Source organism: Methylocystis sp., assembly GCF_050251305.1.
Lineage (GTDB): Bacteria > Pseudomonadota > Alphaproteobacteria > Rhizobiales > Beijerinckiaceae > Methylocystis.
Genome location: NZ_JBFWNB010000014.1, coordinates 1 through 55,422, shown reverse-complemented (window position 1 = coordinate 55,422; position 55,422 = coordinate 1). Strand labels below are relative to the sequence as shown.

Sequence of the window (55,422 nt, the reverse complement as noted above, 5' to 3'; positions counted from 1 at the left end):
CAAATAAATATTGGTTGAAATCGCGCCATGAACAGTCCCGACATGAACAGTCCCGACATGGCGGTCGTGATCCCGGCGTTCAACGAAGCGCCGAATCTTTGGGAATTAGACTCGCCATTTCAGCCTTCACGCGCGCCATGGCGGCCTATTGTGGCGCCCGCACCACGCTGTTTGGCGTCGATACGCCGGGCTGATTTCGCTCGGTGCGCTCGAGGAGTATGTCGCGCGCATCTTGAATGAGGTAAAGGGAGGCCGCTCGATCTTATCGCCGAGCGGCTGGACGGCGACGAGACTGAGAACGATGCGGCTGTTGGCCCTCGACGCGTTCACGCCGAACGAGCCGCCAACGGCCCGTCATCGTCCCGACTATGCATTGATGAGACGAGACCTGACTTCATGAGCACCTCCGCCGAACGTTCGCCATTACGCGGCCGAAACCTCATCATCGCGGCGGCGCTCATCGCGCTGTTCGCCGCCTTTGGCGCGCGCATATGGCGCTTCGCGGCGTCCCCCGGCGTGCCGGCCCTTATCGAGGGACTGCCGGAGTCCAAAACCGAAGCCGACCAGAAGCTCTTCCAGGCCCGGCTGACGCAGCGCTACCATCCGGGCTCGACGGAAGTCGAGGATCTGATCAATGAATTGCGGAGCGATGGTTTCACCGTCGACGCCGATAAGGACGTCGCGACCTACGAACGCCAGGCGGATATTTCCGACAAGTGCCGGCGCAGCGCCAATATTCAGTGGTCCCGCGGAGAGGGCGATGAACTCGCCACGATTACAGGCGGCTATTACCTGCACTGCCCGCAACACTGATAAGAGCGCAGGCTTGACCGAAACCTGCTAGGACGATTGCGATGATTCGCAATCTGCTCTCGGTCGGCGGCTTCACCCTGCTCTCGCGCGTGACGGGCTTTCTGTCGCTCGCGATGCAGTCGGCGATCATGGGCGCCGGCGCCGTGTCCGACGCGTTTTTCATTGCGCAGCGCCTGCCCAACAGTTTTCGTTCGATCTTCGGCGAAGGCGCGTTCAACGCCGCCTTCGTCCCCTCCTATTCGATGGCGATCGAGCAGGAAGGCGACGCGGCGGCGGAGGAATTCGCCGGAGAAGTCTATACGCTGCTCCTCGCCTCGCAGATCATCCTGCTCGTGATCGTCTGGACGCTTACGCCGCAATTCGTCTCGCTGCTCGCGCCAGGTCTCGACGACCGCCCGGAAAAATTCGCGCTGGCGGTCAATCTGACGCGCATCACCTTTCCCTATCTGCTGTTCATCACGCTGTTCGTCCTGCACATGGGCGCGCTCAACGCGCACGGACGTTTCGCGCTTCCGGCCTTCGCGCCCAATCTGATGAATCTTACCGTGATGGCGGCGCTCGCCGTCGCCTTTCTCTTCCCCAACGCCGGCTATGCGGCGAGTTGGGGCATTACGGTCTCCGGCGTCCTGGAGCTCGGATTGCTGATGTGGCAGGCGCGCCGCATCGGCGTTCTGAAACGCTTGCGCATGCCGCACTGGCCGCGCGTGCGCGACTTCTTCATTCGCCTGGGTCCGGCGATCATCGGCTCCGCCAGCCCGCAGATCGCCGTGCTCGCCGATACGATTCTCTCCTCGATGCTGCCGGACGGCGGCGTATCGTCGATTTCCTACGCGGAACGCCTCTACCAGCTTCCTGTCGGCGTCATCGGCATCGCCGCCGGCACCGTGCTGTTGCCGGAAATGAGCCGCCGGCTTGCCGCTGGCGACGAGGCGGGCGCGCATCATGCGCAAAGCCGAACCATGGCGCTCACCGTCGCGCTCGCGGCGCCGTTCTTCATCGCCTTCGACACGATCCCGGAGCTGATCGTCGCCGGGCTCTTTCAGCGCGGCAGATTCTCGGCGGGCGACGCCTATGCGGCGGGCGACGTGCTCGCCGCCTATGGCGCAGGTCTGATGGCGCTCGTGCTGATCGCTTCGGCGCGCGCGAGTTTCCAGGCGCGCGGCGACACACGGACGCCGATGCTCATTGCGCTTGCGGCGCTCGCCGCGAATGTCGCCCTGAAGATCGTGCTGTTTGGACCGCTCGGCGCCGTCGGACTCGCGACGGCCACGTCGGTCGGACTGTGGATCAATCTTGCCGCGCTTGTCGGACTCGCGCTCTCGCAAGACTGGATGCGCTTCGACGCCATTTTCGTGAAGACGCTCGGCGCAACATTTGTCGCCTGCGCCTTTCTGACGGCCGTCGCCATGTTCGGCCGGTCCGCGGCGCTGGCGCTCGGCGCGCATTTCGGCGTCCTCGCCAATCTCGTCGCGCTGGCGGCGCTCGGCGTCGCCGGCGCGCTCGTCTACGCCGGCGCGCTCTTGGGCGCGTTGCGCGCCTGCGGCGTGACGATCGCCAGCCTCAGGCGATGAACGTCAGACGAATTGCGCCAGACCCGGGATCGAATCGACGATCTCACGCAGCTTTTCGGGGCCGATTTTAGCTTCGGCATAGCCGAATATCTCGTGACCCAAGGCGGGAATCTGGCCCATTTCGACGCCGGCGCCGCTGAGCTTGGCGCCGAGCCCCATCAGTCCGCCCATGCCGCCCATCAACCCGCCGAGCCCGCCGCCGGTCCCTGCCGATTCGGCGGATTCGATGGCCTCGCGTGCGCCGGGGAGCTCGTCGAGCAGTTCAGCGACCGCGCCGTCGGGCGATTCCTTTTGCAGAAAACCCAGGACGAGGCCCACCGCGGTCCTGGCGACCTCCGCGTCAACGCCAAGCGCCGCCGAGACGCGCGCCACCAGTTCATCCATGAGGGCCTCCCCTTCGCCAAGCTAAAAGCGCCAGACTGTCGCCGCGACCGGGAGGAAAATCAAGCGCGCCGATACGCTTTGGCGGCTACGCCAAATCACGCTGTTTGCGGCCGCGCAAAGGCGGCTGACGCGCGCTTGGCGCGCGCCAGCGGACCCCCTACGCCTGTTTGCGCAGATCGGTCGCCGTGTCGGTGCGCTCCCGAAGCGACTGCATGATGTTCATGATCTTCTCCGCGCCTTCGGGGCCGAGAAGTTTCTCCGCGCGTTTCACGACGTGCTGCACCAAAACGTCGGTTTGCGCTTCGCTCACGCCAAGCTTTTCGAGCTGTCCGGCGAGAATGTTCACATCGGCGCGGCCGCGGCCGACCAAGCTCGTAAAGCCTTCGATGACCTGTGTGACGCCGCCATCGCCGACCGACTGGGCGGCCTCGATGTCTCGCTCAGAGCCCGGCAGTTTGCCGATCATTGTCGCCACATTGCCGGTCTTGTCCTCGTCGCGCAAAAAAAGCAGCACCAGGCCGATCGCCGCTCTGGCGACCGTCGGATCGAGCTTGGTCTCGTCGATGATGTTCTTGGTGAGTTCTTCCATCGGACATCCTCCCTGCAACCGGTTGCGGTTGCGGTAAAGATGTCGCGGCAATGCCCCGCTTCAAGCGTAGCTGTAACCGAACTAGGCGGCGTCCAGGCCGTAGAGCGAATGTAGCGTCCGGACGGCGAGTTCCGTATAGGCCTCGTCGATCAGCACGGAAAATTTGATCTCCGACGTCGTGATGGCGCGAATATTGACCCCCTTTTGCGACAGGGCGCGAAACGCCTGGGCGGCGACGCCGGCGTGGCTGCGCATGCCGATGCCGATCGCGGAAATCTTGGCGACGTCCTTCTGGCCGGTCATGGTCGCGAAGCCGACCTGGTCCTTGACCTTTTCTATGATCGCGAAGGCGCGTTCATAGTCGGCCGCGCCGACGGTAAAGGTCATATCGGTCATCCCGTCTTCGGAGACGACCTGCACGATCATGTCGACATTGATCCCGGCCTCGGCCAGCGGCATGAACACCGCGGCGGCGACGCCCGGCTTGTCGGCGACGCCGCGGAGCGTGATCTGCGCTTCGTCGCGCGAGAAGGCGATGCCTGTGACGACCTGGGCTTCCACGATGTCCTCCTCGTTGCAGATCAGCGTTCCCGGCCCCGGATTTTCCGGATCGTCGAACGAAGAGCGCACATAGGTCGGCACGCCATGCACCATGGCGACCTCGACGGAGCGCACCTGCAGCACCTTGGCGCCGAGCGACGCCATTTCCAGCATTTCTTCAAAGGCGATCTTGTCCATGCGCCGGGCCTTCGGCACGACGCGCGGATCGGTCGTGTAAACGCCATCGACGTCCGTATAGATGTCGCAGCGATTGGCTCTGACCGCCGCCGCGATCGCGACGGCGCTCGTGTCCGAGCCGCCGCGTCCGAGCGTCGTGATCCGTCCCGATTCCCGGTGCACGCCCTGAAACCCCGCGACGACGGCGACTTCGCCGCGGCAGAAGCCTTCGACGATGCCCGAACCGTCGATGGCTTCGATACGCGCCGCGCCATGCGTCGCATTGGTGTGAATGGGCGCCTGCCAGCCGAGCCAGGAACGCGCCGGGATGCCAGCCTTCTGCAGCGCAATCGCGAGCAGTCCCGCCGTGACCTGTTCTCCGGAGGCGACGACGACGTCATATTCGCGCTGGTCGTAAAGCGGCGCGGCCTCCCTGCACCAGCCGACAAGCTCGTTGGTCTTGCCGGCCATCGCCGAGACCACCACGGCGACCTCATGCCCCGCATCCACCTCGCGCTTTACATGACGCGCGACATTGTGAATGCGTTCGACAGTGGCGACCGACGTGCCGCCGAATTTCATGACCAGGCGTGACATTAAGACCGGGAAATAGGCGAGACGCTCGCGTCTCGCAGGAAGCGGCGCTATATGTGTCCGCGTCGGCGGGCCTGTCAACGGCGGCTCCGTCAACGCTATTGTGCGCAAGCTCCTCGACTGTCGAGACGCGCGCTTCCGGCGCGCCTCAGGGCGAGGCGTTTTCGCATGATTCCGCTGACCTCACTCGATTTCTCCGCATCTTCGCGAGGCTCCTTCTTGCCCGAACATTCCACTCCCCACTCCGCCAGCGTCGACCCCGAGGACGTTGCGCGCTTCAACCGCCTGGCCGAGCTGTGGTGGGACAAGAACGGCAAAATGGGGATTCTCCATGAGATCAATCCCGTTCGAGTCGCCTATGTCCGCGATCACGTGCGCCGCTTCATCCGGCATGACGCGAGGGCGTTGAACGCCCCCGGAGACCGGCCGCTGGAGGGCGTGCGCATCGCCGATATCGGCTGCGGCGGCGGTATCTTGAGCGAGTCGCTGGCGCAGCTTGGCGCGCGCGTCACCGGCGTCGACCCGGCGCCCAATAATATCGCGATCGCCAGGAGCCACGCCGAAACGGCCGGACTGGACATCGACTACCGCAACATCACCGCCGAGGATCTCGCCGCCGCCGGCGAGCAATTCGACGCGGTGACGGCGCTCGAAGTCATCGAGCATGTTGAAGGGCCTCGGGAGTTCGTCGCCATGCTCGGGCGGCTGCTGAAGCCCGGCGGGCTCCTCTTTCTGGCGACCATAGACCGGACGACGAAGAGCTATCTCCTGGCGATCGTCGCGGCCGAATATGTTCTCGGCTGGGTGCCGAAGGGCACGCATAACCACGATAAATTCATCCGCCCCGACGAACTCTCGTCCTGGGTGCGTCAGGCCGGCATGCGGGAGATCGATCGCGCCGGAATGAGTCTGCAGCCGTTGACCAGAAGCTGGCGCAAAAGCCACGACACTGATGTTAATTATTTGATGGCGGCCAGGAAAGACGACTAGCGATCGGGGCGCGTAAAGACCGCGAACAGGCGTGAAGGTCTTGTTCGCGCCCGCCGCCGCCGGTAAAATCTGAGCCTATGCTCAGAGAATCCCGCACGCGCTTCGCGTTTTCCACCGCTCTCGCCGTCGCCGGTCTGGCCGCGGCCTTCGCTTTGACCCCCGCTGAAGCCAAGCCGAAGTCCGGCGAAGAGAAGCCGGCGGAGGATGCAGGCGGCAAGGCCAACAAGCGAAAATCGACAAAAAACGAGAAAGCCGAGAAACCGTCCGACAAAGGCGCGAGCAGCAAGCCGGAGCAGCTCGGCAGCTACGGAGAATGGGGCGCATACGCCGCTCAGAATGGGCGCACCCGGACCTGTTACGCGCTCGGACAACCGAAGGAGCGGGCGCCGAAGGCGAAGCTCAAGGACTCCGTCGCCTATATTTTTATCTCCAGCCGTCCGGCCGAGAATGTTCACAACGAGGTGGCGATCAATCTAGGCTATCCGACCAAGGACGGATCGGCCGCGACCGCCGATATCGACGGCAACAGCTATGAGCTGATCACCAAGGGGACGAACGCCTGGGTGAAGGATCAGTCGCGGGAGCGCGAATTCGTGGGCGCGATGCGGGGCGGCGCCAAGCTCGTCGTGAAGGCGTCCTCATCGAGGGGAACGAATACGACCGACAGCTATTCGCTCAAGGGATTGTCCGACGCGCTCGCCCGCGCCGTTCAGGAGTGCAAATAGCTATCGTGGGCCGCGCGCGGCGGGCGGAACGTCTCTGATCGACGCCTCGATCGACCGAATCTCCGCCGCCGCGTCAGGAAATTTTATCGCCAGTCGATCGAGATCGCCGATCTCGACGTCCTGCGGCGTGACCCCGGGCCATTCGGTGCTGGCGCCGAAAAACCAGCGCCCGCCGTCCACAAGCCGCGCCGTGTGAAACGTGTCGCCGGGAATGAACAGCTGAACGCGCTGGCCCGCGCGCAGATCCGGCCCGACCACGACGCGCTCGGTCGCGCCGTCGCCGTGAAGCATGAACAGCTCCAGCGGATCGCCGAGATAATAATGATACAGCTGGTCGTTGCGGATCCGGTGCAGTCGGACCGGCGCATGCGGCGTCACCAGGAAATAAAGCGCCGAACCGACCGGCCCGCTGCGCGCGAAAGGCGCCGGCAGGGCGTCGGCCCCGAAGGACAGTTTGCTCGTATAGGCGACGCGTACGAAGCCGCATGTCGCGTTGGGTTCGAGCGCAAGCAGATCAATGATCTCTTCATAGCTGAGCGCGGCCGTCATTGCTGGCTCCTGGATCCAAAAAGAATAAACATCATGATACCAAGTATTTGACCAAATGAAATACTGTCTGTGGTCCTTGTTCCTCAAGCTTTCTCCCGCAAACTACGCCTAGCCATGGCAGTCCCCCTGTAGCTGTCCTGGTGGACGGCGGCGGATTCATCGCTGCATCACCCCGCCGCCGTCCCGATCCTTCCGGCGCAGGCCGGACAACATGAAAACGGGAGAGGCAAATGGCCGTAAACGTTCACGATGGCGAGGTCGGCAAGATCCTCGTGTATCTGGTCGGATTCACCGCATTCGTCGTCGTCGCTCTGACTTGGGTGCCGCATTGGATTTCGCCTGACACCGCGAATATTACGGGAAACACCGGCAGCACGGCGCGCATGATCCAATGACCGGACGACGCTCCGGGAGCCGTTCCCTTCCGGGGCGTCGATCAGGGCGATTAGGCCAGTTGCAAAGCAAATTTGTTTCCGGCATAACGACGCCCGCGACGGTTCGGCGACAATGCTCTGCCGGCGCGACGGATGCGGGTGTAGCTCAGGGGTAGAGCACAACCTTGCCAAGGTTGGGGTCGAGGGTTCGAATCCCTTCGCCCGCTCCAGATCAAAGGGCTCCGCTCATTCGCCCCCACGTGCGGAGACCGGGGTTAGATGCTGACGACGCGCGCCCCCGCGAAAATCAATCTTACGCTTCATGTCCTTGGCCGTCGGCAAGACGGCTACCACGAACTCGAAAGCCTCGTGGCCTTTTCCGGCGCCGGCGACACCTTGTCCTTAACGCCGGACGAGACGCTGTCGCTCGATGTCGCCGGACCGACCGCATCGGCCGCGGGCGCCGGCGCCGACAATCTCGTGCTGCGCGCCGCCCAACGGCTGGCGGAAGACGTCAAAGGCCTGCGACTGGGACGCTTCCGGCTCGAAAAGCGCCTGCCCGTGGCTGCGGGCATCGGCGGCGGATCATCGGACGCCGCCGCCGCGCTGCGCCTGCTAGCCAGGGCGAATGGCCTCGCCGCCGACGATCCTCGCCTGACCGCGGTCGCGCGCGCCGTCGGTTCCGACGTGCCGGTCTGTCTCGATCCGCGCGCGCGCATGATGCGAGGCGCAGGCGAAAGCCTCGGCGCGCCGATTCGCCTTCCGCTGCTGCCGTCCGTGCTGATCAACCCCGGCGTTCCCGTCGCCACGGCGCCGGTGTTCGCCGCGCTCGGACTGCAGCCGGGCGCGTCGCGCAAGGGCGCCGGACATTGCGACATCGACGCCCGACCGGGCGCAGAGGAGCTTCTTGCGGCGCTCAGGAAAGGCCGCAACGACCTCGAGGACGCCGCCTGTCTGCAGGCGCCTGTCATCGTCGACGCGCTCGCCATTCTGCGCGCGGCGCGCGGCTGTCGACTGGCGCGCATGTCCGGCTCTGGCGCAACCTGCTTCGCCGTGTTTGCGACCCGGCGCGACGCAGTCCGCGCCGCCCGCGTCATCCGCGCCCAGCATCCCGAATGGTGGGTCAATACGGCCGTGCTGAGATGAGCCGCCGGCCGCCGAAAGACCGCAGCGCGCAGGAGAAGGGTCGCCGCGCCCCAGTCGCGTCGGAGGCGCGCGGGCCGTTCCGTCCCGCCTCGCCCGACCTCGTAATTCTCTACGGCGCACATGCCGTGCGCGCCGCGCTGACGGGACGCAAACGCAAGCTGCTGACGCTGTACGCGACCGAAACCGCGTTGCCGAGAATCAACGACCTTGCGCAGGCGGCGGGTCTCGCGCAGCGTCTCGTCGACGCCCGCGACCTTGAGCGGCGGCTCGGTCCGGACGCCGTGCATCAGGGTCTGATGCTCGAGGCGCGTCCGCTGCCGCACGCCGAGATCTCCGACATCGTCGCCGTCAGCGGCGTGGTGCTCGCGCTCGACCAGATCACCGATCCGCACAATGTCGGCGCGATCCTGCGCACCGCCTGCGCGTTCAACGTCGACGCGGTGATCGTCACCGAACGTCACAGTCCGGAATTTTCCGGCGCGCTCGCCAAAGCGGCGTCGGGCGCGCTCGAGTACGTGACGATCGTTTCCGTCGTCAATCTCGCGCGCGCCCTCGATGACCTCGCCGCACGCGGCTATGCGCGCGTCGGCCTCGATTCGGAAGGCGCCGAGTCGCTCTCGACGATTGCGCTGTCAAAGCCGCTGGTGCTGGCGCTCGGCGCAGAGGGCAAGGGACTGCGGCGACTGACGCGCGAGCGCTGCGACGCCGTCGCGCGGCTCGAACTTCCGGGGCCGATCAAGAGCCTGAATGTGTCGAACGCCTGCGCCGCCGCCTTGAGCGTGGTGACGATGCGGCTCGCGTGAGGCGTCAGGCGCGCTGGCGTCAGGGGCGTGGCCTGGGATTGACCTCTCCATCGGCTTCGACGCATAGAAGGTCGCGCGACGCGCCCGAGTGACGCTATGGGCCGGTTTAGCTCAGCTGGTAGAGCAACTGATTTGTAATCAGTAGGTCGCGGGTTCGAATCCTGCAACCGGCACCAGAAAAATCAGCACGTTCTGAAAAAAGTCCGCCGGCTGAGACGGGTGTCGTGCCCACCAACGCTGGGGACAACAAACGTTGAGTAGTTCGTTGTCAGGCCATCCCCGCGCGAAAAAGCCCGGTCGTCGTCGGCAAAGGCATTGGCTCGGCCGCGGCTGCGAACTATTGATGAGGGCCTTTTCACAACAGGAAATAGGGAGGTTCGCATGGCGTGCGTTAAAAAGGCTGGGTTGGTAATCGGTCTGGTGCTCGGCTCTGCTCTCATTGCTCAAGCAGCGAGAGCCCAAGATCCTATTTCCGAGCTTGCCTCTGGAGTGAATCGTGCAGGCGCCGAGGCGGGCGAAGCAGTTACGAATGTGCTGAACAAAGTGACGGGGAAGACGACGGCCAGGCCTGTCGCGCCTTCCCCAGCGCCCGCACTGGCGAGGTCGGCTCGCATAGTCCATCACCACCATCATCACCACCACCACCACCATCATTCGTGAATCGGGCGGCGGAGTTCTCGGCTCCGCCAGTTCGATGCGGAAAATCCGCCCCGCCGATTAGGCGCGGCGTGAAGCGAAGGCGTCCCCGCCCTACGCCCGACCTATCCGCAGGGCGGCTGCATCCTACGTTGGCGAAGATGCCAGCGACGTCGCGGCTGGCCTATGTCTATTTCGAGGACGGTCCGGGCCGCCAGAGGCTCGTCAATCGCCTATCCGGCGCCGACGCGAAGGCCGCCGCGCAGACGATCGCGTAAGCGCCGAGCGCAAAGGCCAAGGGGCTGCGCAAAGTTTCACCGCAATAGCGTTTATGTACGCCTTCGCCACTTCTTCCCTTTGCATTCCCGGAGCGGGGTCCGCTATCCTTGCTCTCGCAGCTTCCGTAATGAAATTGACATTGCCCTATGGAGCAGAAATGACAATCCGCAGAAGGCTTTTTGCAGCCGTGTCGATCGTTGCGATCGGACTTGCGTCCGGCGCGGTTCTGGCTGACCCGCTCGACGATATTCTCTATCCGGCCGACTCCAACGGCGTGCTTCCCGTCGAGCGGATTCTCGATCAGGCTCGGAACGCGGTCGCCGGAACCGTTCTCGAAATCGAGCTGGAGCGCGAACACGGCAGGCTCGTCTACGAGGTTCTGATCCTGACCGCCGACAACAGAAAGATCGAGATCGAATACGATGCCAGAACCGGCGCGGAGCTCTCTCGCGAGGTCAAGAAAGCCAGGTCGAGAAGAGGCTAGCAGTCTTCTTTCGCCGCATATGGAACGCCCCGCGCGTCAATGTAACGCGCGGGGCGTTTTGCGTTTCAACCAAGCTTTGCCGTAAGTATATCTGCTTGTCCCTTAATTATTATTCTTAAAAATACAAGAGCGGCAAAATGCCGCCTAAGAATTCGCAATCCCTAAATTACATCCGCGATCATGTCTCGCCACAAGCGCTGGCGGGAGGACTTGACACGTAGAGGGGATAAAGATGAGTTTCTGTACGCTCAAACGCGCGTTCGTGGGCGTTGCTCTCGCCGCCGCCAGCTTCTTCCCGGCGACCGGCGCCGAAGCCCATGGCGGCGTCAAGCTCGAGCAGGACGAATGCGTTCTCAGAATCGGTCCGAACACCATGCACTTCATCGGCTATCAGCGCACCGGCGAAGAGCAGGAATTCTGCGAGGACATCGCCCAGACCGGACCGACGGTGATTGCGCTCACGGCTGTTTCGCCCGATCTGCGCGACATGGCCATTGGCATTCGCGTCGTTAAAGACGTGGGCGAAGAGAAAGAGAAAGCCGACATCGACGCCGCAACCGTCGCTTACTATCCGCCGAAAGTTTATCGCAACGGCACGATGACCTTCGAACACGACTTCAAGGAGGCGGGTCGTTACGTCGGCATCGTTACGGTGAGCGACGATCTCGGCAATCAATGGGTGTCGCGCTTTCCGTTCACCGTCGGCGTCTTCACCTTCATGGGCTACATTGAATATATCCTCTATGGCGTGGGCTTTACCGCGCTGTGCGCCGGGCTCTGGTTCTATCTGGGACGCAGCGGCCGCAGGGCGCCTGTCGCGGCGGCAAGAAGCGTCTGACCCGCAACGCCAATCTTCGAAACGCTTGTTCGCAAATCTGCCGGTCCGGCGCACGCCGGATCGGCGCCTCATCTGAACGACCGCAGGAGTTGTCCATGCGCGCGTTATTGCCTGCTCTGATTTCGGCGCTCTGTGTGATTTCCGTTTCGACGGCCGCGCCCGCCGCGGCGTCTCAGGACGCCGACGAGGCCGAGTTGCTGAAACATTACGAGAAGGTCGACGTCTGGCATTTTCCCGTCGACTACACGGTCGCCTACAATGATCGCGACGTGGTCGTCACGCGCGAGATGGTGGCGCAGCCGGCGCCGGCCGGAAAGCTCTGCTACATCCGCTTCGATCTGCTGCGCGGCGAAGGCGATTACGCCTATGGCTTCAAACCGCCGCGGCTCGGCGAGGCGCGGCCGGACGCCTGGGGCGTCTTCGTTCACAAGCGCGGCACGGTGCTCAACCAGGCGCGCTCGGCGCTCAAGATGAATGTCGTCTATTTTTACGTCGACGGCCCCAAGGACGACGCGCATGCAAAGCCCGACATTTGCGCGCAAATGCAGGCGGCGCAGACTCCGCAGGCCGGCCATGGCTACACGGCCGACGAATGGTCCGATCTCATCGTGCGCGCCCGCCTCATCCACGGCTGGCCCGCGCCAGCGCATTAGGCGCGCGCCAGACGTCCGGCGTTGCGGTCTGGAGCAAGGACAATCGCGGCAGGATTATTTGCCGAACTTCCAACATTTCTTGAGAGGCTTGACGAAACTCTTGCCGTCTTCCGGCGATTGCGGCGTCTCTGTGCAGGATTCGTCGGTCTGTGGTTGCAGCCCGCCTTCTCGCAGGCATCGTTCGACATATTCTCCAATCGCCACGTGCTTTTTTTCGTCCGTGAGAGTCGAATCCGTCATGGCGTAGTGCGCTGACATCTGGCAGTCGGTAATTAAACGTCCAAGCGCTTCATCTTGTTTGTCACCGCTGCCGCAGGCGGAGAGCGAAAGCGCGCTCGATATGAGAATAAAGCCATATATTCGGACTGGCTTAGGATACATGCCACCCTCCCGGATTTTTTTCTGGTCCCCAATTTTCAGGGGCAACGGCGGAATTTACTTTAGAATGTTGCAACTCCGCCGCAAGAACTTTGCGCCGCGCCCTGGTCCCCGTAGCGTCTGTTGGCAGGCCGACGCGTGCGCGCGCCCCTTCGACAGGCTTGCGCAAAGGAATGCCCTGGCGTCGTCGGCGCCCAGCCTGACGAAGCTTCACATCCTGTCCAAAGGCTCAAAAGCTCTGCTTGATGGAGGGATCGTTTTTCAGGGGCGCGAGCGCGCCCGAAGGCGATGCGTCCCGCGCCGCCCTGCAGGGCCGATCGCTCGACCTGAACGACGCGCCGCTGGTCCGTTCAGCCGGTCATTGCTTGCTCGGGTTTTGCTCATCCGCGGCGCCGGTCGTATCTGAGACCGCCTTCGACTCCGCGCCTGGTTCCGTTTCTGACGCTCGGACGTCTTCATAGGGGACGAATTCTTCAGCGCCGCCGCTTTCGATCTTCTGCGGATATTGTCCGCGAAGAAACGCGAGAAAATCCATCAGCGCGGTGAATTTGAGATCGATCATCTACGGAGCCCCGCACAATCCAGCAATGGTTCGAATTTTTCCGTGACGTTCCGATGTCAGCTTTCCAAAACCTTTTGCGGCATTCGCCGCAAGTTCATTTCAAGGCTGATCGTCCGGCCCGAAATGAAAGAAGGCGATCTCGGCGACGGCAGTCGCAAGAGCAGGCGCAGGAGCGATCCTGAGAGCCCTCCCTGCCCGGCCACGGCAACGCAGCCTTCCCCGAGAGTTTTTCTCCCCGACGCAATCAATGATATCACGGGCGGCCACGCCGGCCGTGTAATATGAGCAAGGCTGGCGATGATGAGAGCACGGCGGCCTCCGGCCCGACTGGCGCGCAATGTCGAAAGGAACGTCATGAGGATTTCGCTGAACAGCGCGCGTCCCGCGGTTTCAGCAGCGCGCCGGCGCGGACATGGCGGCGCGCTCGCCATAGCCATCTTCGCCGCCGCCCTCTCCAGCGCCGCCGATGCGCGAGACAGGCGCCCGATTCCTCAGCCTTCTCCAGCTGACGCCGCTTCCGCGCCGCCCGTCGATCGATGCGGGCACCCCATCGTCACCGACAATATCGGAAAACCATATATCGACCCTGTTTGCATCGCGCTCTCCGATCACCTGCAACCGCCGCTCTACATTCCCGCACCGGAGTGCAACAGAGGCGTTGCGCCCTATGATTCGAGCTGTTTCTTCGAAAGGCTCTTTACCGTCATGACGGCATCGCCCGGCCCTCGGCCGCTTGCCGGGCCGCCGGCCCCCTATCCGGTTAAATAATCGTAATCATTTTCCGTCTCGTGCCGACTAACACGCGAGCGCCAAAGCGTTTTCAGCAGCGCGCGCGTCGTCGGGAGAGCGTCGCCGTTTGCGGTCCATTGACGATATTTCGCCGCGATTCAGGCGCATGCGTTTAAGCTTCCGCCATCAGAAAGGTGGGATTCTTACGCATGAACGACCTCATCATTCCGCCGGAACCGCCGCAGCCGAAAAAGATCGACGCGCCGTCGAAAGTGCCGGTGGAAATCGTCATCGATCGCCGCGGACGCCGGCCGCTCCGCTATGGTCTGATCGCCGCCTTCATTGGCCTTGCCGGAGTCGCCGCCACGCATTTTTATCCGGCTGACAGTTCCAAAGGAACGGCGCCCCGAAAAGCTGAGGCGCAGGCGCCTCAGCAGGTCGCGGCGCCGGCGCTGGACGAAGCAACGAAGCGACGAGTCGCAGCGCTTCAAGACCAAGTCCAGGAGCTGCGCACAAAACTCGACGCCGTTGAGAAACGCCAACAGGCCGAACGCGCCAGCGCCCCGCCGCCTGCGGCTGTACCCAAAACGCCGGCTGAGAGCCCGGCGGCGGAAGCGTCCGTGACGCAACATGCGTCCGAGAAGCCGGATGCGAAGCCTGCGCGCGCCGCCAAGAGCAACGCCGCCAAGACTGACGTCGCCAAGACTGACGCCGCCAAGAACGAAAACGCCAAGAACGAGAGCGTCAAGAGCGCGAGCGCCAAGAACGAAGCCGCCTCGGTGCAGGCCGTGCCGCCCGCCCCGAGGGTCGTGAGCGGTTACAGGGTGCGCGACGTTTATCACGGCGCTGCGCTGATCGAATCCGCCAGGGGCATGATCGGCGTCGAACCCGGCGAGTTCGTGCCGGGCGTCGGACGCGTCATCGCCATTCAGGAGCGCGGCGGCCGCTGGGTCGTGATCACGGAAAGCGGTGAAATTTCAGGGAACGCGCGCGGGCCATCACACGCGCAGGCGCCGCGCAGGCGCCAGTTCGCGCGCGAACTCGACGGCTTCATGCCGGGCCCCTTCGCGCCGCCGCTGTTCCCTCCCTACTGATCGATTCATCGGCGCACAGTCCGGGACGAAGGCGTGGCGCCGCCCTCAGGGCGGCGCCGGTTGAATTTGCCGAACGCGCGCGCCCCCGGCGCGGAAACGCGCGGGGCGCTTCAGAGGCGAAGCGCCGCGAACGCTCTCCAGGCGAATCTGCGATTGTCGTAGGCTCGGACGCGCGCGAGGCGCGCCACGCTCTATATTGGCGTTGACGCGCAAAGATCGGAGAGATCTGCGCCGGACGCTTGCGCGCTTGATTGCAGCAACGCCTTGCCATGCCATTCAAGTCGGCGCACGATCGCCGCAAGCGACGTCGAAGGCGATTTCGAACGCCCGCGCGCCGCAGGAGAATCACAATGAAAAAGGCCACTTTGACGCTAGCGAAGAAAGCCGCCATGACGCTGGCTTCAATTAGCGCAGCCTTGAGTTTGACGTCGCAGAGCGTCGTTGCAGGAGGGATGAGCGCCAACAATCTCATGCTGCCGACAAAAGACGTCGCGCTCAGATGCACGCCGCTGCGCTACGCCATACATTGTTCGATTTCATTGAGGGCAAATCCTGAATACAGCTCCTTTTGCTTCTATGTTGCGAATGGTCGCTCCTATCCGATGAAGACCGATTACAGATTTGGTTTTTATAACGGCATCGTGAGCATCCATCTCAATAACACATTGCGCGTGACGGCTGACCTGAAGGACTTGAGAACGGGCGCCCGTGCGCGCTGTTTCGAGGTTGGATGACCCGGCGCTCTGCAGAAGGCGACAGGCTGTAGGAGCCTATCTCCGCAAGATTCGCATTGCCGCGCGCGAAGGCTCAGACGCACGCGTAACGATGCCCTCGCAAAGCGGCGGCGCGACGCGCCCATGCCTATTGGGGAAGGTCGCGGCAATAGTCGAGACACACTGTAGTAAATTGCTCCAGCCCCAGTTCTGCTAGGCAAGGCGCGCACTTTGATCGTGCATAGAGCGGCAGGCGCTGCTTCCAAGCGGCATGCGTCTGCCGCCACCTTAGGGCGGGTTCTCCGCCCGCCCCTTTTTTCCTGGCGAAGGCCCGCTCGACAGCGCGCCGGTCAAGGCTGAGGAAAGCCAATGCTCGAACTGCAGGATTTTATATTCGGCGAGGACGATGTGCAGGCCAGGCATTATCACGACGGCCGCTCTTACTATTTTTGGGAAGCGCGCCATCACTGGGCGCCGATCAATGTTTATGTCAGTCGCATGGCGATGCATGAAAAATTGGGACTGTCCGCGATGGAGGATCGCGAATGTCTGCTGAGATCACGCCAAAAAATTCAGGAGGCCGCCAACAGAAAATGGCGGCCTGGAGACGATCGGGTTTTTCTCGAGGCCAATGATTTTTGATCGCTTGCGCGAAGCGCATAAAAGTCGGTCAAACGCAAAACGCCCCGCCTTTACATCCGAGGTCGGGGCGTTCGCTTGAGACGGCGAACCGTCAACTATTTGTTCTTACAGGCGGGATATGGCGCGGTCATGACGTCGGCCGCATTCTGCGCGCGCGTTGCGCGACGCGCGCGTCCCCCGGACAACAATATGCCACCCGCGCCGATTGAGAGCCGCCGCGCGCGCTCACAGAGCTGTAGTCTGCTATTGTCCCTCCGAGTTGACGATCCGGCTGGACGATGGAGGCGACGATGCGGATGTTTGGGTTCGCCATTCTGCTCTTTGCGCTTGGAATGTTTTCTTCCGCCGCGGCGCAAGGGTCGGTCGCGGAGATCGTCGCCGCGCATATCCGAACTCAGGGATACGCCTGCGACTCGCCGCTCAGCGCCAAACGCGATGGGCGCGCGTCCCGGCCCGACGAGCAGGTCTGGCTGCTGACCTGTGCGAAAGCCCGCTATCGCGTGCGGCTCGTGCCGGACATGGCGGCGTTCGTTGAGCAGATGAAATGAGCCGCCGCAAGCTGACGCCCGCCCGCTCAGCCGCCGTCCCGACATATCCGGGGATGGCCACGATCGCGCGCAAGGCGTTCTCTTGCCATTGCCCTGGTGCTTTGGCATATGTCTTTGGCTGACCGCGGCCATACGCGGGCGCGTGGAGACGTGGCCGAGAGGCTGAAGGCGACGGTTTGCTAAATCGTTATAGGGGAAACCCTATCGTGGGTTCGAATCCCACCGTCTCCGCCACAGAATAATCCTATCCGACAATCGGTCAGAGCCCGCCGCTGGAATCGGCATTGACGACGTGCTGGCGGTCCTGAAGCCGATTTGCGCGACAAAGGCCGAAACAGCCCGGCATTGAATGCGGATATCCCTCTTGGAGCAGGTCTTGTCGTTATTTAATAAGAAGTAATTCATACTACCAACCTTTCTTGCACAAAAATCCAGTCGCCTTCAGATCTTAACCGAAACCAGGAAGAGTATTATGGTCCGTTTTTCACCGTGGATTGCAAGGGTGGGTATCGCATTCCTTACCAATTTGACCTTCGTTGCAGTTGGAACGCCAAAAGAAATCTCTTCGCTTGATGCGGTGAAGCAGAGTAGGATCGATACCTGTGCGGCCGAACGCAGTAAAACATTCAGCGACAGTTACGCAGAAATACTATGGGGAAACGCCTGCATTCTAGCCTTTGGATCACACTACGAAGAGTTTACCGGCGATCCTGGGAGAGCCTATATACTTGCGTTGGCGGCAAAAGCCGACGCTAGCCATCTTTGCAAAGAATGTGATGAATTGTCGGAAAATGCATCTGCGTTGAAAGATCGTCTTCAACGCGAACTACCACCGAAACGGATAATAGAGTTAACGAAAGAGTCCAAACGTCTTATTTGCGATGTATTCCCCGACGAATGCATAGTTGAAGCATTAACATTCATGCTTGGATTTCTATTTTGGCTCGGCATCGGAACACTGATGGTCCTCATTATGCCGCGGGTCATCAGGCTCCGGAAAAGCCGCCGATCATGACACGACGCCTGATCGTCGTTGTTCCGCGCCTGTCGCGCTACGCACGATTTGGATGGCCGGGACCCTTGCCGAATGGGACCCTCGCCAAGAGGGCCAACATTGAAGCGTTAAGTTATCCATGGAAATGGCCCCACGAATGCAAGCGGGGCCTTCGTTGCATTGAGTTGTATTGCCGTGCAATGCGCCGCGAGGCGGAGCGGCGCAGATGCGAACTCGCCGAGCCCGCTATGCGGTGCGTTGTCTCATTATCCTTATGACGTCGCCCTCAGAGCTCCATGAAGCGATTGCTCTGGTCCGGATTTCTTCCGCTGCTTCGCTGACACATTTTTCAAAATGCGCGCTCGCGACGCCTTCGTAATTCCTGTTGAGCAAATCATATACGCACCTCTCGCAGCCAGTCAGATAGGCCAGCGCCAGCGGCGGCATTCCCTCAATACTCTGCATACCGGCGACGTCTTGCCATTCCTGTTCGAACAACCGACGGGCAAAACCCGGCAAAGCTTCCGAAACGGCCGACCTGAAGCGCTCCCGCAGATTTCGCGCCGCGTCCTCAAAATGCTCGACGGCTTCGAGGTGGGACGGAAGTGGAATCGGACGTGGACCCATAATGCCCTCCCATATGTGGGGGCGCGATGCAAAGTCGAGACTTGAAACAATTTTCCTGAAAGAATTTGTAGCTTATCTGAGACGGCGACACAAGCTTATGTAAAAAAGCCTCGCCTGTGAGGGCGAGGCCATTGCCAGGTGAAAATTGGTATCGCTCAACGACGCAATATTGCTCTGCCGAAGCCGGTCAGTCAACGGTGCGGTTCTAAACTCATAATATTTTTCCACAACTTATCCAACACATAGGGCGTGCGCATGCGCTCTCCCTGGTCACAGCCCGGATGCTTTGCGCAGATGTTTTAGCTGCGAAGCTCAAGCCGAATTCGCTTCCGACCGGTCGCCTCAGCGCGCGTTCATGTCGACTTGCGGGTCTGGCCGGAACGACGAAGCTCCTTGGCGATGAAGCCGTCATCCGCAAAACTCGGCGACGAGAGCGTTAAACTTCTCCGGGTTCTCCATGAACAGGAAGTGCTTTCCGCCTTCCTCCTCCTCGAAGATCTCGAGCCGCGATCCCGGAACCTGCTCATGCATCCAAACCAAGGATCGCCATGGAATCTGGCTCGCGCGCGCCCCGATGAAAAAGGTCGGCAGATCGATGCGTTTGACGACGTCAAACCAGTCTCGCGTCGCGTGATCGTAGATCAGGCGGGCCGCGTAGCGCCGCGGCAGCTTGAGGACATTATCGATGATCCAAAGCTTTTCGTCGTCGGAGATCCGGCGGGTGAACATGCCGCCGATGAACTGCCGGGTCAGCGCCGCTCCATCCGGCCCGGCAAGGCCGGTTACGCCCGCGACGAGATGCTCCATACGATAGAGAGACATCGGGTCGTCGCGGCGTTCTACGGGATCGAGAGCGAATTCGGCGGCGTTCCGCTCCCCATCGGACCAGGCCGGATTGGCGGTCAGGAACGGCGACTGATCGACGAAGACCAGCTTGGACAGCCGTTCGGATCCGAACATGTCCAAGTAGCACCAGACCACGCTGCAGCCCATCGAATGGCTGAGCAGATTCACATTGGCCAAATCTAACGCAATCAATGCGTCGCGAAGATCTTCCGCAAACCGCGATATGCGATAGCCGTGACAAGGCTTGTCGGATTCGCCGTGGCCACGAAGATCCAGCGCAATGACGCGATAGCGACCGCCGAGGCCCGACAGCTGATATTTGAACTGGGCGGCGGTCTGCGACCACCCCGGAATCAAGAGGAGCGGCGGTCCTGATCCTGCCTCCACATATCGCAGGACGACGCCATCGCTTGTTGTTATTTCCCCCATAAGATATCCGGCCTGACCAGCGTGCTGAGGCGAACTTGCCGCCAAAGCGCCTGACGCGCAAGCTCGCCTCTTCTCCTGCGCAAGGTCGAAGACGCCGCTTGCGCGCAAACGGCCGGCGACCGAGAGTCTATCCAGCGACTCCCCTCGACGGCTCTCCCGGGTCAGGCGCCGCTTTTGCGAATCCGATGGCCGCGACGTAATTCCTTGTTCATTTCTGCAGCGTCATCTAGAGAGCGAAACTGGCGGCTCCGCTTCGACAAGGAGGTCGAGTGATGTGGCGCTCCAACGGGATAATCGATCAGCCGACGCGGCCGAACTCGAAGGCGACCGCTCGGTTGGCGCGCGCCGCGGCGCTTTTTTCCGCGTTCGCCTTCTGTTGCGCACCGGGCGCCCAGGCGCAGGAGTTGAAGCGCGATCTGCGGGGCTTTTCGCTTGGCATGTCCAAGGATGAAGCGGCGAGGCTCGCCCGCTCCCAATGCAGCAATTTCGGCAAGGTCTCCTTCCATGGCGGCATGCGCGCGGAGGAATTCTTCGCGTCCTCGTCCGAACACGGCAAGCAATTCTCCTGCAGATTTGCCGACGGTTCGATCGTCAATTACGCTCTGACGCCGCGCACCAGCAAGGTCTACAAGCTGAATGGCGTCTTCCTCTCGCAGATGACCTGCCCCGAACTGCTCGATTTCATCATCGAAGAATTCAAAGTCGGCGAGAAATATTCAAAATACCATCCAAAGCCCAAGGCCGACCGCGCATGTCAGGGCTGGTCGTGGCAGGCCGGACCCGCTTACGACTTGAAGGTCTGGCTCAACGAGCCCGATACGAGCCGGTTCAATGTGAGCCTCATGGACAACGAGATCGTCAGAGAGAACGAAGCCTCGGCGGCGGAGCCCGAACCGCCGACTGGCGCCAGGCCCCGCCTATAGGCCTGTCCCTTGATCCGCTGCGCCTGAGAGTTCAAAGCGGCGCGCCTTCGTCAATCCGGCGTGTCGATCCCAAACCATTTGTCTTTGACCTGCTCGAAATGCACGACCGGGTTGTAGGGAACGACCTTGAGATCGAGCGTTTCCGCTGTCAGCCTGCCGATCGCCGCAAGCGCCGTATAAGACGCGACCACTCGATCTCTCTGCGAAATGATGAGATTGGCGCGCGCATTGAGCAACGACTGCTGCGCGTTGAGCACATCGAGCGTCGTGCGCTGACCGACCTGCGCCTCTTCGCGAACGCCTTTCAAAGCAAGTTCGGCCGCCTTCACGGTCGCCTGATCCGATCGGATCTGCGATCGCGCCGTATCGAGCAGACCATAGCTTGCGACGACGTTCGCTCTTACACGATCACGCTGCGCGTCCGCGTTCAGGCGCGCCTTTTCGCGCACCTCCTTCGCCTTGCGGATCGACGAATATTCGCCGCCGCCTTGATAAAGCGGGACATTCAGCGCGCCATTGACGCCGGCGGAGAATTGCCGCGAACCGGGCAGACCCAGGAAAGAATCATACTGCTGCCCGACTTGCGCATTGACCGACAGAGTCGGCAGGAGCGCGCCCTCGGCGACTTTCACCGCCGACTCCGCGGCGTCCACGCGGTGCAAGGCTGCGACCACGGCGGGATGTTCGACAAGCGCGGCGGCGATCGCGTCCTTCACCGTTCTGGGCAACATCCGTTCGAGCGAGGAGGCCGGCTCAAGGCGTTTCGGCTCCACGCCGATGATCTGCCGGTAGACGGCGGCGCTGCTCTTCAACTGCGCCTGGGCGGCGAAATATTCCGAGCGCGCATGGGAGACCGAGGCTTCGCTCTGCGACACGTCGGTATTCGTGACGTCGCCGGACTGATAGCGCTTCTGTGTATCGCGATACTGCAGATCGAGCACGGCGATGTTGCTCTTGCGCAGCGACAGGATCGCCGCGTCGCGCAACACGTCCATGAAGGCGGTCGCGCCGCCGCGTAACGTCTCCTGCTCGGACAGCCGCATCAGGGCCCGCGACTCGAACACGCTCGACTCGGCGCGGCGCACGGAATTTTCGGTGCGTCCGCCGTCAAACACCGTCTGCGAGACATTCAGCGTCGCCCCTCGCGGATAGCCCGTATATTCATCCGTGAGCGGGATGCGCTGATTGATCACCGGCAATCGAACCGGAATTCTCAGGTTCGAGCGCAGCGCGCCGACATTCGCCTGAATATTGGCGCTGGGACGCAGTCCGGACCAGGCGCCCGAGACGTCCTCGTCGCGCACGCGCACGTCGGCGCGCTGCTCGTTGAGATCTGGATTGCCAGAATAGGCGCGCGCCAGCGCCGAAGAAATTGTCTCGGCGGAGACATCCCGCGCGCCTGTCAACGCGAGGCCTGCTCCTGCCGCAATGATTGCGAATGCGCCAAACGATTTCATCGAACCCCACTCGCTCGCTCAGCGCCACGCGCACCGCTCGACGCTGAAGCGAGTCTTCCGGGCTCTTACGCCGCCTTGGAGGGTTTCGTCCGTATTGCGATATCGATGTCGAACAATTCCATCCAAAGCGAAGGAGACACGTGAGTCGGACGCGACGTCGCAATCCCGTTGCACATGCCGCCGATCAGGAGCTTTCAACTATGAATGTCATCATGACAGCAGCAGTCCATGACGTAAAAGCTAAACAAAGCTGATCAATTTCTGTTTGTCCAAACTCGTGTCAAAATTGCCACACCGACTGCCGGTTTACTCAGCGCGTGTTGCTTGCGAGCCTAGCATGTCGTTGATTTACGCGCCATCGATGCGCCTGACGTCTGCGGCGCAGAAATACTTCCGCGACCGGCCTCTCGACGCCTGCGCGCGGTCCTTTGCGCATGTGGCCCGGAATTTCTTTTATGCAGACAAATAGATCCAGCACGCAGCCAAGTCGCGCGCGCATCCGCGCGCGTCACTGATTTACCATTTGTTCACCTCGTCGAGAGCGCGAAGAGGACCGCGCCGCCTCGTCGGCGATCACTCACGCGCGCCGGCCTGAGCCGAGACCGGGTGACTGAGAAAATATGCGTCGACCCGCAAGCCGACGGGCAGCTTTACGCCGGGATCAAGATCGACGAGCACCTGCAGCGCCTTGGAGTCGACGCGATCAGTCGGACGGCCTGTCTGAACCGCCTTCGCGCCCATGCGCGACGAGACGCGGTACACTCTCCCGCCGAATTTCTTATTGGGGAAAGCGTCAGCGGTGACTTCGACGCGCTGATCGGCGACGACTTTACCGACATCGGTTTCATCGACGTCGGCGCGCACGCGCAGCCCGCGAACATTGCCGACGACCGCGATGGGCGTCGGCGGCATATGCGTCACGGCTTCGCCGGCGACGCGAGAGCGGCGCAGGACCGTTCCTGCGATCGGCGATCGCACCAGCGTCTTTTCGACAAGCGCTTGCGCCAAAGCGACATCGGCCTCCGCCAAGCGGACGCGGGCGCGGGCCGCCGCAAGATCTTCGGGGCGCGGCGGCGCCTCGAGCAAGGCGAGCCGTTCCGCCATCGCCGCTCGTCGCGCCTTGCTGGCGTTCCAGTTCGACGTGGCTTGATCCAGCGCCGCCTGCGGCGAAACTCCGCTCTTCGTCAGCGGCAGCCTTCGATCATGTTCGCGTCGCGCCAGATCGAGCGACGCGTCGGCCTCCATCAGCGCCGCCTTGGCCTCGCGCCGCTCTTCGCCTCGCGCGCCATTGGTGAGCCGCTCGAGCTCCGCCTGTCGCAACGCCAGCGCGGCGCGCGCGGAATCGAGCCGAGCGACCTGTTCGGTATTGTCGAGCACCGCAATGACCTGCCCGGCGGTCACCTCGTCATTCTCCTCGACGCGCATTTCTCGAACGACGCCTGTCGCCTGCGCAGAGATTTCCCTCTCCTCGCCTTCGGGCTCGACCATGCCCGGCGCCGCCGCGACATGCTGTCTGTCGCCGACGAAAGAGGTCGTCGCGCGCGCGGTGGAGTGCGCGCTCTCGACCGACTGCAGAACGAAAAGTCCGACCCCCGCGAGGCCAACCAGGCTCAGTAGAGCAATGACGCGTGACGAGATTTTCATCACAGAACTCCCATAGCGTGGGAAGAAGAACCCTGCGCCCTACCGGAGCGCTCGGCGATCTGTCCATCTTCCAGATGAATGACTCGATCCGCGAAATGAAGAATGCGCGGATCATGCGTGACGATGACCACTGCCCGCTCCTGCTGGTGTGCGAGAAGCTGCAAGAGCTCCATGGCGCGCAGCCCGCTCTCCGAGTCCAGCGCGGCGGTCGGCTCGTCGGCCATCAGGATTTTCGGATCGCCGGCGAGCGCCCGCGCGATGGCGACGCGCTGTCGTTGACCGCTGCTCAACTGCGACGGATAGGAATCGAGACGCTGCCCAAGTCCGACCGATTTGAGCAGCTCACGCGCCCGATCGCGCGCGATCTGCCGCGGCGTTCCGAGAAGATCGAGCATCACCATGACGTTTTCCGTGGCGGTGAGCACGGGAAAAAGATTGTAGGACTGAAAGACGAATCCGAAATATTTTAGTCGCAGCGCCGCGAGCTCCTCTTCGGCGAGCGATTGCGTGTCGGCGCCATAAAGCGTCACGACTCCGCTCGTCGGACTGAGCAGCCGGCCGAGGATATGCAGCAGCGTCGTCTTGCCGCTGCCCGACGGGCCCACCAGCATCAGCAGTTCGCCGGCGTTGACCTCGAGGTCGATGTCCCGCAGCACCGTGACGGGCGTCGGTCCGGTGTCGAACGAATGGCTGACGCCTGAGGCGCTGATGACGGCGCGACTCATCGAAACACCTTCACCGGATCGATCGAGGTGATCTTGCTGATCGACACGAGGGACGCGCCCACGCACATCACCACCGTGACGGCCCCGATTCCAAGCGCAAGCCACATCGGCACGAGCGGCGGCGAACTCATGTTGCGGCCGGCGTAAACGAGCGCCATTACGACGGCGATTCCGACGACGCTGCCGATCAATCCGCCGATCACGGCCTGCTCGATGACAATCTTATAGAGATACCACCGCGGACCACCCATCGCGCGGATCACGGCGTATTCGGGAAGGCGATCCATCGTGCTCGCATAAAGCGTCTGCGCGACGATCACGACGCCGACGAACAGCGCCAATAGCGAAGAACAGATGATCGTTACGCCGGCGCCTGTGGTCAGAAGCCAGTATTTCTGGCTTCGCGCCGCGAATTCCCGAGACGTCATGACGTCGACGTCGGTCAAGCGAGAAGACAATTTATCGATGACCGCAGCGGGATCCTGCCCCGGCGAAAGCCGGATGAGCACATAGGTGATGACGTCATCGGTTCGATTGAGCAGCCACCGCGCATTGCGCAGCGAGGTGAAAACATAGGGCGACTGCGTGAATGTCCTGATGCCTTCCGTGAACCCGACGACGCGCGCGCGGCGGTCATTGATTTCGACCAGCTGATTGAGTCCCGTCACTCCGAGCTTTTCGGCGTACAGCCGATCGATGATGATGCCGTCCGGACTCGAGAGCGCTTCGCGGAAGCTTTGTCCCTCAGGTAGGGTCAGCGGCAATCCCATTTCGGCGCCCGGCTCGACGCCGATGAGGATGACGATCTGTCTGATGCCGTCGGCGCGCTTCCAAAAGCCGAAATGCAGTAGATAGGGCTCGGCGACGGCAACGCCGTCGACCGCGAGCGATTGGAACCGCCGCCTGCCGTCGATCGGCGTCGCCAGATCGACGCTCGGAACGCCATGCGCCGCGACCCAGAGATCGGCGCCGGCCTGATCGACCACCGTCGAGGTCGTATGAAGAAAATTCAACAGCATCCCGAGTTGAATGCCGACGAGGATGGTCGAAAAGGCGATGCCGACGAGCGTGACCCCGAAACGCACACGGTCGTGAACGAGATTGCGCCAGGCGATGAGCAGCGTGAGACTGGGGCGCCGCCAGGCGACGCCGCTGCCCTCCCCGAATTGTCTCGCCGCGAGGCCGATCTCTTTTCCTAACGACATCTCGAAGGGCTCCCGCCTTCTGGCGCCTTAGCGTGGCTTATCCACCGACGACTCACGACTGAACTTTGCGCGCGCGTCCGGCCGGCTCGCTCGTCTCCTGAGCCTCGGCGCCATCCTTCGCGAATCTGATCGGATCGCGATTGACGTCGATCTTCCGTCGCCCGAAGCCAAACCGCCATGTCGGCGCCATCGACGCCAGTCGCATCCATGTCGATTTCGCGCTGGCGCTGTCGCTCTCATCCCACGCGCTTTGGCCAGCGCGCATGATGAAACGTCCGATGAATTGCATCTCTTCGGATCGATGGCTGACCTCGCCATTCATGAGGCGCTCGAATTCCCAGTCGGACTCCGAGTTCGGCCCGGCTTTCAATTCGCTCGCCTTTCGACGGGCGAGTTCGTTGACTAGCGTTTCGCCGGTCATTGAATAGAGCACATACACCGCACAGTCGTCGGTCGGCGCGTCGCGCTCGCTTTGATCGATCTCGAAGTAGCAGTACCGACTTCCGTACCAGGTGTGCCCTTCGCGCGGACAATTTTCGTCCTTGCGCACCCATTCGATTTTCAGGTCTTGATCAGGAAGGAAATACATCGCAGTCCCTCCGCTAGAGGATTAACAACAATCGCCGAAAAGCGTTCCTTCGATTCCAGCGAATTCACGCTCAACGCGCTTCATCCCTTCGGACGAGCCCGCCGACGATTTGAGCAATATGAACGCGGCTCAGAACCCTTTCTGTGCGGTCGAACATCGTTGCTCCTTTCACACATTGCTAACGCCCTAGATCGAACGCGGATCGGGAAGATCGCGTTTCCAGATGACAGTCTGATTGGGGCCGAGAAGCTCATAGCCGATGCCGCGCCACACGATCCGCCGAGAGACGCACGACACGATCACGTTCCAGAGCGCCAACGGCGCCACCAGCGGCAAGATTCCGAGGTATGCCCATCGCAGACGCCTCAATTCGTCACGATGTTGCGGAAGAATGCGCATCGCAAACGTCGTCTGTAGCCAGCACTGCAGGACCATTGCAAAGCCCATGCCCGGCAGCAGCAGATTGACGACGCCTTCGGGAAGCTCCTGTTGCGCGAACGCCCGGTAGAGCAGAACGCCGACCAGCACGAAGAGCGCGCAGAAATACAGCGTAAACGCCACAATCTCGCGCCACGCCCGCGGCATATAGACTCGCGTCAGGATGAGCTGGCGGTTTGTGAATTCCAGCACGTCTCGCAAGCTCGCGTCGCCCCGCGAGGCCACAAGACAGCGTGGCACGAATTGAATCCGCCGACCATGCGAACGGACCGCCGTCGTCACGCTGCCGTCGTCGCTTACGCCGCCCCGCCAGCGCCGGCGAATCTCCATGTTCTCGAAATCGACGCGGCGCATCGCCATGGTTCCTCCCCAGGCGAAACTCGACTGATCGCCGAACAAGAATAAAGATTGCGCGTTCCAGGCGCTGAGCAGCAGGGACCCGAGCCCGGACCCCGCGGGCAGATACCAACGATAACCGGTCGCAACGCCGACTTCGGGGTCAGCGAGCCCGGCGACCAGATTGGTCAACCAGTCGGTTTGCGGCTGAGCATCGGAATCACAGAAGGCGATGATCTCCGTATCAGGAAAGAACTCGTCGAGCGCGTTGACGGCGGTCGTGAGATTATGGACCTTCTGCCCGCAAGCGGTCGCCGGTCCGGCGACGATCAATCGCGCCGGACAGGGCGCATCCGCAATCAACCCCTTGATCACCGCATGCGCCGGATCCTGCTCGCTCTCGGTTACGAACAGCAGCGCGTAATCACGGTAGTCCTGCTGCAGCAGCCGGCGAATGGTCTCGACCAGCGCATTGTCGACGCCCTTGCACGGCATGATCACGACGGATGTCTGCTGCTCTGCAGACGCAGGCGTCTCGCGCCGAAAGCACTTCGCGAAACGCAGCATCGGCGCCAGAATCACAAGAAGCTGCAGCGCCAGGAATGCGACAATCAGCGCGTAAACCATGTCGTGCTCCTCGGCTAACCGTGAGTCAGCCGGATATCGGCGGAAATACGCGCGGGCGGCAGTTTTTCCAGCATGATCCCTCCTCGGCGAATTCGCCGGATTTGGCCTTGACTACCCATGAGCCTTCTCGGGCCCTGCATAGGCGATGATGAATCCGTCATCTTCGATGGTCGTTACGCAGGCGCACATGTTCTCGGCTTGATGCGAAATGACGATTTTTCCGTCTTCGGTCATTTCCGTCGCCAGCAACGCCAACGGCTTTCCCTCAAGGCCGACGCCCAGCAGCTTGCCGACGGCCTCTTTGGCGCACCAGAGCCGGGTGATCCACGTGTCGCGCTCAGATGATGGAAAATTCGCAATCATCTCGCGCTCCTGCGGCGACGCGAACGCCTCGACGACGCGCGCCTCGCGCGCAACAATGCGCTCGATGTCGACTCCGACGTCCAATTCATGCGCGACGGCGATGGCGCGATCCTCACAATGCGCGATGCTGAGCGAGGGCGCGGTTGGGATGTGTTGTGACGCCTCGACGAACGGACATCCGCGTTCATCGGCACAAATGTCGAAAGCCGCCGGATGAGACATCCCGTCCTGCCGCCCCCGCGCGGCCCAGAGCCGCACCGCGTCCTTGGCGGCGACGCGCCCATGGAGCCACTGGCGCTGGCGTTGCGGAAATCGCTCCAGATTCTTGTAGGCGGACATCTCGTCTACGCTCAGGAAATAACGCGCGAGCAAGGCGGGATCGAACTGCTGGAGATCGCCGCCGGACAGCATTAACGCAATCGATCCATCGCCCTCTGCGCCTGGCGCCTGCGACGCCAACAGATATTTGTCCGGCAGACGACGGAAATCGACGAGGCGCTTTTCCCAGCGAAACTTCCAGTTTCGCCAGCCGGAGATTCGCATCCATACGCCGCCCGCGCCGTCCTGCACTTCGATATCGGCGAGGAGCGTCTTGCCTTCCGACTGCATGATTTCGACACGAACCGGCGCGCGCGTTCCGACCGGCGGCGTCGGCAGGTAAATCTCCAGCTTTGAGAGACCGATCGGGAAGACGTAGCGCTCCTGCTCCATCGCCCAGAGACCGACGATCTGCCCGACGGCGTCGAGCAGGCAGGGATCCGTCAGCAGTTGCGGAGACTGCGTCGACGCAAACAGCGCCTCCGGCGAGCGCACGCACAACTCGCCAATAATGCCTTCGTCGCCCAGAACATATTCGCCGGACAGGCATTGAAAGCTCGGTCCGTGAAACATGCGCCGTTCGGCATAGATTTCTTCGCCCGTCAGCGGATGCGCGTGTGGAGTATTGAACTCTGTGAAGGAGGGCGACAGCTCGACGAGGTAGCGATTTCCGAAGAGCACGATTGCGGTGATCGCCGGCGAGTTTTTGCCCTCGACCTGAATGGTTGTGGAGATAAAGAACGCCCCGCGCTCCGGATCCTGACGAAGGAGCCGCGCGGTGACGGTCAATGTGAGTTCTTCGACGTCAGCGAGATCGATCCAGCTCACCGAACGCACGTCCTCGAACCCGATCAGGCCATAGCCGGGCGCGAGACACGCCGCCGCCTCCGCCATGATCTCGAGGCTCATCGTCATCGGCACGACTGGCAGGCACGCCGATGCGGGCTTTATGCCCGGCGCGTGAACGAACGCGTGATCGGCGAGATAGAGATCTTCATAGACGCTGAGTTTCCGCTCGATCGTGACGCCTTCGCCGGGAAAATATTCGAGCACCGACCCGATGAAGGGCATGCGCGGCGGCTCGCCCGCATCCGCGCCATTCATGTCAGCGACATTCCTCACGGCGTCAGTGGCGCTTGGGCCCGACGGTCCGGAATGGGGCGCCCCCTCCCCTCCGGAGTCTTCCGCGGCGCGCGCCAGCTCCTGGGCGTCCTGGACCTCATACATGCGCGCAATGAGAGGCGCGCCTGTCGCCCCGGCATTGGGCCAGGCCGCGGCGTCGCCGCCATTCGCTCTCTTCGCGCGCTCGAAGCTCATATCTTTTCCGCCACCAGTCCGGTGATCGTCAGACCGGGTCCGAACGCCAGCGACACCACGCGGGCGCCCGCAGGAATCGAGGGCTCCTCGACGATCTGCTTCAATATGTGCGGGACCGTCGCCGAGGACATGTTGCCGTTTTCGGTGAAGACCGAATTGCTGATCGCCACCTGATCCGGCTCGAGGCCGAGCGCTTCCTGAATGTGTTCGACGATCCTCGGACCGCCCGGATGAATGGCGAAAATCAGCCGACGCTTGTCGCGCTCGAAATCGACGCCGACGCGCTGGAGCAATTCTTCGACGAACGGCCGCACGGATTGTTTGATGACCACGGGCACCATGACGGAAAGCGTCATGTGGAAGCGCGTTGAGCCCGGAACCCAGGTCATGTCGTTGGCCGAGTCGGGCAGCAGATGCTCGTTGAACGCCAGCACCCTGAGGCCGCGAAGCCCGCGTTCTCGTAAATGATCTTCCGTGACCATAGAATATTTGATGAAACCGTCTGCGAACAGCGTCATCGTGATGATGTTTTCGGCTTTGAGTTCTTCAATGTCGCGGTGGACGGAAAGAACTTCCGTGTGGACGATGTCCACCCGGTCCTTCGGCTTGGTCACGGCGAATTGCGACGACGACAGAAAGCCATGCGCCATCTTGATCGCCGGAAACGCGCCATAGCAGCCCATGTGATAGCTGTGCGTGACGGTCGTGTTGAACCATTCCTTTCCGGCCACCATCCGCTCCACGGGACTGGGCGCCAGATAGCCGGAGCACGTCACATGAATGAGATCGTCGGGCGCCTGCTCGACGTCGCTATACATCTCGCCAAGGCAGTCGTCGGCGATTTTCGCGTAACTCGAATGACGCGTCTTGATGTCCTTGGCCTTCAGAGTCTCATAGCTATCGAACAGCTGCATGTAGTCGTGTTCGGGCTCGGAGACCGTGAATTCGCCATTGCTGAAGCTGATGTCGCTGAGACGCGGAAAGAACACCAGCTGCCGTCGCTTGATCACTGACGGCGACAGGGCGAATTTCTCGAACTTTTGCCGCGTTTCGTGAATGATCGTGCCAAAGCTTTCCGCATCATTGATTCCGTGATTGCGGCAATAGGCCTTGGCGAAACCATAGGCTGAAAGTTCGAGGGTCAGCGCCTGCGGGACAGGCTCCGACATTCGAACGGGGACAAAGTCGGTCAGGCAAAATGACATCGCCCACTCCTTAATATGTTCGGCTTCCAGGCCGTCCGCTCGAAATGAGCGAACGTCCGCTATTGGTTCTGGCGCATGCCCTGACGGGCAATCTGTTCAAGACTCGCGGCGACGACGATTTCCGGCGCGCCGGTGTTTCCGCGCTCGAGTTCCTCAAGGCAGCGACGCTGTCCTTGATCGACGGCGATCGGATAGATCTGCTTCGACGCGTAGAGCTTGCGCAGATCGTCGTTGACCATGCCGCCGTCCCACGGTCCCCAGTTGATCGCGACCGCATGAACATGCGGCCATTTGTGGCTGAGGCCGTCGGCGAGCTTGTTGACCACCTCGTTCGCCGCGCTGTAGTCGCTCTGACCAGCGTTGCCGAAACGACCGGCGATCGACGAGAAGAACACCAGAAATTTGAGCGTTTCCGGCCGCAACTTTTCGGCCAGCACGATCGCGGGAATGACCTTGGTCTCGAACACCATGTCGAAAGACTGCGGCGTCTTCTCCCGCATCATTCTGTCATCGATGACTCCCGCGCCATGCAGCACGCCGTCGATGCGGCCATAGCGGTCGTAGATCGAGTCGATGAAACGGCTGAAGGCTTCGCCGTCGCGTATGTCGAGCGCGCGATATTCGACCTGCGCGCCCGCGGCTTGCATCGCCGCGATATTGTCGCGGATCTGGCGATCCTTGAAGATGCGCTTGATGGCGTTCTCGATGTCCGCCGGCTTGACCTTTTCGTTGCGCGCGCGCGCCTCCCCGATGAGGAACTGTCTCAGTTCAGCGCGGTCGATCAGTCCGCGCGTCGCTTCCGGTTCGTCGCCGGGCATCGGACTCCGTCCGACGAGAATGAGCCGCGAGCGGAACTTCTCGGCCATCGCGCGCGTGACGTCGGCGGTGATGCCGTAAGCGCCGCCCGTGACGAGCAGCACGCCATCCTGCTCCAGGCGCAGCGCCGACAGATCGGCGGTGGCCATGCTCTGTTCCGCGAGATCGAGCTTGAAGCGTTCGCTCGGGGTGAACCCCACTTCGATCGCGGGATCGCTGTCGCAAAACTCCATCAAGGTTTCGTCGACAAGGCGCTGCATGTCGATTTCGGGATCGACGTCGATACATTTGACTCGCAGTTCCAGCCATTCGCGCGCCGCCGACTTGGCGACCCCGAGCGTGCCGGCGGGAGCCGCCGAAAACGGACGCGCCCGCCGCAGTCCGAATTGCCCGTCGAAATCGGTGAGATTGACGAGAACGCCACCGCCCGTCTTGGCGCTCTCCCTCAGATCCTTCTCGAAGGTCTTCAACAGCAGGAAAAGCTGCCGTCCGTGATCGAAGCGTCCGTCGGGTTCGACTCCGCCGATCGTCTGCACGCCTGAGAGATTGAAGATTGCGCCGACTTTGGCGCCCTGCGCTGCGAGCACGTCGCGAAGCGCATTTGCCGCGTCGAGCGACGACAAATCCGCCTCGATGCGATCGCCGTCGATGGCGCGCGTCGCGTCGCCGGGCGTGACGCAGCGGATCTGATATCCCTTGGCTTTCAGAGCGTCGCCGACGGCGGCGCTCAGTTCGGCCGCGCCGCCGACCACCAGGATCAGCCGGTCGGCGGGAAAGTCATGAACTTGCCTTGAAGCGTCCCGCGGCGCGGCCACAGGGGTGACCGCATAACGCTGCACATCCGCGGAACTTGCCTTCGGGGCGTCAGACTCCGCTGTCTCAGGCAAGGAGAGCGACAGCGGAGTCGGGGATTTTTTTCTTGAGTCAGAGCCTCCTGGCTCGGTCTGAGACTTCCGAAGTTGATCGTACCAGTCGACGATCTGGGCCAGGGTTTTGAGGCCCGAAAGCTCCTCGAAGACCTTTTCCTCGTCCTGGTTCTCCATGAAGGAGTGGTTGTCCTTGAGCTTGCTCAGGATTTCGATCCGCTTGATGGAGTCGATTCCGAGATCCGCCTCCATATGCGCGTCGAGATCGAGCATGTCTTCCGTGTAGCCGGTGCGCTCGACGACCGCCTGCAACAGATCGGCCTTGAAGTCCTCGGTCGACGCCAGTTGCTTCGGCCCCTTCTGGGCAGCCGTCTTCGCTGCGCCCGCGCCATTCGCGGACGGCTTGGCGGCGACCGGCGCGGCGGCGACCGGAGTCGCAATCGCTGGGCGCGGCGCAGGCTGCAGCCCTTTCCCGTTCGGCGTCGCGGTCAGCTTCGGCAGGACCGGCGCCGGGGGAACGAAAGCGCCGGCCGCCGCGGGAGCGGCCGTCGGCTGTTCGGAGATCAAGAACGGGATCGGCTCAGCGGCGAAGCCCGGCTTTTCAGCCGCGCCATTGCCATTGGCGCCCAACAACTGTCCTTGAAACTCGAAGAAGCGGCGCAATACGTCCTGCTGTTCGCGCTGCAGGTCGATGAGTTGCGCCAAACTGTTCTGCACTTGGGCGAACCGCGATTCAGCGCTCAACGCGCTGACCGCGCCAAGCGCTGGCGATGGTACATGCGTAGACAAGACTCTGCTCCTCTCGCGTTCGGCGAAAATTGATTGCGCCGTTGGTGAATGGTCTGTCGCAATTCCATTGGGTCTCGTTTGCTGGGGCGTTGCAGGCGCCTTCGCAGGCGCCGGCTGCGCAGCGGCGCTGGCGACGGCTTTTGGCGGTTTTGCTTCGCCGCGCCAGGGCTCTGCGCGTCCGCCATTCACCCGCCAGGCCATCGGCCCGGGATTGGCCTTGGCGCGCGCCTCTTCGAACACCTGCGCCAGGCTCATTTCTGCGAGTCTGCGCCTTTCGAACCACGGCGCCAGATCGACCGGCAAGCCGAGTGCGAACGCGCGCGCGAGCAGTTGCGCCAGTTGCAGCCAGCCTGGACGCTCGGGCGCATCGATGGCCAGAGTCGTGTGCGGCCGGTCGCCGAGAATGCGGCCGACAAGTCCGCTCAGCACCTGCCCCGGACCCGCCTCGATGAAGACTCGCGCGCCGGCCGCGTAGAGGCGCTCAATCTCGTCGACGAAGCGCAGGGGCTCGACGATATGTCGCGCCAGCAACGCGCGAATCTCCGATGGATCCTCGGGATAGCGCTCGCCGGTGGTGTTGCTGAACACTTTGACCTGCGGAGGCCGGAACGCGACCGAGCCGAGTTCGGCCGCCAGCGCCGCTTGCGCCCCCGCCATCGCGTTACAGTGGAATGCAGCGGTGACGGGCAGCCGCTTGACGCGCACGTCTTCGCCGCTGAGCGCCTTCACCGCGGCGTCGATCGCCGGGATCGTCCCTGCGATGATCGTCTGGTCGGGGGCGTTGAGATTGGCGACGCTCACCGCCAGTTCGAGACGCTCGATCGCTTCGAGCGTCCAAGCCTCGTTGGCGTTGACCGCGGCCATCGTCGCCGGCTGCGCGACCGATATCTCTTTGGCGATGCGGCCACGCGCGTCGGAAATGCGGATCAGCTCCTCGCGCGAGATCACGCCCGCGGCGCAGAGCGCGACATATTCGCCATAGCTGTGGCCGGCGACGAAGTTCGGCCTGACGCCGAATGTCGAGAGAACGTCATAGGCCGTGAGGTCCGCAAGGCCCAGCGCCGGCTGCGCGATGCGCGTGTCGTTCAACTCCGCCTGCTGGCGCTCCTGTTCCTCCGTGCTGAAGACGGGCGCCGGATAGACATATTGCGACAGCGGCTTCGGCAGCGCGCTCTTGAGCATCGCGTCGGCCTTTTCGAACAAGGCGTAGGCGGACGGATGCGAGAGCGCGAGATCGCGAAGCATATTGATCTGCTGCGACCCCTGCCCAGGGAACAGGAAACAAACCGCGCCGCTGTCGGCGCGGTTTTGCAGGTTCCGATAGTAGATGCCGCTTGGCGCGTTGAGCGACGCCTTGCCCTGATGGCTGCGCAGGAAGAATTCGAGCTTGCCCTTCAGATCGGCGACCGACGTCGCGACGATCGAGAGCTGCACGATCTGGCCGCCGTTCTTCGGACGCAGCCTGCCGTCGTCAAGCGACGCCGAATAGGCAAGCTGCGCGAGATCAAGCTCCTGCGTTTGTTCAATGCCCTGCAGCAGCGTCCGCGCCGCCTCTTCAAGCGCCTCGACGCTCGACCGGCTGAAGGCGAAAATCTCCGCGGCGCGCGGATTGAGGTCCTGCGCGTCGGAGGCCCGGAAGTCGCCACGATATTCTTCGAGCACGGTATGGAAGTTGGTGCCGCCAAACCCGAAGGCGCTGACGCCGGCGCGCCGCGGCGCGCTGTCGCCGGCGCCGAGCCACGGCCGCACTTCGGTGTTGAGGTAGAAAGGCGATGTCGCGAAGTCGACGCCGGACACCGGCTTTTCGACGCCGATCGTCGGCGGCAGAACGCGTTGCTTGAGCGCAAGGCTCGCCTTGATCAGGGCGGCGAGGCCGGCTGCGACTTTTGTATGGCCGATCATCGACTTGACGGAGCCGACGGCGCAGCGCTGCGGCGCTCCCGCGGCGGGACCGAAGACCATGTTCAGGGCCCCGATTTCGGATTTGTCGCCGACCGAAGTTCCGGTGCCATGCGCTTCGATGAGGGTGACGCTCGAGGGATCGACGCCGGCGTCGGCGTAAGCGCGCTTGAGCGCCAGCACCTGCCCTTCGGGATGCGGCGCCGTAAGGCTGCGGTTGTGGCCGTCGCTCGAACTGCCGATGCCCTTGATGATCGAATAGATCCTGTCGCCGTCTCGTTCCGCGTCGGCCAGCCGCTTCAACACGACGGCGCAGACGCCCTCGCCGATCGCGATTCCGTCGGCGCTGTCATCGAAAGGGCGACAACGCCCGCGCGGCGACAGCGCATGAGTCTGTGCGAACGACATGAAGCTGACGGGACCGTTCGTGCCGTCAACCGCGCCGACGAGCGCGATGTCGGCGTCGCCGCTGCGCAACTGCTTGATGCCGACATCGAGCGCGGCGAGAGAGGACGCGCAGGCGGCGTCGACGGTGAAATTCGCGCCGCGTAGATCAAGTCGATTGGCGACGCGCCCGGCGACGACATTGCCGAGGAAGCCGGGAAAAGAGTCTTCCGTCCACTTCGGCAACTCATCCTGGTAGAGCGAATCCAGGATCTGCTTGCGCGCTTCGTCTGAGACTCCTGCCGCCTTCGGCAGATAATGGGCGAGCAGCGTTCGGAAGATGTAGATCGTTCCGAGATCATTCATGCCGCCCGAAGCGAAGATCGTCGCGGTGCGCTCCCGCGAGAACGGCCGACGGTCGAACCCGGCGTCCTCCAGCGCCATGCTCGACACCAGCAGCGCGAGAAGCTGCACAGGCTCGATCGAACGCAGACTGGCGGGCGGAATGCCGTAACGCGTCGGCTCGAAAACGACGTCGTCGAGGAAGCCGCCCCACTTCGAATAGACCTTGTCCTGCACGCCGCGCTTGGGCTCGAAATAGTCCTCCGGGCGCCAGCGGTCCTCGGTCACCTCTCGGACCGAGTCGACCGCCAGCATGATGTTGCGCCAGTAACTGCGCACGTCCTTCGCGCCCGGCAACAGACACGCCATGCCGACGACGGCGATTTCCTCGCGCGGTTCGCGCGCCGCGACGTCGCGACGTTTGTCGGCCCGGGCGAGCGCCGCCTGGGCGCCCGAGGAAACGGCCTGATGCAATTCGGCCATACTGATCCGCGAGTCGCGCAGACGCGCAACCTCGCCCATCATATACATGCCCTCGCGCCGCTGCGCCTCGGCGTCGAGGCTGACGAATTTCTCGCCATTGTCCTTCGCGGCCGGATTCTCATTGCGCGTCACGCCTTTCGAAGCGATGCGCAGCCGCCCGATGTTGAGCATCTCGAGCGCCATGAGAATTTCTTCTTCCGACTTGCCCTGCAAAATCAGATCGCTTCGGGTCTTGTCGAACTCGTCGCAAAAGCTCGTGTTGGCGCAACGCGTGAAGGAGCCGACTCCCGATTGCAGCAGAGCGGTCTCGCGGCAATCGATCGCCTGATCTTGGAACTCGCTGACGATGGCGCCGGTTCGAACCGCCTCTTGAGTGAACAGATAGGCGGTGCCCATCAGCACGCCGATCTTCATTCCTTTCGCGGCGAGCGGCGCGGCCAGCACCGAGACGATCGCCGCGGAGGGGCCGTCATGAACGCCGCCGGCGAAGAGGATCTGCAGTGTTTCGGGATCATCGATCTTCGCGCCGAGCAGCGTGTCGATGGCCGACTCCCAGAGAACGAAACTCGTGCGCGGCCCGGTGTGGCCGCCGCATTCGCTTCCCTCGAAGATGAACTTGCGCGCGCCTTCCTTGATGAAGCCCTGCAGCAGGCCGGGCGACGGCACATGCAGATAGGTGGAAACACCGAGCGCCTCGAGCTCCTTGGCCTGGCTCGGCCTGCCGCCGGCGACGATCGCGAATGGCGGCTTGTTCTCGCGAATGGCCTCCATCTGCTCCTGCCGCAATTCAAGCGGCATGAAGCCCAATATGCCCACGCCCCAGGGCCGCGCGCCCATCAGCTCTTTGGTCTTGGCGAGCAGCGCGCGCACTTCCGGTCCGCGCATCACGGCAAGCGCCAGGAACGGCAGGCCGCCCGCGCGCGACACGGCGTCGGCGAAGGGCGCCACGTCGCTGACGCGCGTCATCGGACCCTGCACGATCGGAAAACGCGCGCCGTGAAGCTTGGCCAGCGCAGAATCCGGCCGCAGCACGCTCTGCGCGCGGGCGTCCCTGATCGCCGGCTCGACGCCCTCGCGCAGCGCGGCGATCACCCGGCCGGTCGTGCCATAGCGGCGTCCCAGCGACATCGCGAAGGCGATGTCCTGTCCGAGCGGAATGAGCGCATCTCCCTGATCGCCCAACAGCCGCCGCAAGAGGCCGCGCAGATCGTCGTTCTTGGCCACGCCGATCTCGATGTCGCGGAGCTTCGCGCGTCCGTGTCGCGCGGAAAGACGAAACAGATCGGCGCCGCGGCCGGCGACAATCGTTTCGCTGCCGTCGAATTGACTCCAGAGCCGTCTTTGCTCGGCGGCGGCGCTCGGCCCCTCCTCCGTCAGCCAAAGCTGTTCCACGAGAACGACTCCGCGCGCGCCGGATAGAACGGCCGCGGCGGCGCTGCGCATATTGACGCCGCCTTGTATCCAATAGGGAATTCGAATCTTCCCGCTCAGCTCCTGCAGCAGTATGAACGACGTCGCGGAGCCGACCCATCCGCCCGCCTCATGGCCTTTGACGATGAGTCCGTCGAAGCCTTCCGCTTCCGCGACCAGCGCCGAGCCGAGATCATGGACTTCGAGAATGACTCGGCGCGCCAACGCCTTCGCAGATTTGAGTAAATCCGCCGTCTCCCGCGGCGTGACGCCTGCGAGAACCAGCAGCGGAAGTTCACCCGGCGCAACCTTCGACAGTTCGTTGAGATCGCCGAAGGGGCTCGTGACCGCGTCCCATCTGACGCCCCACGCGCCGCGTCCGCCCACTGATGTGCGCAGCGCCTCGATTGCGGCGCTCACGGCTGCGCCGTCCGCGTTCCATCCCAGATCAAGAACGCCGGTCTCGCCCGCTTTACAGGCGGCGATCGCGATCTGCGGATCGAGGCAATGACTCGGAGTGATCGCAATCACTGTTTCCATCAATCTCTCCTCGAATTCCAATGTGCGTCCGTCGATGGCGCATTCGCGCCGCCAGTGGAAAAAATCCCTCTTGCAATCAACTCACGAACCCGATTCTGCATCGAACGTCGCTTCGCAATTCATGCCGAGTTGCTGCAAATAGGATGCCCATTGCGCGGTGGCTTCGAAGCAATGCGCGCTTCCGCCCACCACGGCGTTCTTCGGCGGCGCCCTGAGCAGTTGCGCCGTCGCGCTGCTCATCGGCAGGAAGCCGCCGGCGTGCCGAAGAGCGCCGTAACCGAGAAGCAGACGCCGCAGCCGCGCCGCCTGATTTTCAGCGCGCGCCAATTCGGCGGCGATCGGCTCCATCTCTGTCGCCGCCACGGCGATCGCCGCTCTCTCGACGTCGTCTTCAGCTTTCCTCAGACTGCTTTCGGCCGTTGCGAGGTCCTGGCCAAGACAATCCAGCGCGCGTCGAAAAGCGGCCAATTGATTTTCGAGGGCGAATTTCTTCTCCGCCAACCGTTTCATTTTCGGCGAGAGTTCGAACGCGGCGGCGGTGTCTTGTTCGAACGAGCGAAGCAGCGACTCTGCGCATTCTATGGCGATGCGCTTGTCGAGATTGACGAGTTTCGCGAGCTTCCTCTCGATCGTCGCCGAAAGCGCGTTCGCACGCGCGACGGCGTCCTGGATGCGATCCCTCGTCGCCTTATGCGCATCGCGTTCACGCTGCGCCAGACGCAGTTCGGCACGCGCTTTGACGCGCAGCAGCGTCGCGTCGCGATCGAGCGATTGCTCTTCTGAATTCGTCTCTGCGTTCTTCGATGGAGGATCGAGAGCGATCACGCCGATCGCTTCCGATCTGCGCGCAGTAATCGATGCGTTTGCATCAAAGCATTGATTGAACGTCACTGCATTGATGGTTTCCATCAATGTCCCTCCAAACGAAGGCGCCAACCGTGCCATGGCCAATTTATGTGCATCACGCCCAAAACTTAGGTGCGCTGCAGCAAGCGCTCACTGTCAACGTTTTACTTGAAACTTCGTTGCATCCCGGCTGCACTTTTTCCTGATTTTTTGCGCCGCCAAAACACGCGAAAGGGCTAACTCATTTGCGTGTTTCACTTTTTTTCTTGATGTCAGAAATACGACAGCGCGCTTCACGACTTCTGTGCGTTTGCTGCTCACGCGGCATAAGAAATGCAATTCATTGCGCCGCTGAACTCCGCGCTCGCGTAATCATATCCGTTAATGCTCTTGCACACCTCATCCATATTGAGGAGTTCGATCGAAATAGAGGATTGTCATAGAAAATTGTAATAGAGCGCATCTTCGAAAAGGTGCGACGCCGCTTATCGTCGCGTGATTGAGAACTCACGGAAACGTTCGTCCGCACAACGCAGCTTCGCGCGCTGCGGCGCTCGCTTCGAGCATTTGCGACGCGCCTGCGCATGAGGAGTTGCCAATGCAAGCTCAGGCAAACGTCGCGTCTTCAGCCACGCGATCGAACGCGCCTGTTACGCCGGGCCGAGCGACGCCATCGAAGCGACGTGGTTCGCCGCAACCGGGATCGTTCTGCCTGACGATGACTCTTTCAGCATGTTCAACGCGGCTGATCTGTGCGCCGACGCATTGACGCGCGCGCCGGGCGCGCATGCGTCAATTCAGACGACGTTGGTTGGCGGATGAACGCCGCAATCGAATGGCGCGCTTGCGTCGCGCGACATCGCGTTGAATTCACGCGATCACGACATAAGCGCTGAATACGGCGACGGCGATCAACAGCGCGGACAGGAAATAGAGGCTGACGTTTGTCGCGCGCGCCGTATAGGGCTCGTCGCGCGAAAGCAGCCGCGCCGTGTGAATGAAGCGGATGGTTGAAATTACGATCAGCGTGACGCCTGCGCCGACGAGCGCGGCGCCGCCGTAGCGACTCGCTGGATTTTGGAGACGGTGAAGATGTAACCGTTCCGCGTCAGCCACGACCGCGCCGGCGATCGTCACCAGAAACAGATTGAATCGTTCGATGACGAAGCCGAGAGCGATCACCGCGACGCCGGTTCGAACCCATGCGAGAAAGGTTCGCTCATTGGCCGCGACATTGGTGTAATCGCGAATCATTTCGGTCTCCTCCGCATTCGGGTCTACGGTGGCGCATCATTGCCGCAGCGGCTGCGAGTGCCTATAACATTGCCACACGCGGCGTGAGCGCCGCCCATTTCTCAAAATGCGAGACGAAATGCCCTGGAGCGATCAAGGCGGGCCGCGCAATCAGAATAACAATCCATGGGGTCAGCCCGGTGGGCCATGGGGCCAGGGCTCAGGAGGCCAGCCGCCGGACCTCGAAGAAATGCTGCGCCGCAGCCAGGAAGGTCTCAAACAGATTCTGCCGGGCGGAGTCGGCGGGCGCGGCCTCGCGATCCTCATCCTCCTCGCCGTGCTCGCTTGGCTGCTCTCTGGACTCTATACGGTCGGCCCCAATGAGATCGGCCTCAATCTGATCTTCGGCAAATATATGGGAAAGACCCAGGCCGGCCTTAACTATAACCTTCCTGGACCGATTGGGTCGGTCATCAAGCTCGCCGTCACTGATCGCAACATCACCGACGTCGGATTCCGCGAGGAGCCGGCGGTCGTCGCCGAACCTCGCCGCCGCGGGCCGGCTTCCGCCCCGCGAGGCCCTGAAGCGCCTGAAGAGAGCCTGATGCTGACTGGCGATGAAAATATCGCCGACGTCAAGTTTCGGGTGATCTGGCAGATTGATCCAGCGAAGCCCGAGGAATACGCCTTCAACGTCGCCAATCCGCCGCTAACGGTTAAGGCGGTGGCCGAGAGCGCGATGCGCGAGATCGTCGGACAATCGCAGATCCAGAAAATTTTGACCGCCGACCGTAAATTGATCGAGCCCGCCAGTCAGCAACTGATGCAAAAGGTGCTCGACGACTATCACGCAGGCGTGCTGGTGCTGCAGGTGCTGCTGCTCTCCGTCGATCCGCCGCAGCAGGTCATCGCCGCCTTCCGCGACGTGACCGCCGCGCAGCAGGATTTGCAGCGCCTCGGGAACGAGGCCGAAGCCTACGCCAACCGCGTCGTGCCGGAAGCCCGCGGCGCCGCCGCCCGCATTCTGCAGGAAGCGGAAGCCTATCGAGAACAGACCGTCGCCGAAGCCCGCGGCCAGGCGGCGCGCTTCGAAAAGGTCTATGACCAGTACAAGAACGCGCCGGAGCTCACCCGTCAGCGGCTGTATATTGAAACGATGGAGCGTGTGCTGGGCGGCGCCGACAAAGTCATTCTCGACGATCCGTCGAAAGGCGGCGCGAGCGTCGCGCCATTCGTTCCCCTGCCCGCCTTCGCGCCCTTCCAGGGAGGCCGCAAATGAAATCCGGCCTCCTCTTTACGCTTGCGGTCGCCGCGCTCCTCGCCGTCGTCGCCCTGTCCGGCGCTCTCTTTACCGTATCGCAAACCGAGCAGGCGCTCGTCCTGCGTTTCGGCGAACCGGTGGCCGGTCGCGGTCTGATCACCGACCCGGGCCTGCATTTCAAGATTCCGGTCGTCGAGAATGTCGTCCTGTTCGACAACCGCATTCTGGACGTCGAGAGTCCAAATCTCGAAGTGCTCGCCGCCGACAATCAGCGGCTTGAGGTCGACAGTTTCATCCGCTACCGCATCGTTGACGCGCTGCGCTTCTATCAGACGGTCAACAGCGTCAGAGGCGCGAACAATCAGCTCGGCTCCGTGCTGAACTCCGCCGTCCGTCGCGTGCTCAGCGAAGCCAACCAGCAGCAGATCGTTCGCGACGAACGCGCCGCGCTGATGGTGAAGATCAAGGAGCAGGCGGACGGCGAAGCGCGCAAGTTCGGCGTGCAGGTCGTCGATGCGCGCATCCGCCGCGTCGATCTCCCGCAGCAAATTTCGGAGAAGGTGTTCGGACGGATGCAGACCGAGCGTCAGCGCGAAGCCGCCGAATATCGCGCGCAGGGCTCGGAGCAGGCGCAAAAGATCACCGCCAAGGCCGATCGCGACGTCATCGTGCTGAAAGCCGAGGCGCAGCGTCAGGCCGATCAGTTGAAAGGCGAAGGAGACGCCGAGCGCAATCGCATCTTCGCCGAAGCTTTCGGCCGCGACCCGGATTTCTTCGCGTTCTATCGATCGATGCAAGCCTATGACAGCGCTTTCAAACCTGGCGAAACACGTTTTCTGATCAGCCCGCGTTCGGAGTTCTTCCGTTTTTTCTCGGCTCCGGAGGCGAGCGCCGCGACCAGCGCAGAGCGGTCCGAACGACCGGAGCCAACAAACCAAAAAAAGTGACCCGGCGGCGCGCGCGTTGAGCCGCGCCCGGGCCAATCTGTCCCTCGAGGAGACAAACGCATGACGTCCGCACTTCGTCGCGCCGCGAGAGCGATCCTCGCGACCGCGCCCGTACTCTGCTTCCTTTTCTTCCCGGCCGCGGCGAAGGGTCCCGATTCGCTGTCCGAGCTCTCCAATCAGGTCTCTGACGCCGTGGTCAACATTTCGGCGACCACGGTCGACGCGAAACGCAGCGCCCGGAACGACGGACCGAATCTGCCCCCGGGCGTCGGCCCTGGCGCGCCCTTCGACGATCTCTTCGAAGAATTCTTTCGCCGGCGCGGCCAAGGCATGCCGGAGCTGCCGCGTCAGCGCAGGTCCAGCTCGCTCGGCTCCGGCTTCGTGATCGATCCTTCCGGCATTGTGATCACCAACAACCACGTCATTGCCGACGCCAATGAAGTGACGGTGATTTTCAACGACGGCCAGAAGCTCAAGGCGGAAGTTTTGGGCAAGGACCAGAAAGTGGACGTCGCGGTCCTGAAAGTGAAGCCCGAGAAGCCATTGAAGGCGGTGAAGTTCGGGGACAGCGACAAGGCGAAGGTCGGGGATTGGGTGCTCGCCGTCGGCAACCCCTTCGGCCTTGGCGGATCGGTGACGGCCGGCATTGTTTCGGCGCGCAACCGCAATATCGACAGCGGTCCTTACGACAACTACATCCAGACCGACGCCTCGATCAACAAGGGCAATTCGGGCGGACCGCTGTTCAATATGGACGGCGAAGTCATCGGCATCAACACGGCCATCCTGTCGCCATCGGGCGGATCGGTCGGCATCGGCTTCGCGACGCCGGCGAATACGGTTCAGCCCGTCATCGAGCAGCTGCAGCAGTTCGGCGAAACGCGCCGCGGCTGGCTCGGCGTCCGCATCCAGAACATCGACGACGCCATCGCCGAAACGCTCAGCCTGGGCGCGACCCGCGGCGCGCTCGTCGCCGGGGTTGACGACAAGGGGCCGTCGAAACCGGCCGGCCTCAAGGTCGGCGACGTCATCATCAAATTCGACGGCAAGCCGATCAAGGAATCGCGAGACCTGCCGAAGCTCGTCGCGGCGACTCCGGTCGGCAAGGACGTCGAACTCGTCATCGTGCGCAGCGGCAAGGAGCAGACCAAGATCGTCAAGCTCGGCCGGCTCGAGGATGGCGAGAAGGTCGCGTCGAAGGGCGGCGACAGGGAGAAGTCCGACAGCGGCGCCACGTCATCGCAGAACGTGCTGGGGCTTGAGCTGTCGCGACTCTCCGACGATCTGAGAGCGCGTTTCCAGATCAAGGACACCGTCAAGGGCGGCGTCGTCATCACCGCGGTGGATCCGCGCTCGGAGGCGGCCGAGAAACGCCTCCAGGCCGGCGAAGTGCTGCTCGAGGTCAATCAAGAGGCGGTCAGCGATCCGGCCGATGTGGTGAAAAAGGTAAAGGCGCTGAAGAGCGACGGCAAGAAAACTGCGTTGCTGATCGTCGCCAATGGCCAGGGCGACGCGCATTTCGTCGCCCTGCCGGTGGAGTGATCCGATCCCTTCTCCCGCTTGCGGGAGAAGGGTCCGTCATTCGGCGAACTCTTCCCGCCGATAGCCCTGCGCATAAAGCAGCGCCGTCAAATCGGCGTGATCGACGCGCGCCGCCGCCGCCTGCGCCACTCTTGGCTTGGCGCGAAAGGCGACGCCCAACCCGGCTTCGCGCAGCATGTCGAGATCATTGGCGCCGTCGCCAATCGCCAGCGTCGCGTCCTGCGACAGCGCGCGCGCCTCGCGCAGTTCGACGAGCGCGCGACGCTTGGCTTCGCTGCCCAGGACCGGCGCGACGACGACGCCGGTCAGCGCGTCGTCGACGACTTCGAGACGATTGGCGCGCGTCTCATGAAAGCCGATACGCGCCGCGACGGGCTCCGTGAATAAGGTGAAGCCGCCCGATACGAGCGCCGTATACGCGCCATGCGCGCGCATAGTGCGCACGAGCCGCCGGGCGCCAGGCGTCAACGTAATGCGCGTCAGCAGAGTCTCGATCTGCGCGAGCGTCACGCCGGCGAGCAGCGCGACGCGTTCCTTCAAGGCGCCCTCAAACGCCACCTCGCCGCGCATCGCGCGCTCGGTGATCGCCGCGACATGTTCGCGCAAACCGACGAGGTCGGCGAGTTCGTCGACGCATTCCTGTTCGATCATCGTCGAATCCATATCGGCGACGAGCAGCCGCTTCCGGCGCTCCGACGTCGGCTGCAGGATCACGTCCAGGGGATCGTCGGCCACGGCCGTCTGCAGGCGCGCGCGCAGATCGCCGAAGTCATGCCCCGCCCCGGGCAAAAACACGTCGACGGCGAGATCCGGCGCGAGCCAGTCGCGGCCGGCGTCGACGAGCGCCGCGTCGTACAGCACGCTCGCGATTGTGCGGTCATTCAGCGTCGCGCCGCGTCCGGCGACGAAGGTCGCGACATAATCAACGGGCTTTGACATCATCGACGGGCTTTGACATCTCAACCGTTTCAGCGGCAATAGGGCCATGGGCGCGCGCGCCATTCTCATTGCAGGTCCAACCGCATCGGGCAAGTCCGCGCTGGCGCTGGCGCTCGCCCGCCGCCTGCCCGGCGCGGTCGTCAACGCCGACTCGATGCAGGTCTATCGCGACCTGCGGATCATCACCGCGCGCCCGACCGTCGAGGAAGAAGCCGCCGCGCCGCATCTGCTCTTTGGCCATGTCGATGCGGCGACGAACTATTCGGTCGGGCGCTGGCTTGACGACCTTTCGCGCACGCTGCGCGAGGTCGAGGCGCGGCGACTGACGCCTATTCTTGTCGGCGGCACCGGAATGTATTTCAAGGCCGCGCTCTATGGTCTGTCGGATATCCCCGCCGTGCCTGACGACGTGCGCGTGGCGATGCGCGCCTGGGCGCAGGACAAGACTCCGCAACAGCTTCACGCCGAACTCGCCGCCCGCGATGCGGACACGGCGGCGCTTCTGCGCGACACCGATCCGCAGCGGGTGCTGCGCGCGCTCGAAGTGCTGAAAGCGACCGGCAAGCCCCTCGTCTCCTTTCAAGGCCCGCGCAGTCCGCCGCTTCTGAATGCGTCGGACTGTCCGGCCTTTTTCCTCGCGCCTGAACGCCAGACGCTTTACGCGCGCATCGACGCAAGATTCGAGCAAATGGCGCAAATCGGCGCGATCGACGAGGTGGCGGCGCTGAAGACGCGCGCGCTCGATCCAGCGCTGCCGGCGATGCGCGCGCACGGCGTCCCGCATCTCATCGCCTATTTGGACGGAAAGCTGACGTTGGAAGAGGCGATCTTGCGCAGCCAGCTCGACACGCGCCGCTACGCCAAGCGACAGTTCACCTTCGCGCGCCACCAGCTTCCGAGCTTCGAATGGATCGCCGGCGACACGCCGCTGCGCGACGTCGAAGTGGCGCTCAGCTCCTGTGCGCGACCCACATCTGGAACAGGGTGAGAACGATCTCCATGGCGATCAGGATGATGATCGTCCACTCGAGCCGGACCGAGCGCGCCGCGTCGATGAGATCGGTCAGCGCCCGGGCGGTCTCGCCGATCACGTCGATCTTGGCGCTCAGCGTGCGCGCCCGCGGCGCGAGGTCATATTCGTCCTCGAGACGCGCATAGAGCCGTTCGAGGTCAGGCCGATCCCAAAGGACGTCCGGCTTGTCGTCGACGGCGACCCGGCCGGAAACCCGATGACGCACGAGCAGCGTCTGGCCGATCAGCTCCAGCATGGATTTGCGCTTCCATGGCGGGCTGCCCCGCGCCGCAAGCTCGGCGGCGAAAGGCTCGATCGTGTCGAAGACGGCGTTCACGCGGCCCTCGTCGCGCGCCAGGGCGACGCTCTTCGACAAAACGTCGGCGATCACCAGCAACCGCGCTTCCGAAAAGTCCTTCACCGCGAGGCGTCCGTCCGGCAGCGCCTTTTCCTCGCTTTCCGGCGAGGCTTCGATGAGCAAGGTTTCATCGTCGCCGCGGGACGCGCCCGACACGCGCATTCCGATCTTCTTGACAATCTCATCCTCCTCCAGCGGCGACAGCCCGAAGAGAACGGCGACCCCGAAGCGATAAAGCACGGCGAATCCGCTCTGCCCGGCGTGAAAGGCGAGAGGCGCCGTGGACACGAGATCCTGCCGTTCGAGACCGTCAGTGTCGATCCGCTCGCCGAGCAGCAGCGCGCGCGCCGTCAGCGCCTGCCGGCCCATGGCGGCCGTCGCTGGCGAATTGAGGGTTTCGACCATGTCTGACCTTGCGGGTTGGAGTCGCAATCATATCTACGACGCTCGCTTCTGCTCGCCTTGCGTGACGCAGGCAAAAAAGCTAGCAAACGGCGAGGTCGCGGAGAGATCACCCTTATGACTTACGTCGTCACGGAAAACTGCATCAAGTGCAAGTATATGGACTGCGTTGAAGTATGTCCGGTGGACTGTTTCTACGAAGGCGAAAATATGCTGGTGATCCATCCGGACGAATGCATCGACTGCGGCGTCTGCGAACCCGAGTGCCCAGCGAACGCCATCAAGCCCGACACCGAAGAAAATCTCGAGCAGTGGCTGCAGCTTAACGCCGAAATGGCGCAGAATTGGCCCAATATCACGATCAAGCGCGACCCGCCCCCCGACGCCAAGGAATGGGATGGGAAGCCGGGCAAGTTCGAGCAGTTCTTTTCCGCCGAGGCTGGACAGGGAGACTGAACAGTGTTCAGAAGGCGACGCTGGCGCAGCGGGCGCGCGCCGAGCGTTTCCATATCGTTAATTTATTTGAAACACTATAATCTATCGTAGCTTAGCGGCGTTTTCCACATCTGCTCAGGCGCCGTTCGGGGCCATGCGCCTTTGATTTTCGTTGTTTCTTGTGTTATAAATCACACACTAAATACACGCCTTGTCGAAGGGCGATCCGGCGCCACACAGTCACCATCTCGAGATTTATTCGAAAGCCTCTCTTTTCCGAGGGTCGGCCTAATGGTTCGGCTGTTGGATATGCGGCGCTAGCACACAAGGTTTCCACTAGCCGCCTTCGCGGTGTCGCGGCGTTGTCGCCGTCGGCAATCAGCGATTCGTCAGGCGGTCATGGTCCCGTCTCCACAGCGGGACGGAAGAGGAGTAGCCCGCGTATGCCCTCCAGCAAGAAAGCCGAGAAAAAGTCGCCCGCGAGTGCCTCCACCGCAGCGGCGCGCGGCAAGGGCTCGTCCGCTCGATCCAAATCGCTCGCCAAGCGCGCGGCGAAGAGCGGGGCAACCAAGACAAGCGCTGCTGCGCGGCCTTCGACATCCAAAAAGTCGGCCAGTCGCTCCGCCTCGGCGAGCAAGCCGGCGCGCGCCGCCGCTTCGAGCCGTAAGACAAGCACAAAAACATCCGCGAAAACAACGAGAGCGATGACCTCAAAACCAACAACGACGAAGTCGAAATCGGCCAAGACTCAGACCGCCGCAAAGACCACGGCGCGCGCCACGGCGACTCGCCGCGCGGCTGCGGCGGCGAGCCCTCGCGCCTCTACCCGCGCCGCCGCCAACAAGCCTGCGGCCAAATCGAGCGCCAAGCGTTCGGTGGCGGCCAAGACGGCCGTCACGACCAAGAACGTGACGAAACGGGCGGTGGCCGCCAAGGCGGCCAAGTCCGCGGCGGAAAAGGTGAGCGCCAGCGCGAAGCCTGAGACCAAGACGGTCAAATCAGCGGCGCCGAGCAAAGCGCCCGAGACGAAACCCGTCAAGACGGCGGCGCCCGTCGCTCCCGCCCAGAATCAGGCAGTCAAGGCGACTGAACAACCGAAGCCGGCGCATGTCGCGGCTGCGGCGCCAAAGCCGCGCCCGGCGGCGGAGGCTGCGCCGAAGCCGGCCGAACCGACGCCTGCGGCGGCGCCCGCCGCCGCATCGGTCGAACGGACGCCAGTCGCCGGCGCGCGCCCTGCGCCGCCGGTCAAGGCGAAGCCGGCCGCAACGGCCAAGCCGGGCTTCAAGCTCAACGAATTCATCGTCTACCCGGCGCATGGCGTCGGCCAGATCGTCGGCATCGAGATGCAGGAGGTCGCGGGCTTCAGCCTTGAGCTCTTCGTCGTGAGCTTCATCAAGGACAAGATGACGCTCAAGGTGCCGACGAGCAAAGTCGCCAATGTCGGCATGCGCAAGCTCGCCGATGCGACGGTCGTCGACAAGGCGCTGCAAACGCTGAGCGGCCGGGCGCGCATCAAGCGGACGATGTGGTCGCGTCGCGCTCAAGAATATGAGGCGAAGATCAATTCAGGCGATCTCATCACCATCGCCGAAGTGGTTCGCGACCTCTACCGGTCCGACACGCAGCCGGAGCAATCCTATTCCGAACGCCAACTTTACGAGGCGGCGCTGGATCGCATGGCGCGGGAAATCGCCGCCGTGCGCAAGCTCATCGATCCGGAATCGCTGAAGCTGATCGAGTCCTTCCTGCTCAAAGGCCCGCGTCGCGGATCGAAGGCGGAAGGCGACGCCGCCGACGAAGACGGCGGCGATGAAACTGACGTAGAACGCGCCGCCTGAGCCGACGCCGACAAAAAACCCCGGAAGCGAACTTCCGGGGTTTTTATTTACGCTCTTGCCTCTTCGGCCGCTTCAGCCGCGCTTTCCTGCATTCGGGACAACGCGCGCCTGAGCTTGACCAGCGCGCGACTTTCAATCTGCCGGACGCGCTCTTTGGAGATGCCGAGGCGATCGCCCAAGGTCTCGAGAGTCACAAGATTTTCCGCAAGTCGGCGTTCGCGCACGATGCGCAGCTCGCGTTCGGACAGGATCGCGAGCGCGTCTTTGAGCCAGCGCGCGCGGCGGTCTGAGTCGAGCGTTTCCTCGACGACCTCGTCGGGCAGCGGCTTTTCGTCGACCAGAAAATCCATCCGCTGCGCGGAGCCGGACGAGTCGTCGTCGACCAGCTGCGCATTCAGCGACACGTCGGAGCCCGACAGACGCGAATCCATCATCTCGACATCGGCGCGCGACACGCCAATCGCATTGGCGATCGTCTGATAGGCGTCGGCCGAACTGCCGCCACGGTTTTCGCGGGCGAGCCTGGCGCGCAATCGGCGCAGATTGAAGAACAGGGCTTTTTGCGACGAGCTCGTGCCGCCGCGCACGATCGACCAGTTGCGCAGGACATAGTCCTGAATTGACGCCCTGATCCACCAGGTCGCATAGGTGGAGAAACGCACGTCCCGTTCCGGCGCGAAGCGGGCCGCCGCCTCCAGCAGGCCGACATGGCCCTCCTGGACGAGATCGGAAAGCGGCAATCCATAATGTCTGAACTTCGCCGACAGCGCGATGACGAGGCGCATATGCGCCGCCGTCAGCTTGTGCAGCGCCTTCGGATCGCCGCGATCGCGCCAAGCGATCGCCAGCAGCTTCTCTTCTTCGCGTTCCAGGAATGGGGCTTCAGCTGCAGCCTTGATCAGCTCGCGTCCGAGTCCAGGCATATACGCCATGACGCCCTCCATACGCGGCTGTGCCCCTGAAATGGACGGGCGGCCCGCGCGTCAAGATTTTGCCTTCCTGCTGATAACCGTCAGGCGGGACAGTTGTTCCCAAAACGAGCAAAAAGGTCCCGCGTCACTCGGTTACGATTTTGTAATGTTCGCCGGGAGTGAGGGCGTCGCCTGCCGACAGCCCGTTGAGCAGCATGAAATATTCGACCGGCCGGTTGGGCACCACCATGCGCCTGGCCATGGCGTCGATGTTGTCGCCCGGCGCGGCGACGGCGACCGCGATCCGCAACGGACGGGCGTCAGTGGTCTCGTAAGGCGCGAGGCGACGGAAGGATTTGATGGACTCCATAAAGCGGGCGTCAGCCTGGTCGTTCAGCGCGCGCGCCGCAAAAATCAGACGGTAAAGAAACTCTCCAGAGCGGATCACCGCCAGTCGGAAGTTCCACTCGCCCGCCCGCGCGACGGCGACGACGGCGGGAAGCCCGTTGACGTCCAGCTTGCGCACCGAGGAGGTCAGCAGACCGTCGACCCAGCCGGAGCCGACATAGGCTTCGAGACTCTCATCCGCGGGCAGCCGCACGCTGTCGAGCCGCAAGGCTTCGTTATCGGCTTCGCGCACGCCAAACACCGCTTCGTTCGAGTTTTCCAGAAGGAAGCCTTCGGGCGCGGTGAAGGTGAAGCGCAGTCGCGGATGGATGAATATGCGGTCGCGAACATAGCCTTCCGTGGGATCGTCGCCGAACGCGACGCCCTTGATGGCGTCGAGATAGCCGTTGCGGTCCGCGACGCCGATTCCCGGCGCGCCGATCTCGCGCGCGGCGGCGATCGCCTTGGTAATGCGATCGGGGGTCGAGGGATGGGTCGACATGATGTCGAAGTCGAGCGACTTCTTCTTCCCATAGAGAGCCGCGCGCAATTCCGTCGATCTGCCCAGCGCCGTCAGGAAGCGCGACGCGCCATAGGGATCGAAACCGGCGCGGGCGATGACCCGGACGCCGGCGGCGTCGGCGTCGAGCTCCTGCTGCCGCGAAAAGCTCGCGACCGAGAGTCGCTGGCTCGAGCGCACCTCCTCGCCTTTCTGGCGGTTCTGAATGACCGTCGCCGCTTGCGAAATGACCGCCGCCTCGCGCTCGCGCTCGGCGCGCAGCGCGCTGTGGCGCAGCGAGACATGGGCGATCTCATGCGCCATGACCGCGGCGGCCTCGGAGGCGTCGCCTGCGAGCGCCAACAGTCCCCGGGTGACGTAAAGATTGCCGGACGGCAGCGCGAACGCGTTGACGACGGGCGTATTGAGAATCGTCACCTTATAGGTCGGCTGACCGGGCGTATCGCTGACCGTCGCCAGCTTGGCCAGAATCGCATTGAGGTAACGCTCGGCCGCCGGAGCGTCATATTCGCCGCCGAACTGGGCGACCAGCTCCCGATGCTGGACCGTGCTGCGATTGTCCGTTCGCGGCGCGGCCGGCCGGGTCGGCGGCAATGGCGCGGTAAAGATCCGTCCTTGACGCTCAAGCTCGGCGCAGCCGACCAGCGTCAATCCGGCGAGACCGACAAGCAGCGAGAGCGCGACCCGCCTAGCGAGGAGCGTCGCGGTCAATAAATTCAATCTCGGCTGGCGTCGCGATTTCGATGCGAGACCCGGTCTCAATCAGTCCTCGTACGCGGGCCCGCCGCCCGACAAGCGCGCGGGGCTCGATTTGCCCGAAGTTAGCCAAATTGCGCCGCGAAATCACGACGGTAAAGCTATCGCGCCATTTGTCGCCAAAATTAAGGTAGAAAACGTGCAGCGACACGCCAACCGAATGGACGTCGCCGACGACGACCACCATTCCCTTGCGCTCCTTCAGATCCGCTGCGGAGGCCGCCGAGACGTCGATGGGGCGAAATTCTGGCTGCGACCAAAGTCCGACGCCCGATTCGCGCGCCGGAGCCTCGGCGGCGAGATAGGCTTTGGCGCAGTCGGCGGCGACCGGATCGGGGCGAAAGCGCGCGTCGCCGGCTGACAGCAGAGCCTCCGCCACAGCCGTCAGCGGGGCTGAGGAACCACCCTCGGCGGGACTCGCGTAAACGCGCGCCGGCGTCCTGCCCCAGCGATCGATCTTCGTGGCGAAGGACCCGAGAAATACGTCTCGGCCGACGACCCAGGCCGACAGACGCTTGCGGGCGGCGCCGCGGAGCGCCGTCATCTCCGGCGGCGGAAAGTCGAGCCCAGCGAGAGAGGCGCGGCGACCGTCGTCGAGCAGGAGTTCAAAGTCGTCGTCGACGGCGGCGACGGTCGCCGGCTCCGCACCTTCGAGCGAGCACGCGCCGGTTTCGGCCGCAGGCGGAAGCGCCGCGCAAAACGCCGGCCCCGCGGCCGCCACGCCAAAGGCGAGCGCCGCTCCCCGCAGCCGCAAGAGATCAAAAAAGGGCATCGCCTAACTTTAGCCGAATGGGCGCCTATGCTACGGCGTCGTCAAGGCGTTGCCAAACCGGACACGCCCCTCAGCGAAAGTCACGGCCTTCGCGACCATGCTCTGACCAATGTTCTCACGCAACGCGCTCATTTTTGCCCTCTTCCTCTTCGCGGCGGGAGCCGCCCAGGCATTCGATCTCTATGGCGATTCCAGGCCGGAGACCGAATACCATCGCGCCCAGACCTACAATGTCCCGCCGAGCGACATTTATGACGGGCCCGACGCCGGACCGGGGTCGGACGGGGCGACGTCGATGCGAATCGATCGGCTCGAGCGCGAGCTGCGCCGATTGACCGGACAGAACGAAGAGCTGCAGCATCGGGTGCAGCTCCTGGAAGAACAACTGCGCGCGACAAAGTCGGAGCCGCCGCACACCGACGCCGGGCCGCGGAGCCCTGCCCCTTCGCCAACCGTTGCGCAGACGGCGCCGGCGCTCCCGACGGAGACCAACGCGAGCCGACGCGGCGACGCGTTCGATCCGGCGACTCAGCCCTCTGCGCCCGGCGCGCCGCGGCCGCTGGGGACCACGGCCCCCTCGACGCCGCTCGACAGCGCCGCGCGGCCGACAGGATCGGTGACCGCTGCGCCGGTGCGCGAAGTCGGCCAGCCGCTCGATATCGCTCATGGCCGCCTCGTCGGCGATCCGTTGTCGCCCGCGGAAATTGCGGCGGCGCCGCCCGTCCCGGGATCCAAGGAGCAATATGACCAGGCCGTGAGCGCGCTGCGCGCCGGCAAATATGAGCAAGCCGAGAAGTCGCTCTCCGCCTTCCTCGCGAAGAACGGCAAGAGCAAGCTCGCCGCCGCCGCGACCTTCAACCTCGGCGAGACCTACTTTCTGCGCGGGCGCCATCGCGAGGCGGCGGAGAAATATCTCGAAATCTCGACGAAATACGGCGGTTCGGCGCAGGCGCCGGAAGCGCTGTTGCGCCTCGGCCAGTCGCTGAGCGCGATGGGCGCGAAGGAGCAGGCCTGCGCGTCCTATTCCGAGATCAACGTCAAATTTCCGAAGGTGGCGACGCGGATTCGCGAAGCGGCGCAACGCGAAAGCAAAAAGATCCAATGCTAGCCGTCCGCGCGGCGATCGGCGCCCGTCGGGCGTAGGCATGTCACGCGCGGAGACGGAAGACCTCGCCGCCGTTACGGACTCATTCGAGCCGCGTTGCGAAGAGGCGCTCGACCTCCTTGCGCCCTATCCTTCCGCGCTTCTCGCGGTTTCCGGAGGGCCCGATTCCGTCGCGTTGATGCTCTTGTGCGCGCAATGGTCCTTGCGCGCGTCGCGCGACATCGCCGTGGCGACGGTCGATCATCGGCTGCGCAAGGAGTCGCGCGCCGAAGCCGAAGAGGTCGGCCGCTGGGCGCGCGCGCTCGGCTTTGCGCATCATCTGTTGACTTGGGAGGACGAGAAACCCGCAACGCGTTTGCAGGAACGCGCGCGTCAAGCGCGCTATGCGCTGCTTGCGGACTGCGCGCGCCGCATCGACGCATCCGCCATCGTGCTTGCGCATCATGCCGACGATCAAGCCGAAACTATTCTATTTCGTCTCACGCGCGGCTCCGGCGTGGCGGGACTCGCCGGCATGGCGCCTATCGCGCGCAGCGAAGGCATGACGCTTCTGCGGCCCCTGCTCGACTTCGGCAAAGAAGAGCTCGTCGCAATCTGCGCGCGCGCGGAACATGTTTTTTTCCGCGATCCGTCGAACGACGACGAAAGCTTCGCGCGCGCAAGGCTTCGGAAACTGGCGCCGACGCTCGCCGCGCAAGGGCTTGGGCGCGATGCGCTGTTGCGGCTCGGCGTACGCGCGGCGCGCGCCAATGCGGCGCTGTCGCATTGCGCGGCCGAGACGCTGGAGCGCGCGCTGCGTCGCAACGACGCATTTTGCATCGAACTCGACGCCGCAATCTTGAATGAGGCGCCGCTGGACATTCTTCAGCGCGTTCTCGCAAGCGCGATGCATCGTCTCGCGCCGACGCCCGCCGTTCGTCTCGATCGGCTGGAGCGCGCCAGCGCGCGCATCGCCGCCGCGCTGATCGCGCGCCATTCGCTACGAATGACGCTCGCCGACGTCTTGATCGAAACCGATGGCGCGCGCGTTCGATTGCGTCCGTCGCCGCCGCGCCGTTCGACCTAGATCTGCGTCAATTCGCGATGCAAGAGGCCGACTTACGTCGAAACGGCTCAGCTTTGTGAGCGTAACGCTTGGATTCGGGGGATTTTCCAAGCCTTGGCAACGCGTTCCAGTGCGCTTAAATTAGGCGGATGACCGGAGCGCTTCGGGGGATAAGCCCGACCGAGCGGCTCCCGACAGGCTCCCCACATGAACCCACACTTCAGAAACCTCGCGCTCTGGGCAATCATCGGGTTGCTCGTGGTCGCTCTCGTCATGCTGTTCCAGCAGCCGGGCCAGCGCACGCCAATCCGCGACATTTCATATAGCGAACTGCTGACGCAGATCGATCAAGGCCGCGTCCACGACGTGACGATCGCTGGTAACGAAATCGTCGGTCATTTCAATGACAATCGGCCATTCACGACTTATGCGCCGGACGACGCCAATCTCGTGCCGCGCCTGCAGGCGAAGAACGTTTCAATCAGCGCCAAGCCGAATAATGAAGGCGGCGGCTTCATGATGACGCTGCTGCTCAATGCGCTGCCGCTCGTCGCCTTTCTTGCGGTGTGGATCTTCCTGTCCCGCCAGATGCAGGGCGGCGCAGGCCGCGCGATGGGCTTCGGCAAGTCGAAGGCGAAGCTGCTGACGGAGACGCAGGGGCGCGTCACCTTCGAGGACGTCGCCGGCGTCGACGAGGCCAAGGAGGATCTGCAGGAGATCGTCGAATTCC

52 protein-coding genes and 3 tRNA genes are annotated in these 55,422 nt (G+C 63.1%); 30 read left to right on the top strand and 25 right to left on the bottom strand.

Translation table 11 applies throughout. The features are described from left to right. Positions 1-396 precede the first annotated feature (396 nt). Entirely contained in the window at positions 397-813 is a 417-nt protein-coding gene (locus AB7F41_RS07080; RefSeq protein ID WP_428384079.1) for a hypothetical protein, read from the top strand. Positions 814-854: 41 nt separating this feature from the next. Next, a complete protein-coding gene (gene murJ / locus AB7F41_RS07075; RefSeq protein WP_428384081.1) occupies positions 855-2,384 on the top strand; it encodes a murein biosynthesis integral membrane protein MurJ in 1,530 nt (509 codons plus the stop codon). Positions 2,385-2,387: 3 nt separating this feature from the next. Here the strand turns inward: murJ and AB7F41_RS07070 are convergent, their stop codons facing one another. The 3 genes from AB7F41_RS07070 to AB7F41_RS07060 all read right to left on the bottom strand — a co-directional run bounded on the left by AB7F41_RS07070 (position 2,388) and on the right by AB7F41_RS07060 (position 4,671). Beyond that, entirely contained in the window at positions 2,388-2,768 is a 381-nt protein-coding gene (locus AB7F41_RS07070; protein WP_428384083.1) for a DUF2267 domain-containing protein, read from the bottom strand. Positions 2,769-2,925: 157 nt separating this feature from the next. Then, positions 2,926-3,357: a hypothetical protein gene (locus AB7F41_RS07065; RefSeq protein WP_428384085.1), complete on the bottom strand. Its 432-nt coding sequence runs from the start codon at positions 3,355-3,357 to the stop codon at positions 2,926-2,928. 81 nt (positions 3,358-3,438) lie between these two features. Then, the gene (locus AB7F41_RS07060) at positions 3,439-4,671 is read right to left on the bottom strand and encodes an aspartate kinase (protein WP_428384086.1); all 1,233 of its coding nucleotides are present in this window, start codon (positions 4,669-4,671) and stop codon (positions 3,439-3,441) included. 165 nt (positions 4,672-4,836) lie between these two features. Here AB7F41_RS07060 and ubiG point away from each other — a divergent pair, with 165 nt between their 5' ends. Beyond that, complete coding sequence (ubiG, locus tag AB7F41_RS07055) at positions 4,837-5,658, top strand: bifunctional 2-polyprenyl-6-hydroxyphenol methylase/3-demethylubiquinol 3-O-methyltransferase UbiG (RefSeq protein WP_428384088.1); 822 nt, start codon at positions 4,837-4,839, stop codon at positions 5,656-5,658. A 77-nt stretch (positions 5,659-5,735) separates the two neighbouring features. Further along, complete coding sequence (locus AB7F41_RS07050) at positions 5,736-6,383, top strand: invasion associated locus B family protein (protein WP_428384090.1); 648 nt, start codon at positions 5,736-5,738, stop codon at positions 6,381-6,383. Here the strand turns inward: AB7F41_RS07050 and AB7F41_RS07045 are convergent, their stop codons facing one another. After that, a complete protein-coding gene (locus tag AB7F41_RS07045) occupies positions 6,384-6,932 on the bottom strand; it encodes a cupin domain-containing protein (RefSeq protein ID WP_428384092.1) in 549 nt (182 codons plus the stop codon). It abuts the gene before it with no gap. 230 nt (positions 6,933-7,162) lie between these two features. Here AB7F41_RS07045 and AB7F41_RS07040 point away from each other — a divergent pair, with 230 nt between their 5' ends. The 9 genes from AB7F41_RS07040 to AB7F41_RS07000 all read left to right on the top strand — a co-directional run bounded on the left by AB7F41_RS07040 (position 7,163) and on the right by AB7F41_RS07000 (position 12,145). After that, on the top strand, positions 7,163-7,327 hold the full coding sequence (locus AB7F41_RS07040; RefSeq protein ID WP_428384094.1) for a hypothetical protein: 165 nt from the start codon (positions 7,163-7,165) through the stop codon (positions 7,325-7,327). 134 nt (positions 7,328-7,461) lie between these two features. Then, a tRNA-Gly gene (locus tag AB7F41_RS07035) sits at positions 7,462-7,536 on the top strand. 49 nt (positions 7,537-7,585) lie between these two features. Beyond that, positions 7,586-8,452, top strand: coding sequence for a 4-(cytidine 5'-diphospho)-2-C-methyl-D-erythritol kinase (locus tag AB7F41_RS07030; protein ID WP_428406496.1), 867 nt, complete (start codon positions 7,586-7,588; stop codon positions 8,450-8,452). Beyond that, positions 8,449-9,255, top strand: a complete 807-nt coding sequence (locus AB7F41_RS07025; protein ID WP_428406495.1) for a TrmH family RNA methyltransferase — start codon at positions 8,449-8,451, stop codon at positions 9,253-9,255. Before AB7F41_RS07030 ends, AB7F41_RS07025 begins: the two co-directional genes overlap by 4 nt. A gap of 100 nt (positions 9,256-9,355) precedes the next feature. Continuing rightward, positions 9,356-9,431: transfer RNA gene (locus AB7F41_RS07020), tRNA-Thr, on the top strand. A gap of 612 nt (positions 9,432-10,043) precedes the next feature. Further along, a complete protein-coding gene (locus AB7F41_RS07015) occupies positions 10,044-10,169 on the top strand; it encodes a hypothetical protein (RefSeq protein ID WP_428384007.1) in 126 nt (41 codons plus the stop codon). A 158-nt stretch (positions 10,170-10,327) separates the two neighbouring features. After that, entirely contained in the window at positions 10,328-10,654 is a 327-nt protein-coding gene (locus AB7F41_RS07010; protein WP_428384006.1) for a PepSY domain-containing protein, read from the top strand. A 232-nt stretch (positions 10,655-10,886) separates the two neighbouring features. Further along, positions 10,887-11,492, top strand: a complete 606-nt coding sequence (locus AB7F41_RS07005; protein ID WP_428384005.1) for a hypothetical protein — start codon at positions 10,887-10,889, stop codon at positions 11,490-11,492. Positions 11,493-11,587: 95 nt separating this feature from the next. Then, positions 11,588-12,145, top strand: a complete 558-nt coding sequence (locus AB7F41_RS07000; protein WP_428384003.1) for a hypothetical protein — start codon at positions 11,588-11,590, stop codon at positions 12,143-12,145. 54 nt (positions 12,146-12,199) lie between these two features. Here the strand turns inward: AB7F41_RS07000 and AB7F41_RS06995 are convergent, their stop codons facing one another. Both AB7F41_RS06995 and AB7F41_RS06990 read right to left on the bottom strand, forming a co-directional pair. After that, entirely contained in the window at positions 12,200-12,526 is a 327-nt protein-coding gene (locus tag AB7F41_RS06995) for a hypothetical protein (protein ID WP_428384001.1), read from the bottom strand. A 355-nt stretch (positions 12,527-12,881) separates the two neighbouring features. Continuing rightward, positions 12,882-13,085 (bottom strand): hypothetical protein, encoded by a 204-nt coding sequence (locus AB7F41_RS06990; RefSeq protein ID WP_428384000.1) that lies wholly within the window; start codon positions 13,083-13,085, stop codon positions 12,882-12,884. 354 nt (positions 13,086-13,439) lie between these two features. On the opposite strand from AB7F41_RS06990, the gene AB7F41_RS06985 reads away from it, so the two are divergent. From AB7F41_RS06985 to AB7F41_RS06955, 7 genes are all read left to right on the top strand, one after another. Beyond that, a complete protein-coding gene (locus tag AB7F41_RS06985) occupies positions 13,440-13,853 on the top strand; it encodes a hypothetical protein (protein WP_428383998.1) in 414 nt (137 codons plus the stop codon). A gap of 170 nt (positions 13,854-14,023) precedes the next feature. Next, the gene (locus AB7F41_RS06980) at positions 14,024-14,908 is read left to right on the top strand and encodes a hypothetical protein (protein ID WP_428383996.1); all 885 of its coding nucleotides are present in this window, start codon (positions 14,024-14,026) and stop codon (positions 14,906-14,908) included. 350 nt (positions 14,909-15,258) lie between these two features. Beyond that, positions 15,259-15,642: a hypothetical protein gene (locus tag AB7F41_RS06975; RefSeq protein WP_428383995.1), complete on the top strand. Its 384-nt coding sequence runs from the start codon at positions 15,259-15,261 to the stop codon at positions 15,640-15,642. Positions 15,643-15,990: 348 nt separating this feature from the next. Next, entirely contained in the window at positions 15,991-16,263 is a 273-nt protein-coding gene (locus tag AB7F41_RS06970) for a hypothetical protein (RefSeq protein WP_428383993.1), read from the top strand. 290 nt (positions 16,264-16,553) lie between these two features. Continuing rightward, complete coding sequence (locus tag AB7F41_RS06965) at positions 16,554-16,811, top strand: hypothetical protein (RefSeq protein WP_428383992.1); 258 nt, start codon at positions 16,554-16,556, stop codon at positions 16,809-16,811. Between the two features lie 144 nt (positions 16,812-16,955). Next, a tRNA-Ser gene (locus tag AB7F41_RS06960) sits at positions 16,956-17,045 on the top strand. 238 nt (positions 17,046-17,283) lie between these two features. Continuing rightward, the gene (locus AB7F41_RS06955; RefSeq protein ID WP_428383990.1) at positions 17,284-17,826 is read left to right on the top strand and encodes a hypothetical protein; all 543 of its coding nucleotides are present in this window, start codon (positions 17,284-17,286) and stop codon (positions 17,824-17,826) included. Between the two features lie 225 nt (positions 17,827-18,051). Here the strand turns inward: AB7F41_RS06955 and AB7F41_RS06950 are convergent, their stop codons facing one another. Both AB7F41_RS06950 and AB7F41_RS06945 read right to left on the bottom strand, forming a co-directional pair. Beyond that, complete coding sequence (locus AB7F41_RS06950) at positions 18,052-18,432, bottom strand: hypothetical protein (protein ID WP_428383989.1); 381 nt, start codon at positions 18,430-18,432, stop codon at positions 18,052-18,054. 408 nt (positions 18,433-18,840) lie between these two features. After that, entirely contained in the window at positions 18,841-19,707 is an 867-nt protein-coding gene (locus tag AB7F41_RS06945) for an alpha/beta fold hydrolase (protein WP_428383987.1), read from the bottom strand. Between the two features lie 272 nt (positions 19,708-19,979). On the opposite strand from AB7F41_RS06945, the gene AB7F41_RS06940 reads away from it, so the two are divergent. After that, complete coding sequence (locus tag AB7F41_RS06940) at positions 19,980-20,630, top strand: hypothetical protein (protein WP_428406494.1); 651 nt, start codon at positions 19,980-19,982, stop codon at positions 20,628-20,630. A gap of 50 nt (positions 20,631-20,680) precedes the next feature. Here AB7F41_RS06940 and AB7F41_RS06935 read toward each other — a convergent pair whose 3' ends face one another. The 11 genes from AB7F41_RS06935 to AB7F41_RS06885 form a co-directional block, all read right to left on the bottom strand. Continuing rightward, positions 20,681-22,087 (bottom strand): TolC family outer membrane protein, encoded by a 1,407-nt coding sequence (locus tag AB7F41_RS06935; protein ID WP_428406493.1) that lies wholly within the window; start codon positions 22,085-22,087, stop codon positions 20,681-20,683. A gap of 573 nt (positions 22,088-22,660) precedes the next feature. Continuing rightward, positions 22,661-23,731, bottom strand: coding sequence for an HlyD family secretion protein (locus AB7F41_RS06930; RefSeq protein ID WP_428383982.1), 1,071 nt, complete (start codon positions 23,729-23,731; stop codon positions 22,661-22,663). Next, complete coding sequence (locus AB7F41_RS06925; protein ID WP_428383980.1) at positions 23,731-24,456, bottom strand: ABC transporter ATP-binding protein; 726 nt, start codon at positions 24,454-24,456, stop codon at positions 23,731-23,733. Before AB7F41_RS06925 ends, AB7F41_RS06930 begins: the two co-directional genes overlap by 1 nt. Next, positions 24,453-25,661 (bottom strand): ABC transporter permease, encoded by a 1,209-nt coding sequence (locus AB7F41_RS06920; RefSeq protein WP_428383979.1) that lies wholly within the window; start codon positions 25,659-25,661, stop codon positions 24,453-24,455. Before AB7F41_RS06920 ends, AB7F41_RS06925 begins: the two co-directional genes overlap by 4 nt. Before the next feature lie 52 nt (positions 25,662-25,713). After that, complete coding sequence (locus tag AB7F41_RS06915) at positions 25,714-26,250, bottom strand: hypothetical protein (RefSeq protein WP_428383977.1); 537 nt, start codon at positions 26,248-26,250, stop codon at positions 25,714-25,716. A gap of 186 nt (positions 26,251-26,436) precedes the next feature. Continuing rightward, positions 26,437-27,651, bottom strand: coding sequence for a glycosyltransferase (locus AB7F41_RS06910; protein ID WP_428383975.1), 1,215 nt, complete (start codon positions 27,649-27,651; stop codon positions 26,437-26,439). 111 nt (positions 27,652-27,762) lie between these two features. Next, positions 27,763-29,649, bottom strand: a complete 1,887-nt coding sequence (locus tag AB7F41_RS06905; protein WP_428383974.1) for a 4'-phosphopantetheinyl transferase superfamily protein — start codon at positions 29,647-29,649, stop codon at positions 27,763-27,765. Beyond that, positions 29,646-30,854, bottom strand: coding sequence for a 3-oxoacyl-[acyl-carrier-protein] synthase III C-terminal domain-containing protein (locus AB7F41_RS06900; RefSeq protein ID WP_428383973.1), 1,209 nt, complete (start codon positions 30,852-30,854; stop codon positions 29,646-29,648). Before AB7F41_RS06900 ends, AB7F41_RS06905 begins: the two co-directional genes overlap by 4 nt. Positions 30,855-30,913: 59 nt before the next feature. Beyond that, entirely contained in the window at positions 30,914-38,383 is a 7,470-nt protein-coding gene (locus AB7F41_RS06895; protein ID WP_428383972.1) for an SDR family NAD(P)-dependent oxidoreductase, read from the bottom strand. A gap of 81 nt (positions 38,384-38,464) precedes the next feature. Further along, complete coding sequence (locus tag AB7F41_RS06890) at positions 38,465-39,292, bottom strand: hypothetical protein (protein ID WP_428383970.1); 828 nt, start codon at positions 39,290-39,292, stop codon at positions 38,465-38,467. A gap of 807 nt (positions 39,293-40,099) precedes the next feature. Further along, on the bottom strand, positions 40,100-40,483 hold the full coding sequence (locus tag AB7F41_RS06885; protein ID WP_428383968.1) for a YidH family protein: 384 nt from the start codon (positions 40,481-40,483) through the stop codon (positions 40,100-40,102). Positions 40,484-40,601: 118 nt separating this feature from the next. Between AB7F41_RS06885 and hflK the strand changes: the two genes are divergently transcribed. Genes hflK through AB7F41_RS06870 form a run of 3 tightly spaced genes read left to right on the top strand, consistent with a single transcriptional unit; the run spans position 40,602 to position 44,212 of the window. Further along, positions 40,602-41,741 (top strand): FtsH protease activity modulator HflK, encoded by a 1,140-nt coding sequence (gene hflK, locus AB7F41_RS06880; RefSeq protein WP_428383966.1) that lies wholly within the window; start codon positions 40,602-40,604, stop codon positions 41,739-41,741. Further along, entirely contained in the window at positions 41,738-42,670 is a 933-nt protein-coding gene (gene hflC / locus AB7F41_RS06875; protein ID WP_428383964.1) for a protease modulator HflC, read from the top strand. The genes hflK and hflC overlap by 4 nt, the downstream gene beginning before the upstream one ends. Positions 42,671-42,730: 60 nt before the next feature. Continuing rightward, entirely contained in the window at positions 42,731-44,212 is a 1,482-nt protein-coding gene (locus AB7F41_RS06870) for a Do family serine endopeptidase (RefSeq protein WP_428383962.1), read from the top strand. A gap of 36 nt (positions 44,213-44,248) precedes the next feature. On the opposite strand, the gene serB is transcribed toward AB7F41_RS06870, so the two are convergent. After that, the gene (gene serB, locus AB7F41_RS06865) at positions 44,249-45,151 is read right to left on the bottom strand and encodes a phosphoserine phosphatase SerB (protein WP_428383960.1); all 903 of its coding nucleotides are present in this window, start codon (positions 45,149-45,151) and stop codon (positions 44,249-44,251) included. Positions 45,152-45,197: 46 nt separating this feature from the next. On the opposite strand from serB, the gene miaA reads away from it, so the two are divergent. Beyond that, positions 45,198-46,139, top strand: a complete 942-nt coding sequence (gene miaA, locus AB7F41_RS06860; protein ID WP_428383959.1) for a tRNA (adenosine(37)-N6)-dimethylallyltransferase MiaA — start codon at positions 45,198-45,200, stop codon at positions 46,137-46,139. On the opposite strand, the gene AB7F41_RS06855 is transcribed toward miaA, so the two are convergent. Beyond that, positions 46,102-46,926 carry an RMD1 family protein gene (locus AB7F41_RS06855; RefSeq protein WP_428383957.1) on the bottom strand — a complete coding sequence of 275 codons (825 nt, stop codon included), beginning with the start codon at positions 46,924-46,926 and terminating at the stop codon, positions 46,102-46,104. The two genes, miaA and AB7F41_RS06855, sit on opposite strands and share 38 nt — an antisense overlap. Positions 46,927-47,040: 114 nt before the next feature. On the opposite strand from AB7F41_RS06855, the gene fdxA reads away from it, so the two are divergent. Next, positions 47,041-47,379 (top strand): ferredoxin FdxA, encoded by a 339-nt coding sequence (fdxA, locus tag AB7F41_RS06850; protein ID WP_428383955.1) that lies wholly within the window; start codon positions 47,041-47,043, stop codon positions 47,377-47,379. Positions 47,380-47,755: 376 nt separating this feature from the next. Here fdxA and AB7F41_RS06845 read toward each other — a convergent pair whose 3' ends face one another. Next, positions 47,756-48,103 carry a hypothetical protein gene (locus AB7F41_RS06845; RefSeq protein ID WP_428383953.1) on the bottom strand — a complete coding sequence of 116 codons (348 nt, stop codon included), beginning with the start codon at positions 48,101-48,103 and terminating at the stop codon, positions 47,756-47,758. On the opposite strand from AB7F41_RS06845, the gene AB7F41_RS06840 reads away from it, so the two are divergent. Continuing rightward, positions 48,063-49,196, top strand: coding sequence for a CarD family transcriptional regulator (locus AB7F41_RS06840; protein ID WP_428383951.1), 1,134 nt, complete (start codon positions 48,063-48,065; stop codon positions 49,194-49,196). The genes AB7F41_RS06845 and AB7F41_RS06840 overlap by 41 nt on opposite strands. Positions 49,197-49,243: 47 nt before the next feature. Here the strand turns inward: AB7F41_RS06840 and AB7F41_RS06835 are convergent, their stop codons facing one another. From AB7F41_RS06835 to AB7F41_RS06825, 3 genes are all read right to left on the bottom strand, one after another. Then, positions 49,244-50,128: an RNA polymerase factor sigma-32 gene (locus tag AB7F41_RS06835; protein WP_428383949.1), complete on the bottom strand. Its 885-nt coding sequence runs from the start codon at positions 50,126-50,128 to the stop codon at positions 49,244-49,246. A gap of 124 nt (positions 50,129-50,252) precedes the next feature. After that, positions 50,253-51,725: a M48 family metalloprotease gene (locus AB7F41_RS06830; RefSeq protein ID WP_428383947.1), complete on the bottom strand. Its 1,473-nt coding sequence runs from the start codon at positions 51,723-51,725 to the stop codon at positions 50,253-50,255. Beyond that, positions 51,703-52,542 (bottom strand): thermonuclease family protein, encoded by an 840-nt coding sequence (locus tag AB7F41_RS06825; protein WP_428383945.1) that lies wholly within the window; start codon positions 52,540-52,542, stop codon positions 51,703-51,705. Before AB7F41_RS06825 ends, AB7F41_RS06830 begins: the two co-directional genes overlap by 23 nt. A gap of 109 nt (positions 52,543-52,651) precedes the next feature. On the opposite strand from AB7F41_RS06825, the gene ybgF reads away from it, so the two are divergent. The 3 genes from ybgF to AB7F41_RS06810 form a co-directional block, all read left to right on the top strand. Beyond that, the gene (gene ybgF, locus AB7F41_RS06820; RefSeq protein WP_428383943.1) at positions 52,652-53,650 is read left to right on the top strand and encodes a tol-pal system protein YbgF; all 999 of its coding nucleotides are present in this window, start codon (positions 52,652-52,654) and stop codon (positions 53,648-53,650) included. Between the two features lie 37 nt (positions 53,651-53,687). After that, the gene (gene tilS / locus AB7F41_RS06815) at positions 53,688-54,713 is read left to right on the top strand and encodes a tRNA lysidine(34) synthetase TilS (RefSeq protein ID WP_428383941.1); all 1,026 of its coding nucleotides are present in this window, start codon (positions 53,688-53,690) and stop codon (positions 54,711-54,713) included. Between the two features lie 186 nt (positions 54,714-54,899). Next, positions 54,900-55,422 (top strand): ATP-dependent metallopeptidase FtsH/Yme1/Tma family protein (locus AB7F41_RS06810; protein WP_428383939.1); only part of this gene is annotated, 523 nt, incomplete at its 3' end.

What these genes read in the sequence shown, in the direction of transcription:
- AB7F41_RS06955 (WP_428383990.1), top strand. Translation starts at nt 17,284, where the DNA reads ATGGTCCGTTTTTCACCGTGGATTGCAAGGGTGGGTATCGCATTCCTT.
- AB7F41_RS07025 (WP_428406495.1), top strand. Translation starts at nt 8,449, where the DNA reads ATGAGCCGCCGGCCGCCGAAAGACCGCAGCGCGCAGGAGAAGGGTCGC.
- miaA (WP_428383959.1), top strand. Translation starts at nt 45,198, where the DNA reads ATGGGCGCGCGCGCCATTCTCATTGCAGGTCCAACCGCATCGGGCAAG.
- AB7F41_RS06945 (WP_428383987.1), bottom strand. Translation starts at nt 19,707, where the DNA reads ATGGGGGAAATAACAACAAGCGATGGCGTCGTCCTGCGATATGTGGAG.
- AB7F41_RS06990 (WP_428384000.1), bottom strand. Translation starts at nt 13,085, where the DNA reads ATGATCGATCTCAAATTCACCGCGCTGATGGATTTTCTCGCGTTTCTT.
- AB7F41_RS07065 (WP_428384085.1), bottom strand. Translation starts at nt 3,357, where the DNA reads ATGGAAGAACTCACCAAGAACATCATCGACGAGACCAAGCTCGATCCG.
- AB7F41_RS06915 (WP_428383977.1), bottom strand. Translation starts at nt 26,250, where the DNA reads ATGTATTTCCTTCCTGATCAAGACCTGAAAATCGAATGGGTGCGCAAG.
- AB7F41_RS06930 (WP_428383982.1), bottom strand. Translation starts at nt 23,731, where the DNA reads ATGAAAATCTCGTCACGCGTCATTGCTCTACTGAGCCTGGTTGGCCTC.
- AB7F41_RS06925 (WP_428383980.1), bottom strand. Translation starts at nt 24,456, where the DNA reads ATGAGTCGCGCCGTCATCAGCGCCTCAGGCGTCAGCCATTCGTTCGAC.
- AB7F41_RS07030 (WP_428406496.1), top strand. Translation starts at nt 7,586, where the DNA reads ATGCTGACGACGCGCGCCCCCGCGAAAATCAATCTTACGCTTCATGTC.
- AB7F41_RS07010 (WP_428384006.1), top strand. Translation starts at nt 10,328, where the DNA reads ATGACAATCCGCAGAAGGCTTTTTGCAGCCGTGTCGATCGTTGCGATC.
- AB7F41_RS07000 (WP_428384003.1), top strand. Translation starts at nt 11,588, where the DNA reads ATGCGCGCGTTATTGCCTGCTCTGATTTCGGCGCTCTGTGTGATTTCC.
- AB7F41_RS06980 (WP_428383996.1), top strand. Translation starts at nt 14,024, where the DNA reads ATGAACGACCTCATCATTCCGCCGGAACCGCCGCAGCCGAAAAAGATC.
- AB7F41_RS06825 (WP_428383945.1), bottom strand. Translation starts at nt 52,542, where the DNA reads ATGCCCTTTTTTGATCTCTTGCGGCTGCGGGGAGCGGCGCTCGCCTTT.
- AB7F41_RS06855 (WP_428383957.1), bottom strand. Translation starts at nt 46,926, where the DNA reads ATGGTCGAAACCCTCAATTCGCCAGCGACGGCCGCCATGGGCCGGCAG.
- AB7F41_RS06895 (WP_428383972.1), bottom strand. Translation starts at nt 38,383, where the DNA reads ATGGAAACAGTGATTGCGATCACTCCGAGTCATTGCCTCGATCCGCAG.
- serB (WP_428383960.1), bottom strand. Translation starts at nt 45,151, where the DNA reads ATGTCAAAGCCCGTTGATTATGTCGCGACCTTCGTCGCCGGACGCGGC.
- AB7F41_RS06970 (WP_428383993.1), top strand. Translation starts at nt 15,991, where the DNA reads ATGCTCGAACTGCAGGATTTTATATTCGGCGAGGACGATGTGCAGGCC.
- AB7F41_RS06995 (WP_428384001.1), bottom strand. Translation starts at nt 12,526, where the DNA reads ATGTATCCTAAGCCAGTCCGAATATATGGCTTTATTCTCATATCGAGC.
- AB7F41_RS06890 (WP_428383970.1), bottom strand. Translation starts at nt 39,292, where the DNA reads ATGGAAACCATCAATGCAGTGACGTTCAATCAATGCTTTGATGCAAAC.
- AB7F41_RS06935 (WP_428406493.1), bottom strand. Translation starts at nt 22,087, where the DNA reads ATGAAATCGTTTGGCGCATTCGCAATCATTGCGGCAGGAGCAGGCCTC.
- AB7F41_RS06965 (WP_428383992.1), top strand. Translation starts at nt 16,554, where the DNA reads ATGCGGATGTTTGGGTTCGCCATTCTGCTCTTTGCGCTTGGAATGTTT.
- AB7F41_RS06840 (WP_428383951.1), top strand. Translation starts at nt 48,063, where the DNA reads ATGACCTCAAAACCAACAACGACGAAGTCGAAATCGGCCAAGACTCAG.
- murJ (WP_428384081.1), top strand. Translation starts at nt 855, where the DNA reads ATGATTCGCAATCTGCTCTCGGTCGGCGGCTTCACCCTGCTCTCGCGC.
- AB7F41_RS06885 (WP_428383968.1), bottom strand. Translation starts at nt 40,483, where the DNA reads ATGATTCGCGATTACACCAATGTCGCGGCCAATGAGCGAACCTTTCTC.
- AB7F41_RS06940 (WP_428406494.1), top strand. Translation starts at nt 19,980, where the DNA reads ATGTGGCGCTCCAACGGGATAATCGATCAGCCGACGCGGCCGAACTCG.
- AB7F41_RS06910 (WP_428383975.1), bottom strand. Translation starts at nt 27,651, where the DNA reads ATGGTTTACGCGCTGATTGTCGCATTCCTGGCGCTGCAGCTTCTTGTG.
- AB7F41_RS06975 (WP_428383995.1), top strand. Translation starts at nt 15,259, where the DNA reads ATGAAAAAGGCCACTTTGACGCTAGCGAAGAAAGCCGCCATGACGCTG.
- AB7F41_RS07060 (WP_428384086.1), bottom strand. Translation starts at nt 4,671, where the DNA reads ATGTCACGCCTGGTCATGAAATTCGGCGGCACGTCGGTCGCCACTGTC.
- AB7F41_RS07040 (WP_428384094.1), top strand. Translation starts at nt 7,163, where the DNA reads ATGGCCGTAAACGTTCACGATGGCGAGGTCGGCAAGATCCTCGTGTAT.
- AB7F41_RS06905 (WP_428383974.1), bottom strand. Translation starts at nt 29,649, where the DNA reads ATGAGCTTCGAGCGCGCGAAGAGAGCGAATGGCGGCGACGCCGCGGCC.
- AB7F41_RS06950 (WP_428383989.1), bottom strand. Translation starts at nt 18,432, where the DNA reads ATGGGTCCACGTCCGATTCCACTTCCGTCCCACCTCGAAGCCGTCGAG.
- AB7F41_RS07080 (WP_428384079.1), top strand. Translation starts at nt 397, where the DNA reads ATGAGCACCTCCGCCGAACGTTCGCCATTACGCGGCCGAAACCTCATC.
- tilS (WP_428383941.1), top strand. Translation starts at nt 53,688, where the DNA reads ATGTCACGCGCGGAGACGGAAGACCTCGCCGCCGTTACGGACTCATTC.
- ubiG (WP_428384088.1), top strand. Translation starts at nt 4,837, where the DNA reads ATGATTCCGCTGACCTCACTCGATTTCTCCGCATCTTCGCGAGGCTCC.
- AB7F41_RS07005 (WP_428384005.1), top strand. Translation starts at nt 10,887, where the DNA reads ATGAGTTTCTGTACGCTCAAACGCGCGTTCGTGGGCGTTGCTCTCGCC.
- hflC (WP_428383964.1), top strand. Translation starts at nt 41,738, where the DNA reads ATGAAATCCGGCCTCCTCTTTACGCTTGCGGTCGCCGCGCTCCTCGCC.
- AB7F41_RS06920 (WP_428383979.1), bottom strand. Translation starts at nt 25,661, where the DNA reads ATGTCGTTAGGAAAAGAGATCGGCCTCGCGGCGAGACAATTCGGGGAG.
- hflK (WP_428383966.1), top strand. Translation starts at nt 40,602, where the DNA reads ATGCCCTGGAGCGATCAAGGCGGGCCGCGCAATCAGAATAACAATCCA.
- AB7F41_RS07045 (WP_428384092.1), bottom strand. Translation starts at nt 6,932, where the DNA reads ATGACGGCCGCGCTCAGCTATGAAGAGATCATTGATCTGCTTGCGCTC.
- AB7F41_RS07050 (WP_428384090.1), top strand. Translation starts at nt 5,736, where the DNA reads ATGCTCAGAGAATCCCGCACGCGCTTCGCGTTTTCCACCGCTCTCGCC.
- fdxA (WP_428383955.1), top strand. Translation starts at nt 47,041, where the DNA reads ATGACTTACGTCGTCACGGAAAACTGCATCAAGTGCAAGTATATGGAC.
- AB7F41_RS06870 (WP_428383962.1), top strand. Translation starts at nt 42,731, where the DNA reads ATGACGTCCGCACTTCGTCGCGCCGCGAGAGCGATCCTCGCGACCGCG.
- AB7F41_RS06835 (WP_428383949.1), bottom strand. Translation starts at nt 50,128, where the DNA reads ATGGCGTATATGCCTGGACTCGGACGCGAGCTGATCAAGGCTGCAGCT.
- AB7F41_RS06900 (WP_428383973.1), bottom strand. Translation starts at nt 30,854, where the DNA reads ATGTCATTTTGCCTGACCGACTTTGTCCCCGTTCGAATGTCGGAGCCT.
- ybgF (WP_428383943.1), top strand. Translation starts at nt 52,652, where the DNA reads ATGTTCTCACGCAACGCGCTCATTTTTGCCCTCTTCCTCTTCGCGGCG.
- AB7F41_RS07070 (WP_428384083.1), bottom strand. Translation starts at nt 2,768, where the DNA reads ATGGATGAACTGGTGGCGCGCGTCTCGGCGGCGCTTGGCGTTGACGCG.
- AB7F41_RS06985 (WP_428383998.1), top strand. Translation starts at nt 13,440, where the DNA reads ATGAGGATTTCGCTGAACAGCGCGCGTCCCGCGGTTTCAGCAGCGCGC.